At 63.4% G+C, this 57,438-nt stretch carries 53 protein-coding genes and 1 pseudogene (1 of these 54 only partly in view); 17 read left to right on the top strand and 37 right to left on the bottom strand.

Going from position 1 to position 57,438, the window contains the following annotated elements; translation table 11 throughout:
- The coding region (locus AC5IJH_RS03210) for a 3'-5' exonuclease (RefSeq protein WP_491901355.1) at positions 1-1,791 on the top strand (1,791 nt) is incomplete at its 5' end.
- 1 nt (position 1,792) lies between these two features.
- Here AC5IJH_RS03210 and phoU read toward each other — a convergent pair.
- From phoU to AC5IJH_RS03245, 7 genes are all read right to left on the bottom strand, one after another.
- On the bottom strand, positions 1,793-2,455 hold the full coding sequence (phoU, locus tag AC5IJH_RS03215) for a phosphate signaling complex protein PhoU (RefSeq protein WP_491901356.1): 663 nt from the start codon (positions 2,453-2,455) through the stop codon (positions 1,793-1,795).
- The gene (gene pstB / locus AC5IJH_RS03220; RefSeq protein ID WP_491901357.1) at positions 2,455-3,213 is read right to left on the bottom strand and encodes a phosphate ABC transporter ATP-binding protein PstB; all 759 of its coding nucleotides are present in this window, start codon (positions 3,211-3,213) and stop codon (positions 2,455-2,457) included. Before pstB ends, phoU begins: the two co-directional genes overlap by 1 nt.
- Before the next feature lies 1 nt (position 3,214).
- On the bottom strand, positions 3,215-4,105 hold the full coding sequence (gene pstA / locus AC5IJH_RS03225; RefSeq protein ID WP_491901358.1) for a phosphate ABC transporter permease PstA: 891 nt from the start codon (positions 4,103-4,105) through the stop codon (positions 3,215-3,217).
- Positions 4,105-5,130: a phosphate ABC transporter permease subunit PstC gene (gene pstC, locus AC5IJH_RS03230; protein ID WP_491901494.1), complete on the bottom strand. Its 1,026-nt coding sequence runs from the start codon at positions 5,128-5,130 to the stop codon at positions 4,105-4,107. Before pstC ends, pstA begins: the two co-directional genes overlap by 1 nt.
- A 186-nt stretch (positions 5,131-5,316) precedes the next feature.
- Positions 5,317-6,270, bottom strand: a complete 954-nt coding sequence (pstS, locus tag AC5IJH_RS03235) for a phosphate ABC transporter substrate-binding protein PstS (RefSeq protein WP_491901359.1) — start codon at positions 6,268-6,270, stop codon at positions 5,317-5,319.
- Between the two features lie 152 nt (positions 6,271-6,422).
- A complete protein-coding gene (locus AC5IJH_RS03240; protein ID WP_491901360.1) occupies positions 6,423-8,258 on the bottom strand; it encodes a sensor histidine kinase in 1,836 nt (611 codons plus the stop codon).
- A 99-nt stretch (positions 8,259-8,357) separates the two neighbouring features.
- On the bottom strand, positions 8,358-9,056 hold the full coding sequence (locus tag AC5IJH_RS03245; RefSeq protein WP_491901361.1) for a winged helix-turn-helix domain-containing protein: 699 nt from the start codon (positions 9,054-9,056) through the stop codon (positions 8,358-8,360).
- A gap of 220 nt (positions 9,057-9,276) precedes the next feature.
- Between AC5IJH_RS03245 and AC5IJH_RS03250 the strand changes: the two genes are divergently transcribed.
- Positions 9,277-9,651: a response regulator gene (locus AC5IJH_RS03250; RefSeq protein ID WP_491901362.1), complete on the top strand. Its 375-nt coding sequence runs from the start codon at positions 9,277-9,279 to the stop codon at positions 9,649-9,651.
- The gene (locus AC5IJH_RS03255) at positions 9,648-11,516 is read left to right on the top strand and encodes an ATP-binding protein (RefSeq protein WP_491901363.1); all 1,869 of its coding nucleotides are present in this window, start codon (positions 9,648-9,650) and stop codon (positions 11,514-11,516) included. Before AC5IJH_RS03250 ends, AC5IJH_RS03255 begins: the two co-directional genes overlap by 4 nt.
- Here AC5IJH_RS03255 and bshB1 read toward each other — a convergent pair.
- Together bshB1 and AC5IJH_RS03265 are read right to left on the bottom strand one after the other, a co-directional pair.
- Positions 11,488-12,225: a bacillithiol biosynthesis deacetylase BshB1 gene (gene bshB1 / locus AC5IJH_RS03260; protein ID WP_491901364.1), complete on the bottom strand. Its 738-nt coding sequence runs from the start codon at positions 12,223-12,225 to the stop codon at positions 11,488-11,490. The two genes, AC5IJH_RS03255 and bshB1, sit on opposite strands and share 29 nt — an antisense overlap.
- 9 nt (positions 12,226-12,234) lie before the next feature.
- On the bottom strand, positions 12,235-13,698 hold the full coding sequence (locus tag AC5IJH_RS03265) for a hypothetical protein (protein ID WP_491901365.1): 1,464 nt from the start codon (positions 13,696-13,698) through the stop codon (positions 12,235-12,237).
- 101 nt (positions 13,699-13,799) lie between these two features.
- Here AC5IJH_RS03265 and AC5IJH_RS03270 point away from each other — a divergent pair, with 101 nt between their 5' ends.
- Both AC5IJH_RS03270 and xseB read left to right on the top strand, forming a co-directional pair.
- On the top strand, positions 13,800-15,674 hold the full coding sequence (locus AC5IJH_RS03270; protein ID WP_491901366.1) for a bifunctional homocysteine S-methyltransferase/methylenetetrahydrofolate reductase: 1,875 nt from the start codon (positions 13,800-13,802) through the stop codon (positions 15,672-15,674).
- A gap of 27 nt (positions 15,675-15,701) precedes the next feature.
- Positions 15,702-15,929, top strand: a pseudogene (gene xseB / locus AC5IJH_RS03275) (exodeoxyribonuclease VII small subunit); the annotation flags it as partial.
- Positions 15,930-15,948: 19 nt separating this feature from the next.
- Here the strand turns inward: xseB and AC5IJH_RS03280 are convergent.
- Positions 15,949-17,598 carry a hypothetical protein gene (locus AC5IJH_RS03280; RefSeq protein WP_491901367.1) on the bottom strand — a complete coding sequence of 550 codons (1,650 nt, stop codon included), beginning with the start codon at positions 17,596-17,598 and terminating at the stop codon, positions 15,949-15,951.
- A gap of 180 nt (positions 17,599-17,778) precedes the next feature.
- On the opposite strand from AC5IJH_RS03280, the gene AC5IJH_RS03285 reads away from it, so the two are divergent.
- Positions 17,779-19,692: an alpha-L-arabinofuranosidase family protein gene (locus AC5IJH_RS03285; protein WP_491901368.1), complete on the top strand. Its 1,914-nt coding sequence runs from the start codon at positions 17,779-17,781 to the stop codon at positions 19,690-19,692.
- Position 19,693: 1 nt separating this feature from the next.
- On the opposite strand, the gene AC5IJH_RS03290 is transcribed toward AC5IJH_RS03285, so the two are convergent.
- Positions 19,694-21,217 carry an APC family permease gene (locus AC5IJH_RS03290; protein WP_491901369.1) on the bottom strand — a complete coding sequence of 508 codons (1,524 nt, stop codon included), beginning with the start codon at positions 21,215-21,217 and terminating at the stop codon, positions 19,694-19,696.
- 179 nt (positions 21,218-21,396) lie between these two features.
- On the opposite strand from AC5IJH_RS03290, the gene hutU reads away from it, so the two are divergent.
- From hutU to AC5IJH_RS03315, 5 genes are all read left to right on the top strand, one after another.
- Entirely contained in the window at positions 21,397-23,058 is a 1,662-nt protein-coding gene (gene hutU / locus AC5IJH_RS03295) for a urocanate hydratase (RefSeq protein ID WP_491901370.1), read from the top strand.
- Positions 23,055-24,311: an imidazolonepropionase gene (gene hutI, locus AC5IJH_RS03300; protein WP_491901371.1), complete on the top strand. Its 1,257-nt coding sequence runs from the start codon at positions 23,055-23,057 to the stop codon at positions 24,309-24,311. Before hutU ends, hutI begins: the two co-directional genes overlap by 4 nt.
- The gene (locus AC5IJH_RS03305) at positions 24,308-25,684 is read left to right on the top strand and encodes a formimidoylglutamate deiminase (protein ID WP_491901372.1); all 1,377 of its coding nucleotides are present in this window, start codon (positions 24,308-24,310) and stop codon (positions 25,682-25,684) included. Before hutI ends, AC5IJH_RS03305 begins: the two co-directional genes overlap by 4 nt.
- Positions 25,681-26,805 (top strand): acetylornithine deacetylase, encoded by a 1,125-nt coding sequence (argE, locus tag AC5IJH_RS03310; protein ID WP_491901373.1) that lies wholly within the window; start codon positions 25,681-25,683, stop codon positions 26,803-26,805. Before AC5IJH_RS03305 ends, argE begins: the two co-directional genes overlap by 4 nt.
- A 138-nt stretch (positions 26,806-26,943) precedes the next feature.
- Complete coding sequence (locus AC5IJH_RS03315) at positions 26,944-28,482, top strand: MBOAT family O-acyltransferase (RefSeq protein ID WP_491901374.1); 1,539 nt, start codon at positions 26,944-26,946, stop codon at positions 28,480-28,482.
- A gap of 17 nt (positions 28,483-28,499) precedes the next feature.
- Here the strand turns inward: AC5IJH_RS03315 and AC5IJH_RS03320 are convergent, their stop codons facing one another.
- On the bottom strand, positions 28,500-29,498 hold the full coding sequence (locus AC5IJH_RS03320; protein ID WP_491901375.1) for a hypothetical protein: 999 nt from the start codon (positions 29,496-29,498) through the stop codon (positions 28,500-28,502).
- A 323-nt stretch (positions 29,499-29,821) separates the two neighbouring features.
- Between AC5IJH_RS03320 and AC5IJH_RS03325 the strand changes: the two genes are divergently transcribed.
- The 3 genes from AC5IJH_RS03325 (at position 29,822) to AC5IJH_RS03335 (ending at position 35,000) form a co-directional block, all read left to right on the top strand.
- Positions 29,822-31,447, top strand: a complete 1,626-nt coding sequence (locus tag AC5IJH_RS03325; RefSeq protein ID WP_491901376.1) for an ArnT family glycosyltransferase — start codon at positions 29,822-29,824, stop codon at positions 31,445-31,447.
- A complete protein-coding gene (locus AC5IJH_RS03330) occupies positions 31,444-33,015 on the top strand; it encodes a DUF8728 domain-containing protein (RefSeq protein WP_491901377.1) in 1,572 nt (523 codons plus the stop codon). The genes AC5IJH_RS03325 and AC5IJH_RS03330 overlap by 4 nt, the downstream gene beginning before the upstream one ends.
- A gap of 197 nt (positions 33,016-33,212) precedes the next feature.
- Positions 33,213-35,000, top strand: coding sequence for a glycoside hydrolase family 2 protein (locus AC5IJH_RS03335; protein WP_491901495.1), 1,788 nt, complete (start codon positions 33,213-33,215; stop codon positions 34,998-35,000).
- 81 nt (positions 35,001-35,081) lie between these two features.
- Here the strand turns inward: AC5IJH_RS03335 and AC5IJH_RS03340 are convergent, their stop codons facing one another.
- From AC5IJH_RS03340 to AC5IJH_RS03360, 5 genes are all read right to left on the bottom strand, one after another.
- The gene (locus AC5IJH_RS03340; protein WP_491901378.1) at positions 35,082-36,440 is read right to left on the bottom strand and encodes a glycoside hydrolase family 1 protein; all 1,359 of its coding nucleotides are present in this window, start codon (positions 36,438-36,440) and stop codon (positions 35,082-35,084) included.
- 5 nt (positions 36,441-36,445) lie between these two features.
- On the bottom strand, positions 36,446-37,633 hold the full coding sequence (glf, locus tag AC5IJH_RS03345) for a UDP-galactopyranose mutase (RefSeq protein ID WP_491901379.1): 1,188 nt from the start codon (positions 37,631-37,633) through the stop codon (positions 36,446-36,448).
- Positions 37,626-38,792 (bottom strand): glycosyltransferase family 1 protein, encoded by a 1,167-nt coding sequence (locus tag AC5IJH_RS03350; RefSeq protein ID WP_491901380.1) that lies wholly within the window; start codon positions 38,790-38,792, stop codon positions 37,626-37,628. Before AC5IJH_RS03350 ends, glf begins: the two co-directional genes overlap by 8 nt.
- Before the next feature lie 105 nt (positions 38,793-38,897).
- The gene (locus AC5IJH_RS03355; protein WP_491901381.1) at positions 38,898-40,586 is read right to left on the bottom strand and encodes a RecQ family ATP-dependent DNA helicase; all 1,689 of its coding nucleotides are present in this window, start codon (positions 40,584-40,586) and stop codon (positions 38,898-38,900) included.
- Between the two features lie 316 nt (positions 40,587-40,902).
- Positions 40,903-41,355, bottom strand: coding sequence for a hypothetical protein (locus tag AC5IJH_RS03360; protein ID WP_491901382.1), 453 nt, complete (start codon positions 41,353-41,355; stop codon positions 40,903-40,905).
- Positions 41,356-41,558: 203 nt separating this feature from the next.
- Here AC5IJH_RS03360 and AC5IJH_RS03365 point away from each other — a divergent pair, with 203 nt between their 5' ends.
- Positions 41,559-42,797, top strand: a complete 1,239-nt coding sequence (locus AC5IJH_RS03365; RefSeq protein ID WP_491901383.1) for an EamA/RhaT family transporter — start codon at positions 41,559-41,561, stop codon at positions 42,795-42,797.
- Between the two features lie 86 nt (positions 42,798-42,883).
- A complete protein-coding gene (locus AC5IJH_RS03370; protein WP_491901384.1) occupies positions 42,884-42,979 on the top strand; it encodes a translocated intimin receptor Tir in 96 nt (31 codons plus the stop codon).
- A 59-nt stretch (positions 42,980-43,038) separates the two neighbouring features.
- Here AC5IJH_RS03370 and AC5IJH_RS03375 read toward each other — a convergent pair whose 3' ends face one another.
- The gene (locus AC5IJH_RS03375; RefSeq protein ID WP_491901385.1) at positions 43,039-43,314 is read right to left on the bottom strand and encodes a hypothetical protein; all 276 of its coding nucleotides are present in this window, start codon (positions 43,312-43,314) and stop codon (positions 43,039-43,041) included.
- A 267-nt stretch (positions 43,315-43,581) separates the two neighbouring features.
- Between AC5IJH_RS03375 and AC5IJH_RS03380 the strand changes: the two genes are divergently transcribed.
- A complete protein-coding gene (locus AC5IJH_RS03380; RefSeq protein WP_491901386.1) occupies positions 43,582-43,785 on the top strand; it encodes a hypothetical protein in 204 nt (67 codons plus the stop codon).
- A gap of 29 nt (positions 43,786-43,814) precedes the next feature.
- Here the strand turns inward: AC5IJH_RS03380 and AC5IJH_RS03385 are convergent, their stop codons facing one another.
- From AC5IJH_RS03385 to flhA, 19 genes are all read right to left on the bottom strand, one after another.
- A complete protein-coding gene (locus AC5IJH_RS03385; protein WP_491901387.1) occupies positions 43,815-43,958 on the bottom strand; it encodes a DUF3309 family protein in 144 nt (47 codons plus the stop codon).
- Positions 43,959-44,044: 86 nt separating this feature from the next.
- Positions 44,045-44,737, bottom strand: a complete 693-nt coding sequence (locus AC5IJH_RS03390; RefSeq protein ID WP_491901388.1) for an alpha/beta hydrolase — start codon at positions 44,735-44,737, stop codon at positions 44,045-44,047.
- Between the two features lie 12 nt (positions 44,738-44,749).
- Entirely contained in the window at positions 44,750-45,721 is a 972-nt protein-coding gene (locus AC5IJH_RS03395) for a ring-cleaving dioxygenase (RefSeq protein ID WP_491901389.1), read from the bottom strand.
- Positions 45,722-45,798: 77 nt separating this feature from the next.
- Positions 45,799-46,587 carry an SDR family oxidoreductase gene (locus AC5IJH_RS03400; protein WP_491901390.1) on the bottom strand — a complete coding sequence of 263 codons (789 nt, stop codon included), beginning with the start codon at positions 46,585-46,587 and terminating at the stop codon, positions 45,799-45,801.
- 32 nt (positions 46,588-46,619) lie between these two features.
- Positions 46,620-47,003, bottom strand: coding sequence for a cupin domain-containing protein (locus AC5IJH_RS03405; RefSeq protein ID WP_491901391.1), 384 nt, complete (start codon positions 47,001-47,003; stop codon positions 46,620-46,622).
- A gap of 296 nt (positions 47,004-47,299) precedes the next feature.
- Entirely contained in the window at positions 47,300-48,196 is an 897-nt protein-coding gene (locus tag AC5IJH_RS03410) for a flagellin N-terminal helical domain-containing protein (protein WP_491901496.1), read from the bottom strand.
- 140 nt (positions 48,197-48,336) lie between these two features.
- A complete protein-coding gene (gene flgK, locus AC5IJH_RS03415; protein ID WP_491901392.1) occupies positions 48,337-49,749 on the bottom strand; it encodes a flagellar hook-associated protein FlgK in 1,413 nt (470 codons plus the stop codon).
- On the bottom strand, positions 49,737-50,057 hold the full coding sequence (locus tag AC5IJH_RS03420; protein WP_491901393.1) for a hypothetical protein: 321 nt from the start codon (positions 50,055-50,057) through the stop codon (positions 49,737-49,739). The genes flgK and AC5IJH_RS03420 overlap by 13 nt, the downstream gene beginning before the upstream one ends.
- A 35-nt stretch (positions 50,058-50,092) precedes the next feature.
- Complete coding sequence (gene flgM, locus AC5IJH_RS03425; protein ID WP_491901394.1) at positions 50,093-50,377, bottom strand: flagellar biosynthesis anti-sigma factor FlgM; 285 nt, start codon at positions 50,375-50,377, stop codon at positions 50,093-50,095.
- Positions 50,378-50,422: 45 nt separating this feature from the next.
- Positions 50,423-50,740, bottom strand: a complete 318-nt coding sequence (locus tag AC5IJH_RS03430; RefSeq protein WP_491901395.1) for a hypothetical protein — start codon at positions 50,738-50,740, stop codon at positions 50,423-50,425.
- A complete protein-coding gene (locus AC5IJH_RS03435) occupies positions 50,737-51,834 on the bottom strand; it encodes a flagellar basal body P-ring protein FlgI (protein ID WP_491901497.1) in 1,098 nt (365 codons plus the stop codon). Before AC5IJH_RS03435 ends, AC5IJH_RS03430 begins: the two co-directional genes overlap by 4 nt.
- A 43-nt stretch (positions 51,835-51,877) precedes the next feature.
- Positions 51,878-52,624 (bottom strand): flagellar basal body L-ring protein FlgH, encoded by a 747-nt coding sequence (locus AC5IJH_RS03440; protein ID WP_491901396.1) that lies wholly within the window; start codon positions 52,622-52,624, stop codon positions 51,878-51,880.
- On the bottom strand, positions 52,621-53,079 hold the full coding sequence (locus AC5IJH_RS03445) for a hypothetical protein (RefSeq protein ID WP_491901397.1): 459 nt from the start codon (positions 53,077-53,079) through the stop codon (positions 52,621-52,623). The genes AC5IJH_RS03440 and AC5IJH_RS03445 overlap by 4 nt, the downstream gene beginning before the upstream one ends.
- A gap of 34 nt (positions 53,080-53,113) precedes the next feature.
- Entirely contained in the window at positions 53,114-53,902 is a 789-nt protein-coding gene (gene flgG, locus AC5IJH_RS03450; protein ID WP_491901398.1) for a flagellar basal-body rod protein FlgG, read from the bottom strand.
- Between the two features lie 30 nt (positions 53,903-53,932).
- Entirely contained in the window at positions 53,933-54,667 is a 735-nt protein-coding gene (locus AC5IJH_RS03455) for a flagellar hook-basal body protein (RefSeq protein WP_491901399.1), read from the bottom strand.
- A 68-nt stretch (positions 54,668-54,735) separates the two neighbouring features.
- Entirely contained in the window at positions 54,736-55,377 is a 642-nt protein-coding gene (locus AC5IJH_RS03460) for a cyclic di-GMP-binding domain-containing protein, MshE-related (protein WP_491901400.1), read from the bottom strand.
- 239 nt (positions 55,378-55,616) lie between these two features.
- Positions 55,617-55,847: a FliM/FliN family flagellar motor switch protein gene (locus tag AC5IJH_RS03465; protein ID WP_491901401.1), complete on the bottom strand. Its 231-nt coding sequence runs from the start codon at positions 55,845-55,847 to the stop codon at positions 55,617-55,619.
- A 40-nt stretch (positions 55,848-55,887) separates the two neighbouring features.
- Positions 55,888-56,598, bottom strand: a complete 711-nt coding sequence (locus AC5IJH_RS03470; protein ID WP_491901402.1) for a FliA/WhiG family RNA polymerase sigma factor — start codon at positions 56,596-56,598, stop codon at positions 55,888-55,890.
- 278 nt (positions 56,599-56,876) lie between these two features.
- On the bottom strand, positions 56,877-57,438 hold the final stretch of the coding sequence (flhA, locus tag AC5IJH_RS03475; protein WP_491901403.1) for a flagellar biosynthesis protein FlhA. It continues 1,559 nt past the right edge of the window; the window shows 562 of its 2,121 coding nt (coding positions 1,560-2,121); the start codon falls outside the window, past its right edge; it ends in the stop codon at positions 56,877-56,879.

Below are 57,438 nucleotides of genomic sequence, written 5' to 3' on the forward strand. Positions count from 1 at the left end.
AAAAAATACCGCATCGCCGTGCTGGCTCGCTCCCGCCCGCACCTCACGATGATTCTCGACCGTCTGCGGCGCGCAGAGATTCCCTTCCGCGGCGTGAAGCTGGACCTGCTGCGCGATCGGCAGGAAATTCTGGACCTGCTCTCGCTGTTGCGTGCGGTGCTGCATCCTGCGGATGCAGTGGCGTGGCTCGCAGTGCTGCGTGCTCCGTGGTGCGGCCTCACGCTGCCAGCGCTCCACACGATTCATGGCGATCTCGAAGGGGCACAGCGCGAGCAGCCCATGCCCGCACTCCTGCGCGAACGCATCGCGTTGCTCGAGTCGGACGATCAGCAGCGGGCGCTGCATGTGCTCACCACGCTCGAAGCTGCGGCTGCGGCCTACGCATCCGGCGCGCTCGCTGCGTCTCCGGCATCGTTCGCGCTGTGGCTCGAACGCACGTGGCACGCACTCGGCGCGCCGTTCTACATAGACGCGGAGGCGCGTGCCAACACAGAGGCGTTCTTCCGCATGCTGGCGGAGATGCCGCCACACTCCCTCGGCACGCTGGAGGCCTCATTCAACCGCAGGCTGGACACGCTTTACGCGGAGCCGGATCCCAGCGCGAGTGACACCTGCGGCGTGCAGGTGATGACGATCCACAGCGCGAAGGGCCTGGAGTTTGAAGTCGTCCTCGTGCCGGCTTTGCACAAGACCTCGAAGTTCGATGATCCGGCGCTCTTTCAGTGGCTGGTGCGCGAGCAGAACGACAGTCAGGAAGAAGAGCTGCTGCTGGCGCCTATCGGCGCGAAGATCGGCGACAAACCGGCGCTGTACGGCTGGGTAGGCAAGATGGCGGCGCGGCGGCAGCGCGAAGAGGAGAAGCGGCTGCTCTACGTGGCGTGCTCGCGCGCGATTCGCGAGCTGCACCTGTTCGCGGCGCTCGAGCGCAAAGCAAACGGAGAGCTGTGCGGACTACGGCCGGGCACGCTGCTGAAAGCAGGCTGGGGCGGCCTCGAAGAGCGCGTTCTGCGCGCTCTCGACTCAGCAGGCGCGACGAGACCGGCCCGCGTGTTCGTCATGCCTGCCAGCACAAATGGCGCGCCGCGCCAGAACGGCATCGTGTCGAGCATTGCTGCCGCTGCGCCGCGTCAGGTGCTGCACCGGCTGCCGTCCGATGCGATTCCCCATCGTGAGCTGGCGGCCGCGCCATCCGCCCAAGCGCACGCTGCGGCTCCTTACCCGTTTGCGAGCGGCGGCCGGCTTGCGCGCGTGCAGGGCCTGGTCCTGCATGCACTGCTGGAGCGGGCAGCGCAGGGCGGCAGCGGCGCGCGGCCGGACTGGTCGCGCCTCGCGCGCCTGCAACTGCGGCAGCATGGCTTGTCGTCAACCATGCAGGCAGAGGCGCTGCGCTTCGTGCTTGCCGGGATCACGCAAGCGCTGGCGGATGTGCATGGGCGATGGCTGCTCGACACACGTCACAGTGCGTGGAACGAATTTGCGTGGACGTCGTTCGGCGGCGATGCCAACCGGCTACTCCGGCAACGTCCGGATCGCGTCTTCCTGGGCGGATTTGCCCCGGGTGAGGCTGGCGCGGAGTATCTCTGGATCGTCGATTACAAGACAGGGATGCCGGCAGAGGGCGAGGAGCCGGCCGACTACGTCGCAGCAGCGCGCGAGCAGTATCGTGAGCAGCTCGAAAATTACAGCGCACTGTTACAAACTGCGTTGCCTGCGGAGGAAGCCGGACGGCGCGAGCATCGGCTGGCGCTCTACCATCCTCTACTGCCGTGGCTCGACTGGTGGCCCGCCTGAGTTAGAGTGCGCTCTGGTGGTGGCGCACATCCGCGCCGCGAATCCAGAAGATGACGTCCTCGGCGATGTTGGTTGCGTGGTCGGCAACGCGCTCCAGGTTGCGCGCGATGACCAGCGCATTCAGTGCCTGCGGCGTCAACGATGGCTGCTCCTTGATCAGTGTGGACAGCGAGTAGTACGCGCCCTCGTTGATCTTGTCGACCTGGTCATCCATGCGCAGCACTGATTCCGCCATCTCGGCGTCACCTTCGATGAAGGACTGCAGCGCCTTACGCACCATGGAAGACGCAAGCGAAGCCATGTGCGGAATGTCGACGGGCAGTTCGGCGGAGGCGAAGGCCTTGAGGTCGCTCACCCGCTCGGCGATGTTGACCGCCTGGTCGCCGACGCGCTCGAGATCGGCGTTGATCTTGATGACCGCGAGGATAAAGCGCAGGTCGATGGCCATCGGCTGCTCCATCGCGAGCAGATCGAGCGCCATCTGGTCGATCTCACGCTCCAGCCGGTTGATCGCCAGCTCGCCGCGCATGACGAGGTCGCAGATGGAGACGTCGCGCACACGATAGGCTTCGATCGCACGCTGGATGGCCTGTTCGGCCATACCCGCCATGACGAGCAGCTTCTCCTTGAGTGCGTCCAGGCTTTGATGGAAGCGGATACGCATCAGCCGAACCGCCCCGTGATGTAGTCCTCCGTGCGCTTGTCACGGGGGTTGGTGAAGATTTTGTGGGTCGAGTCGAACTCAACCAGCTTGCCGGTCAGGAAGAAGCCGGTGGTTTCGGCGACGCGCGCGGCCTGCTGCATGTTGTGCGTCACGATCACGATCGTGTACTGCGACTTGAGCTCGAAGATGAGGTCTTCAATCTTCGCGGTCGAGACCGGATCGAGCGCCGAGGCGGGCTCGTCCATCAGCAGCACTTCCGGATCGACTGCCAGCGCGCGGGCAATGCAGAGCCGCTGCTGCTGACCACCGGAGAGGCTGGCTCCGGATTTCTTCTTGAGGTCATCCTTGACCTCCTCCCACAGCGCGGACTGGCGCAGTGACCGCTCGACCACTTCATCGAGCACGCGGCGATTGCGGAAGCCATTCAGCTTGAGCCCCGAAGCAACGTTGTCGTAGATCGACATCGTGGGAAACGGATTCGGCCGCTGGAAGACCATGCCGACGCGGCGACGAATCTCGACCGGCGACGCTTCGGCATAGATGTCGACGTCGTTGATCAGAACCTTGCCCGTCGCTCGCGCGGCCGGGATGGTTTCATGCATGCGGTTAAGGCAACGCACAAAGGTCGACTTGCCACAGCCCGAGGGACCGATGAGCGCCGTCGCGTGGTTCGCCGGGATGTTGAGCTGAATGTCGTGAAGGGTGTGGTTCGTTCCGTACCACGCATTCAGATCGCTGACTGCAATGCCAACGCCCAAGCTAGCTAGCTCCCTTCAATGTGCCGCGGCTCACAACATAACGCACCAGTGCGACAGAGACGATAATCAGCGCGATCAGCACCAGGGCGCCTGCCCAGGCCAACCGATGCCACTCGTCGTAGGGGGAGACGGCATAGATAAAGATCTGCAGGGGCAGCGCAGCGATCGGCTCGTTCAGGCTGGTGCTGCGAAAGGCGTTGCCGAATGCGGTGAACAGGAGCGGCGCCGTTTCACCGGCAACGCGGGCGAACGCCAGCATGCAGCCGGTCACAATGCCGGCCGAGGCGGTGCGCAGCGTGATTGTCAGCGTGGAGCGCCATGAGGGCACACCCAGGCCGAGCGCGGCTTCGCGAATGGAATGCGGCACCAGCCGCAGCATCTCTTCGCTGGTGCGGGTCACGGTCGGCACCATCATGATGCCCAGCACAACGCCGCCGGCGAGCGCTGAAAAGTGCTTCTGCGGCAGGACGATCAGGGCGTAGACCGCGATGCCCATGACGATCGAGGGCACGCCGTTCAGCACGTCCGCGGTGAAGCGGACGATGTTCCCCATCCGCGATGTGCCGCCGTACTCTGCGAGATAGATGCCGGCGCCGATCCCGAGTGGGATACCGATGAGGCTCGCGATGCCGAGCACCACGCCCGAGCCGACGATGGCATTCTCCATGCCGCCGCCCTTTTCGCCGACCGGCACAGGAATCTTGGTGAAGAAGTCCCAGTTGAGTGAGCTGACGCCCTGCTTCAGGAGGTAGAACAGGATCGCGATCAGTGGCGTGATGACGACGATCGTCGCGGTAACCGCGAGCACCGCGACGATGCCGCTCGAGATGCGCCGGCGCACAACATTGGTGCGGGAAGCACGAAGCGGAGGACGAATGACGCTGGTAGCCATCAGGCAGCCCTCGCCGGCGCGCCGCGTGTCACGGCCCAGACCAGCAGACGCGCGCACGCGTTCACCACGATGGTGACCAGGAAGAGCGCAAGGCCGATCTCAATCAGCGCGCTCAGGTACATGTCGTCGGTGGCCTCACTGAACTCGTTCGCCAGCACGCTGGCCATGGTGTAACCGGGCGCGAGCAGCGACTTCGCGATCTCTGGCCGGTTGCCGATCACCATCGTGACCGCCATCGTCTCGCCCAGGGCGCGGCCAAGGCCCAGAATCACGGCGCCGACGATGCCGATGCGCGCGTTGCGCAACACGCCGATGCGGATCATCTCCCACCGCGTCGCGCCGAGCGCAAGCACTGCCTCACGCTGCACCATGGGCACAGAGAGCATCACTTCACGCGTGAGCGAGGAAATGATCGGCAGGATCATGATGGCCACGATGACGCCCGCGGAGAGCATGCTGTAGCCGGCATTGGGCGGCGAGAAGAACCCGGTCCAGCCGAGAAGCGCCATCAGCTTCGGATTCACGTCGTCGCGCAGGATCGGAATCAGTACGAAGATGGCCCACAGGCCGTAGACGACGCTTGGGATCGCAGCGAGCAGCTCGGTCAGGAACGAGAGCGGGGCGCGCAGCCAGCGCGGGCACATCTCTGTCAGGAAGATAGCGACGCCGAGCGCGAACGGCACAGAGATCAGCAGCCCGAGAAACGACGAGACCAGGGTGCCGTAGATGAAGGGCCAGGCGCCGAAGTTGCCGTTGACCGGATCCCAGGCCGAGCGGAAGAAGAAGCCGAGTCCGAACTTCGAGAGCGTCAGGTGCGAGCGCGACACCAGCTCGTACGCGATCAGGCCGACGATCGCGAAGATGCTGAGGGCGCAGAGCAGAACGATGGCGTGAAACGCACGATCCCCCGCGCCAGAGCCGCTACGACCGCGCAAGAACTTGCGAACGATCGAGGGTTCGCTCGGCGGGACGGGTGGTGTGTTCGCGACGAGCCCGGGACTCGGAATTCTGGGGGGCTGCGTCAACGCAGGTACCTGTGTTTTTTCGGCCACTCGAAAAGAGGCTACCCGGACTGAATGAACAGAAGATGAAAGGACTTACGGGCACATCGTAACGCAAACGAAGCGGCCGCCGATTTGCACCGGGAAGAAAAGAGAGGCGCCAGGGAGGCGCCTCTTGCGGAAAGATTGCGGTGGATCAGGGGCCCGAAGCTATTTCAGCTGGTTGATGGACGCCTTCACCTTGGTGACCACGCCGGCCGGGAGTGGCGCGTAATTGAGTGATGACGCTTCGCTCTCGTGCTCGAGCATCCAGCTCAGGAAGTCCTTGATGACCTTGCCCTTGGCCGCGTCCGCCGCCGGAGTCGGGACCAGTAGCCAGGTAAAGCTCGAGATCGGGTAGGCGTCCTTGCCCGGGGCATTCGTGATGGAGACGCGGTAGTCTGCCGGCATCTGCTTCACGCTGGCCGCAGCCGCGGTCACGTTGTCGATCGTGGGAGCCGGATAGGCGCCTGCGGAGTTCTTCACCAGGCCGGTCTCGATCTTGTTCTGAAGCGCGTAGATCAGCTCAACGTAGCCGATCGCGCCAGGCGTCTGCCGCACAATGCCGGCCACACCCTCGTTGCCCTTGCCGCCCAGGCCACGGGGCCAGCTCGGCGAGGTGCCCTTGCCGGGACCGTTCTTCCAGCTATCACTGACCTTCGAAAGGTAGTCGGTGAAGATGTAGGTCGTGCCGCTGCCGTCAGAGCGATGCACGACGAAGATCTCGCTGCTCGGCAGCTTGGCGCCGGGGTTTTCCTTCTCGATGCGCGGATCGTTCCAGGTGGTGATCTTGCCGAGGTAGATGTCAGCCAGCACGTCCGGTGGGAACTTCAGTCCACCCGGTACGCCCTGCAGGTTGTAAATCGGCACCACTGCGCCAAGCACTGTCGGGATGTGCTGGATCTTCACCTTGGAGGAGGCGATCTGCTCATCCGTCATCGGGCCGTCAGTGGCGCCGAAGTCGACCGTGCCAGCGGTCACCTGGCGGATGCCCGCGCCGGAACCGATCGGCTGATAGTTGATCTGCACACCGTTATGGCTGGCGCTGTACTCGCTGAACCACTTGGAATAGATCGGATTCGGAAATGTCGCGCCTGCGCCGTTCAGCTTCTGTGCATGCGCCACACCTGCCGACGCACAAATGCACAAAGCCGCCGCTGCAGCTAGAAAAGATTTCACTTAGGTCTGCCCCCTCGGAATAGTTGCCGCCACAATTCTTCCGGGCCCTCGTGAACGTCCGTTTACACAGACGTGAAAAACCCGAGAATGCCGCCGGCTTAGATGGCTGCGCTGTGGGGGGTCTCCACTTGCTGCGTCGTGAGGTAGCGATCCGCAACAGGCAGTGTGAACAGGAAGGTGGCGCCGTGGCCAAGCTCGCTTTCGACACGAATGTCGCCGCCGTGGACGTTGACTATATGTCGCGCAATCGACAGACCCAGCCCGGTGCCGCCCGACTCACGCGAGCGCGCCTTGTCTGCCCGATAGAAGCGTTCGAAAATGCGTCGCTGGTGTTCGAACGGCACCCCGGGCCCGAAGTCCTGGACATAGAACTCGACGCGGTCGTCGCGCCGGTGGGCCCCAAGGCGCAAGCGGCCTCCGCTGCGTCCGTACTTGGTTGCGTTCTCGACCAGGTTGCCGAAGACCTGCTGGAGCGCATCCGGATCGGCCAGGACGCTGTCGTTCACCGTCTCGCCGATCTCCATCTCCATGCCTGCGTCCTGCACGACCGGGGCGAGTGAGTCCGCGGCGTCCCGCACCAGCGCACTGGCCCGGAGTGGCTGCAGGCTGAGTTTGAAGTCCGCCGACTCGACCTGCGCCAAGGTCAGCAGGTCTTCCGTCAGGCGGTTCATGCGTCCGGCGTTCTTGAGGATGATGCCGAGAAACTCGCGCGCGATCGGGTCGAGCTGCTCCAGGTCAAGCAGGGCCTCGACGTAGCCGGAGATCGACGTCAGCGGGGTGCGCAGTTCGTGCGACACGTTGGCGACAAAGTCGCGGCGGGTGGTCTCCGCGCGCTCGATCTCGGTGATGTCCGACAGCACGCAAACCGCGCCACCGCCCGGCATGGGCGCGGCGTGCACTTCAAAGACCCGCCCCGGCGCAACGGCGGCGGCCCGCGCGCGAGCCGCTGTGTGTTCGCGCAATGCGGTTGTGACGCAGACCAGCACATCGGGATCACGCACGGTGTGGACCAGGGCTCGCCCCTCGCGAATGGGCTGCTGGGTGAGCCGCGTGATCGAGGCATTCGACCAGATGACCAGCCCCGTCTCGCTGACGGCGATGACCCCCTCCTGCATGCTGTCGAGCAGCGCTGTCAGGTCGCGGCGGCTGCTCTCGAGCGAGTGAAAGGTGGTCTCCAACCGGCTGGCGGTGGTGTCGAGCGCGCGGGCGACCACGGCGATCTCGTCGCGATCTGCTTCATCGATGCGCGCGGCCAGGTCGCCCGCGGCGATCCTCTCCGCAAAGGCGACGATGCGGCTCATACGGTTGGCCACGCGCTGTGCCATGGCCGCCGCCAGCAGTGTTGCCAGCAGCAGCGACACCAGGGACGCAAGCAGAATGTCCCGGCGCAGAAGGTGCAGCTTGCCCTGGATCTCTGCCAGGGGGTAGCCCATGCGGACAATCACGTCACCCTGCCGAACGCCGAGAAAAAGGGTGGCGAAACGAACGTCGCGCGCGACCCCGTCATGGTTACGCAGTGCGGCGACTCCGGGCACGGCATCCAACGCCTCATGTTCCCCGGAGTCGCCCGAACCAGCGTAGAGCGTTCCGTCGGCCGAGAACACGGCGATACGGGCATGCGACGCGGCGGAGGTGGCCGAGAGCAGCTGGGTCATCGCATCCGATGGCGCTGCTGTGGCGGGAACGCCGCTCGCGGCGCTCTGCCCTGTGTGGATCTGGCCCGAGTGACTGGGCCCCGGGTGACTGGTCACCGGATGAAGCTCTGTCGAGAACTGTGCGGCCAGGAAGCGCGCCTCACCCGTGAGCGCCTGCTCCACCTGCTCGCGCAGTGCATGATCGACGATCCTGCGGATCGAGAAGTCCAGGACCGCGGTGCAGATGGTCAGGACCAGCACGAAGGAGAAGAGCAGTTTCGAAAAGACGCTTCCGGTCATGCCCCGGCTCCCGGGCGGCAGACTGCGCGGCCGTCTTCAGGCGCGCGATGGCAAACGGATCGAACCGAGCCGCAGCAAACGCCCCCGACCTGTGCCGCTCTAGCTGGCTTTGGGCATCTCAAAGCGATACCCCGCACCGCGCACCGTCTTCAGATAGCGCGGGTTCTCCGGATCGCTCTCGATCTTCTCACGGATGCGCCGGACGTAAACATCGACAGAACGCGGCGTGACGAAGCGGGCATCGCCCCACACCGCATCGAGAAGATGGTCGCGGCTGAAGACGCGCCCCGGGTGGCGGGCCAGGTAGTCAAGCAGCCGGAACTCGGTCGCGGTCGTGGTGGTCAGTTCCCCGCGGACTTTGAGCTGCATCGCATTCGCGTCAATGATGACTTCTTCGAAGCTGATGATCGACGGAGTCGACGGGCGCTCGAACCGGCGCAGCACCGCTTTGACCCTGGCGACCAGTTCGCGCATGGCGAATGGCTTGGTGATGTAGTCGTCCGCCCCCAGCTCGAGGCCGAGGACGCGGTCGTTCTCACTGGCGCGCGCGGTAACGAAAATGATGGGCACGGTGCTGAGTCCGGGGTGCGCGCGCAGGCGCCGGCATACGTCGAGACCGTCGCCCCCCGGCACCATGATGTCCAGCAGAAACAGTGCAGGTGCCTGGCGCTCCGCATCGGGCAGCAGGTTGGTGGGCGTGGAGAAGGTGCGGACGCCAAAGCCGGCGGCCTCCAATTGATGCTGCACCAGGCGGGAGATATCCGGATCGTCTTCGAGTACGAAAATGGTCTGGCTCAAGAACTGTCCTTACAGCAAGATACCGGACGCAATCAGCCGTCTGGCGTGCCCCGCCCAGAGTACCCGATCCGCCCCGACACAATGCGAAAGGACGATGAATCGGCGGCCCTGTGTCCGTGCCCGGACTGGTACAGAAGTCGCAGATGAAGAACAAATGGCGAATGCTATACTCCGCAAACTAGATGACGGTTCGCAGCCTGAACCGACGACGAGGTCCCATGTGTCTCGGGTTCCAACGATCCTGTGTATTGATGACGAAGTGCTCGGGCTTGAGATCCGCAAGGTCGTCCTTGAGCGCGAGGGATATGTCGTCTATACCGCCTCGGATGGCCCGACCGGCATAAAGTTGTTCCGGCAGAACACGGTGGACGCGGTCGTGCTCGACTTCGCCATGCCAGGGATGAATGGTGCGGCTGTGGCGCAGGCTTTGCGGGAGATTCGGCCCACGATCCCCATCCTGCTGCTCTCGGCCTACCTGACGTTGCCTGAAGAGGTCCAGCGCATCGTCACCATGGTCGCGAACAAGGGCGACGGCGCCCTGATTTTGCTGCAGAACGTAAGAAAGTTGCTGGAAAGCAGCGGAGAGACCACATGACCGACTCCCCCGTCGGAGTACGCGAGTTCAACCGCATTGTCCGCACCACGCTCTTGGTGCCGGTGACGGTGCTCGCTGTACTCGCCGGGCTGCTGGTGTGGCAGGTGGGGGCGGCTCTTCACCTCCGGCAACAGTCAATCGTGAACTCCCGTACGGTCGATCAGTTGTTGAACATGCAGCAGCACATGATTGACCAGGAGACCGGTCTCCGGGCCTATCAGCTTACCGGTCTGCCTTCGGTCCTTGCACCGTACAACGCCGGGTCGCAGGCGCTCGAGTCGGATATGCAGCATCTGCAGCGCCTTTCCGCAGATGCCGGCGTTCCGCGAGCCCAGACCGCGCGCCTGGAGCAGGACGTCCACGCCTGGCAGAGCTGGGCGGCTACCGTGCTGGCACAACCAGCGCCGGCGCCGGAGGCGGTCGCCGCCGCGCTGACCGAGCAGGGCAAGGCCCTGATGGACACCCTTCGTCAGGATTTTGAAGCAGACATTCAGAACTCAGTCCGGCAGCGCGACGCCAGCGTGACACGACTGGATCAGCGCGTCAGTCGTTTCCTGCCCTTTGTCCTCGGCCTGGCGCTGGCCGGCGGCATCAGTATCGGGATCTTCGCCAGCAGCCGCCTGCAGCGCGTTTCAGATGCCTACGAAATGGCGCTCGGGCAGGTCAAGGAGCGCAATACGGAGCTTGCCGGAAGCAGTCAGTTGCTCTCGACCACACTCGAATCCATTGGCGATGCCGTGATCTCGCTCGACCGGCAGGGAAACATCCGTTTCATGAATAAGGTCGCGCAGAGGTTGTGCGGCTGGACGCTGAGCGAAGCTACCGGCCAGCCACTTGCCACTGTGCTGCACGTGACTCATCCGCAGACGCACCAGCCGCTTGGGGATTTGCTAGAAGACCTGGAGCGCTCAGGCGCCCTGACCCTGACCCAGGAGGGGACCCTGCTCTCGCGCGACCAGACTGAATATGCGGTCGATGCCAAGGCGTCCATCATTACCGACCAGGAGAGCCAGCCCGACGGAGCTGTCGTCGTCTTCCGTGATGTCACGGAGCTGCGCAAGGCCGAGGTCACGCTGATCGCGAACGAGAAGCTCGCGGTGACCGGCCGCCTGGCTGCGAGCATCGCGCACGAGATTCACAATCCGCTCGACTCGGTCGCCAATCTGCACTTCCTGATTGCCCAGGAGAACGATGCGCACCGGCGCAGCGACTACCTGAAGCTGGCGCAGCAGGAGCTGGCGCGCACGCTGCAGATCAGTCGCGCCATGCTGAGCCTCTACCGCGAATCGCCCATCCCGGTGCAGGTCAACCTGGAAGAGCTGATCAACAGCGTGCTGCTGCTGCTCGATCGCAAGCTGCGCGACCAGAACATCCACGTCGAGCAGAGCTACACGCATCCGGTACACGTCCACGGCTACCCGGGGGAGTTGCGGCAGGTGTTCACCAACCTGATTGCCAATGCCGGCGAAGCGGCTGGTCCCAATGGACATGTGCGCATCATCGTCCGCCCGGCGAGCCCGCTCGACGGCCGTGCCGGCACGATCGTCGAAATCGCCGACAGCGGTCGCGGCATCGCGCCGCATGTCGAGAAGAAGCTGTTCCAGCCCTTTATGACGACTAAGGGCGAACGCGGCACCGGACTCGGCCTCTGGGTCAGCCTCGGTATCGTGCAGAAGCATGGCGGCACGGTGCGCATCTCGAACGCCATGGATGGCGACCTACGTGGAGCTGTCGTCCGGGTCTACCTGCCGGAGCGCTCGAGCCAGACCAAACCGGACGAGGATCTCTCCGAGACGCCGCTGATCGCTCCGCCGTTTGAGACCGCCGACTACGCCTTCACAGCGAAGCCACAGGCAATGTCATAAGGTCGTCCACCAGGGCGACTTCCTTCTGCACGAAGGGCTCCGCGTACCGCACCCCAGCCAACTGACCATAGTGCCGCGCCTCGGCAAAAGTGCGCTCCCGAATCTCTTCCTCGGGAACAAACAGGCCGCTTCCCCGCTCCGCGTTCGCGTATTGCGAGCGGTAGGCCATCAGCGCGGCATAGCGCTGCTCGACGTAGGGCGTGATGTCCACGACAAAGCTGGGCCGGACATCGGCATAGAGGCTCGCATACACGACCTTGTAGGGCCGGTGCGGCGGTGCACCCGTATCCACCCGCGCGAGTCCACTGACGAAACAAGCCTCATAACCCAGCGTCGCGCTGGTGTAGTGGTCGGGGTGACGCCCCTGCCAGTATGGCAGGATCACCACGCGCGGCCGCAGTTCGCGCAGCACGCGGACGATCTTGATCCGGTTGTCCCAGGTGTTTTCGACGCGTCCGTCGGGGATGTCGAGGGCGTCACGCCAGCTCACACCCAGGATGCGGCCGGCGGCGGCGGCCTCGGCGGCGCGCTCCGCGGCTGAGCCACGCGTTCCGGCCTCGCCCTGCGTGAGGTCGAGGATACCGGTCTCCAGGCCCAGTGCCCGCATGCGCAGCAGCGTGCCGCCGCAGGTCTGCTCCACGTCGTCACGATGGGCCGCAATGGCCAGGATGTCGATGCGGGAGTGCGACGCTGGCGGCGGCTCTGGCATGGCGCTGCCCTAGTAGGTCGTGTTGTTTGCGTCCGAGGAGCCGTCCATGTAGGCGACATCCGAGACTGTGCCGGTCACGGTGACGTTCGTATTGTCGAGTTCCGTAAAGTCACCGGTGCGGTAGATGTGGACCTGCCCACCCTCGCCGACATAGATCTTGTGCAGGCCCTCGACATTGGCGATGCCCGTCAGGTCACCGATAAAGCGGTCGACCGTGACAGCGCCCCGCCCTTTCGTGGCGAGCGAGGCGAGATCGACCCGCGCCAGGCAGCCGAACTGGACGACGTTTCCGTTCGCATCGGGGATGCCGGCCTGGTTCTGCGCAAAGCGCTCCCCGCTCTGGCAGCGCTGTGAGCCGATCCAGAGCGTGTTGTCGTCGGCGAAGCTCATCTTGTTATGCGCACCGTCGCTGATCGAATACTGGCCCGTGACCTTGAACGCGTTGAGATCGACGACACTGAGTGCGCCGGCGAACAAGCCTGAGCCATTCAGGTCGGTCATGAGGTGCTGGCCTGCGACGTACATGGTCGTACCGCTCTGGATGGCGTTGGTCGCTCCGCCGGGCACAGGAAGCACGGTGCCGGCCTGCAGGTTCAGCCCGGAGGGGCCGCCCACGTTCGTGTTCAGGACGGAATTTGATACCGGAATTGTGACGATCCCGCCATTCGGCTGCGACCCGCCGCATTCCTGTCCGCAGTTCAAGACATAAATGCTCTGGCCATCCGACGAAAAGATGGCCTTGCGAGGCCGATCGAAGGCGCCGTTCGGGTCCTTCACTTGATTCACGCAGTACTTGGGCAGGCTCTGCGGCTCGCAGTCCTGGTAGCCCGCAGCCTGCCAGTCAGCGGGGTTGGCGTACTGGGTGGACTGTGCCTGCGTGAGTTTGAAGAGTGTGTAGACCAGATTGCTGTTCTGCACAAACCCTAGTACGAGCGTCGCATTCGCGTTCATCGAGACGCGATCGACGCTGGCGATGTTCATCAGCAATGGCTGGCCGACCGTGGGGTCGTAGACGAGCATGGCGCGACTGTTCTGCTCCGCGGCGACAAAGTAATCCAGCCGGTGCGAACCGTAGATGCTCGTTGCGATTGAGCTGCCGGAGACGACCGTGCTGCTCACCTTCTCCTGCGAGTAGTCGATCCCCACCAGAGTGCCATCGCCCGAGTTGTAGACCAGACCGACGCGCTCTTCTGGCAAATTCTGGATGCTGACAGGGTTTGATCCGCTGAACCCGCTGATCGAAAACTGTCCGTTGGGATTGTTGAAGGGGTGGCGGATGTCATAGTAGGCATCCATGAACTGCAGCGAGCCGACCGGATTATCGACGGCCACGAGCACACGCTGCGTGAGTCCGCTGGGGGGCAGTGTGCGCCCCGCGAAGTAGAAGTTTTTGCCGCATCCGAGCAGAGTGAACGAAACCAGCACCGCGACAACAGCAGCGGCAGCCAGGGACAGACGACTTCTCTTCTTCAAAATGCTTCGGACCTCAACCTTCAATTCGGCAATTTGTGTGCGGAAATCGCAGTATAGCAAAGGGTTTGGTGTTCCCGTGGCTGCTCGCTTAGCATGAGAGGATGTCACGGCTGACCACCCTCTTCTCCACCCGAACCATCCTGTGTGACGGGGCCATGGGGACATCGCTGTACAGCCGCGGCGTCTTCCTCAACAAGTGCTTCGACGAGTTGAACCTCACGCAGCCTGAACTGGTCCGCTCCGTGCACGAGGAGTACCTGCAGGCCGGTGCGGAGATCGTCGAGACCAACACCTTCGGCGCGAACAGCTTTCGGCTGGAGCGCTTCGGTCTCAAGGATAAGACGCGAGCCATCAACGAAGCGGGAGCACGGCTGGCGCGCGAAGCCGTGGCGCAGCTCGCGGACAAGCAGGCAGGCAGCGGATTCGTCGCCGGCTCGGTCGGTCCGCTCGGCGTTCGCCTGGAGCCGCTGGGAAAGACATCGCTCGACGAGGCACGTGCTGCGTTCGCGGAGCAGATTGCCGGACTGGTGGCTGGCGGTCCCGGGGTCGGCGTCGATGTCCTGGTGATTGAGACGATCTCAGCGATCAACGAAGCGGAGCAGGCGATCCACGCTGCACGCGAGGTCGCCGGCGACATCCCTGTGTTCGCGCTGGTGACCATCGACGAAGACGCGAACTGCCTCGACGGCACACCGGTAGAGATCGCGGCAGCCCGGCTGGCTGCTGCCGGTGCGGATGTGCTGGGGTGCAACTGCTCGACCGGGCCGGCTACGGTGCTGACCGGCATCGAGCGGATGCGCGCTGCTACCGATCTGCCACTGGCCGCGATGCCAAATGCCGGCATGCCGCGCAACGTGGATGGCCGCAACCTGTATCTCTGCTCGCCGGAGTACATGGCCAGCTTCGCGCGGAAATTCGTACGGGCGGGCGTTCAGTTTGTGGGCGGCTGCTGCGGCACCACACCGAACGACATCCGCGCCATGAAGTCCGCGATTCGCGCGATCGACGCACAGCGCACGACGGTGCCGCAGCAGGCGCGCGTGCCGATCGTGACTGAAACGCCACCTGCCCCGCTGGCCGATCGTTCAAACATCGGTGCGCTGGTTGCGGCGGGCGAGTTCATCACGATGGTCGAGATTGTGCCACCGCGCGGCATCGACTGCAGCAAAGAGATCGCGGGCGCGGGACTGCTTGCCGGCACCGGTATCCACGCGATCAACGTGCCGGACTCACCCCGCGCGTCGGCGCGCATGAGTGCGCAGAGCCTCTGCCTGCAGATCCAGCAGCACACCGGGATTGAGACGATCCTTCACTACACGTGCCGCGATCGCAATCTGCTGTCGATTCAGTCCGACCTGCTGGGCGCGTCCTCACTGGGGCTGCGCAATATCCTCTGCCTCACCGGCGATCCGCCGAAGCTCGGCAACTACCCGGACGCGACTGCAGTCTTCGACGTGGACGCGATCGGGCTGGTGAACGTCGTCAACCGGCTCAACCACGGGCTCGACATCGGCAGCAATCCGATCGGCGCTTCGACGGGCTTCACGCTGGGGGTGGCGGCAAACCCAGGTGTGCCGGACATCGAGAATGAGATTCGCCGCTTCGCGTACAAGGTCGAAGCAGGCGCGGAGTATGCGATCACGCAGCCGGTTTTCGATCTGCGCCTGCTCGAGAGCTTTTTGCGCCGTATCGAGAGTTTCCGCATTCCGGTCGTCGCGGGCATCTGGCCGCTCACCAGTCTGCGCAACGCTGAGTTCATGAGGAATGACCTGCGCGTCTCCATGCCTGAAGAGATCATGGCGCGGATGGCCGCGGCTGCAACGCCCGATGAAGCGCGCAGCGAGGGCATCCGGATCGCGCAGGAGATGCTGGCTGCCGCCCGACCGATGGTGCAGGGCGTGCAGGTTAGTGCGCCGTTCGGCCGTTACGCGCTCGCGGTCGAGATCGTGCAGCAGGTGCTGCCGTCCACCGCGTAGCACACGCAATCGAGCACGGGAGTTGATGTCGCCATGGCTACATTCGAAGAGTCGCTGAAACAGCTGGAGAGTATCGTCAAGGACCTGGAGAAGGGCGAGCTTCCACTCGAAGACTCAATCCGCCTGTTCGAGCAGGGCATCCACTTGTCCGCGGTGTGCAAAGAAGAGCTCGACGCCGCCGAGGGCAAGGTGCAGATCCTGCTGCGCCAGCGCGATGGGTCGGTGAAGGCAGAGCCCTTCCCACCGCAGAGCTAATCGTCACGGTCGCAGGCGCTTATTGACCCCGGCAGATGTACAGCCAGTCATCCGCAAAGCAGCGCATCTCCGGCCTCCCATCGGAGTGCAGTTCCCTCTCGACCTGTGCGGCAGACGAGCGATGGAACTCATCCTGAAAGACGACGAGGTCCGCGTGCCGCAGCAGGGTGTGCGCCCAGGCAGGGTCGCGATGCGCTCGCACGACCAGGTCCGGCAGTGCGTTGGTCGCACCGGGCACCACGGTGCCATCCAGCTCCGGCTGGCGCGTGTTGACGGGCATGGTCGCCATATCGAGGAATGGAGCGTCCAGCATCACGTCGCCGGCGCGGCGGATGAGTCGTACCCCGGACCACTCGAGCGGGCGGAAGCGCAATACCGGATCGGCCTGGTAGGGCGTCGCGGGAAGAAGGAGTGCGTTCACGTCTGTAGCCTGCACTGGAATGCGCTCCGCAATGGCTGCCCGGCGCGCGGTGGGAACGACCCGTTGTTGGGCCAGCACCAGCGTAACGACAAGTGCAAGCGCACTGGTGGCCATCACCAGGGAGCGCCAGCGCCGCGACAGAGGCGGCCCGCCAGAGGCTGAGGCCGCAACACCGCACCATGCAAGGATGAGCATGCGGGTGTTGAAGTAGTAGCCGCCATTCATCGTGTCCGGCAACGCCGGCAGCACCAGCAAAAAGAGCAGCGTGGCCATCGCAAGCGCGTCTACAGGGCGCCAGCCCCCGGCGCGGACACGCCAGGAGCGCAGAGTGAGGAAGACGCCGATCGCCATGCACCCGTAGAGCAGACCGGTGTAGACCAGCGTGGGGCCGGAGATGCGAGCGAAAAGCCCCAACCCGTACAAGGTGGCGAACTGCCGGAGGGCCAGCGTGACATGGATGTGATGGAGGAGATTGCTGCGCACCTTGTCACCCTGCGTGAACAGCGCGACATAGCTCATCAGTACGCAGGCTCCGGCCAGCGTCAGCAGGTCCAGCCGCCAGCCACGCCTGCGCTCCGCAGCCGCAGCGTCAGCCGGTCCGAAGCGTCTTCCCGAGAGGTCGATAGCGCACACGGCCAGCAGCGCAACCAGCGGAACAGGGTGCGCCAGCACAACGGCAGCAACCAGCAGCAGAAAGACCGGGCGCCGATACCGGCTGTGCGCAAACCAGACGGCCAGTGCCACCATCGTGATCCCGACCGAGAGCACGTAATTCTGGAAGCCCATGAAGAGTGGCCAGTTCAGGAGCACCGGAAGGATGAGGAACGAGGTGATGGCGCCGTTCTTTCCTGCCGCCGTGCACAACGCGCGAAAACCCGCGGCGAGCGTCACGACGATGATCGCAGCGACTAGCTTCTCCACCAGAACCGCGGGGAAGACCGCGAGCAGCACGATCAGCAGGTAGTAGTAGAGGCTGTAGGGCGGCAGCACATGGCGGATGACGAACGCGGCGGTCAGCGGGCCATGCGCGCCGTGGAGCAGCTTGGCCAGCACGGTCGCGTAGTAGAGATGCACCGGGCCGTCCTCGCTGGGAAACACTGGAAGCAGCAGGATCCAGACACAAGACGCGAGCACTCCAGCCCAGAAGAGCAGGCTGTCGGGGAGCGGATGTGTCGTGGGCTTGGCTGCGGCAGTATTGCTGAGCTGGGAGCCGCCGATTCGGGGATCACTTCGAAGCTGGGAGGACACCCACGCCAGGCGAGCTGTGGAATCTTTGTGCAATCCGTCCTCACTGGCTGGTGGTGGGGTCATCGATCGCCGCCTTCCGGAGGAAGACGGACGGCCCGGTCATCGGGTTACAATCCCGCATCCGGGCAAACGTTCTCTGAGGGCCTGCCCGAGTCCTGAACGGCGAGGTCTCGCAAACCGATGCATCGAGCTGCCCTGTGCGCTTTTCTCTCTATCACTCTGTTTGGATGCGTCGCAGCCAGCGCGCAGAATACGCCGGCGGCCACTCTCACGCTCGACGTAGCGCATGCGCGCGGCCAGGTCAGTCCCATGCTTTATGGGCTGATGACGGAAGAGATTAATCATGCGTTTGACGGCGGACTGTATGCCGAGATGGTGCGCGATCGGGCGATGACCGACCACGCGTTCGGGCCGCATGGCTGGCTGGCTCTTGAGCAGGGCCACGCACGCGCCACTCTGCTCGACGACCAGAAGAGCGGGCCGAGCCAGGTGCTTACAGATAGCCTGCGCGTCACCATTACGGTGGCGGATACAGACAATCTGGCTGGTGTAACGAACACCGGCTTCTGGGGCATGGCGGTGCAGCCGCAGACTGAGTACAAGGGCTCGTTCTATGCGAAGGCAGACCACGCGTGGAGCAGCCCGTTGGCGGCGCGCCTGGTGAGCGACCGTACCGGAGCCGTGCTGGCGAAGGCGACTGTCTCTGGCGTGGGCACCGGTTGGCAGCGTTACACGTTCACGCTGCACACCAGCAATGTACCGGATGTGTCAGTCCAGAACCATCTCGAGCTAGCAGCCAGCGAACCGGGCAGCCTGTGGTTCTCGCTCGTCTCGCTCTTTCCGCCTACCTACAAGTCGCGCCTAAATGGATTCCGTCCTGACCTGATGGAGAAGCTCGACGCGCTGCACCCGGCGTTCCTGCGGCTGCCCGGCGGCAACTACCTTGAGGGCGATCACATCAAGGAGCGCTTCGAGTGGAAGCAGACCATCGGCCCGTGGGTAGACCGGCCCACGCATCGCAGTCCCTGGAACTACCAGTCCTCCGACGGCATGGGCCTGCTCGAAATGCTCGAGTGGTGTGAAGACCTGCACATGGAGCCGGTGCTCGCCGTGTATGCCGGCTACTCGTTGCAGCAGGAGCATGTGGACCCGGGCTCGACGCTCGAGCCGTATGTGAAGGATGCGCTGGAAGAGATCGAATATGTAACCGGCGATGTGCACACCAAATGGGGTGCGGTGCGAGTGCGCGACGGTCATCCCGCGCCCTTTGCCGTACGCTATGTCGAGATCGGCAACGAGGATGAGTTCGACAAGTCGCATAGCTACGACGGTCGCTACGCGCAGTTCTATAAAGCCATCAAGGCCAGCTACCCGCAGCTCCAGCTCATCGCAACGACCGACGTACACAGCGTGAAGCCGGATGTGATCGACGAGCACTTCTACCGCTCGGCCAACGAGTTCTTCGCCGATGCTCACCACTACGACAAGACGGACCGCAACGGACCGAAGATCTTTGTCGGTGAGTGGGCCACGAACGAGGGCTCTCCCACGCCGGACCTGGGCGCCGCACTAGCGGACGCGGCGTGGCTCACCGGTCTCGAGCGGAACAGCGATCTCGTCATCATGGCCTCATACGCGCCACTGTTCGCAAACGTGAATCCAGAGGCCTCGCAGTGGTTCACGAACCTGATCGGCTACGACGCACTGTCGAGCTTCGGCTCGCCGAGCTACTACGCGCAGGTGATGTTCGGTGCACACGTCGGCAAGGAGATCGTGGATGCCAAGATAGACGGCGGCAATCCTCGCTTCTTCAGCTCGGCAACGCGCGATCCGCAGACGGGGCTGCTCTACCTGAAGCTGGTGAATGGCTCGTCGGTGCCGCAGGGAGTCAGCATTCATGTGAACGGGGCGAAGGACATCGCCGCGCAGGCCGACGTCACTACCCTTGCCGGGCACTCACCGCAGGAGACGAATACGGTGGCCGATCCGCGCCGCATTGTGCCCGCGAACTCGACCCGCAGCGGTGTCGGCGCGGCGTTCGATCACACGGTGCCGGCGTACAGTGTGCAGCTCATCCAGCTTCACGCGCGCTGAGTTATGAGCGTTCAGCAAGGGCGGCGCGCCTGCGCAGCAGGAGATAGATGGGCACGCCGCTCGCGATGATCAGCAGACCCGGCCATGTTGTCGTCGTGCGATAGATGAACAGGACAACCAGGATGACGGAAGCGCCGACGATGTAGAGCCCCGGCAGCCATGGGTAGCCCCAGGCGCGGTACGGACGGTTCGCATCCGGACGCGTGCGGCGGAGGCGGAACAGTCCAGCGACGGTGAGGATGTAAAACAGAAGCGCGGCCGAGATCACGTAATCGAGCAGGTTGCTATAAAGATTGCCATACGCGCCGGTGACACGGTCGTGCGTGCGCGGAAGCACCAGAAAGGCCGACCAGAAGCATTGGATCGCGAGCGCCCAGCCTGGCACACGCGCCTTGTTCAGCAGGCCGGCGCGGCGAAAGAATAGTCCATCCTGCGCCATCGCGAAGCACGCACGCGCCCCGGCGAGCGTTAGCGCATTCACCGTGCCGAAGGTGGAAACCATGATCAGCCCGGCCATCAGGGCGGCGCCCAGCCCGGGCAGCGCTGCATTCACAGTGAGGGTGGCAACGCGATCCTGCGGCGCTGTCTGTATGGAGTGCAGCGAGAGCGCCGACAAGTAGCACAGATTGCACAGCAGGTAGAAGACGGTAACGCTGCCCGTGCCAATCGCCAGTGCGAGCGGCAGGTTGCGCTTGGGGTTGTGGACCTCGCCGGCGACAAACGTGATGTCATGCCACGCATCGGCGGAGAAGAGCGAGCCCGTCTGCGAAACGCAGAGCGCGATGAACAGCCCGAAGGCGGTCGTGGCTTCGAGTCCGTGGATCGGCGTGACGTCGACCGGGTGCCACGGATGTGCGAAGTTCGCCAGCAGGATGGCCGGGTGTGTGTACGCGACGACGGCCCCCAGCACCAGCAGTGCAGCCATGCCGCCCAGCTTCGCCACCGTGAAGACGTTCTGGATGAGCTTGCCCCAGCGGACCCCATAGCTATTGAAGAAGGCGATCAGCACAATCACAGCGACGGCCAGCAACTGCGCGGTCGAGAGTGAGAGCGCATACCCAGGCACGATTTCAACCGGCCGCATGAGGTAGCGGTCTTCGCGTATGCCGGGCAGCAGCACACCGCTGAACCGCGCGAACGCAATGCCAACGGCGGCGATGGTGCCTGTCTGGATCACGGTGAGCAGCGTCCAGCCGTAGAGGAAGCCGAGCCACGGCGAGAACGCTTCGCGCAGGTAAACGTACATGCCGCCGGCCTCGGGCATCATCGCCGCAAGTTCGCCGTAAGACAGCGCCCCCGCCACCGTTAGAACGCCGGTGATGACCCACCCGACCAGCAGCCAGCCGGAGCTGCCGAGCAGGCGCGTGATCTCCGCGCTGACGATGAAGATGCCGGAGCCGATCATGACGCCGGCCACGACCATGGTCGAGTCGAACAGCCCGAGCGCGCGATGGAACTCGGTTGGCGGATCGACTTGGGTGTCGCTTTGGGTGTCGCTGACTACTGGCAGGTCAGGCTCAGGCATGCAGTCGGGGGTCCTTCTCGCTCTGGATGGTTGTGAAGCCTTAGCTTACGCGTGCGCCCCGAACCAAGCCCAGTGCTGCGTCCGGCACGACCACCGTGAACACCATCTGATAGAACAGTGCGGATGAGACAGAGCTGCGCACCCGCTTCGCTAATCTGGTTCGCCAGCGAGACCACGCGATGAGCATGTCCGGCTACTCGCCGATCCGCGCACCGCGGGGCAACACGCGCACCGCGCGCGGCTGGATACAGGAAGCGGCAAAGCGCATGCTGATGAACAACCTCGACCCCGAGGTGGCCGAGAAGCCAGAGGAACTGATCGTCTATGGAGGTCGCGGCAAAGCCGCGCGCAACTGGGAGTGCTACCACGCGATCATCGACACGCTCGAACGCCTGGGCAACAACGAGACGCTGCTGGTGCAGTCGGGTAAGCCTGTGGCGGTGCTCGAGACCCAGCCGCTCGCGCCACGCGTGCTGATCGCCAACTCGAACCTGGTGCCGCAGTGGGCCAACTGGCAGGAGTTCGATCGCCTCGATGCGGCGGGCCTGATGATGTACGGCCAGATGACGGCCGGGTCGTGGATCTACATCGGGACGCAGGGCATCCTGCAGGGCACGTACGAGACCTTCGCTGCGGCAGCGAAGCAGCACTTTGGCGGCACGCTCGCAGGCACGATCACGGTGACTGCGGGCCTGGGCGGAATGGGAGGAGCGCAGCCGCTTGCCGTGAAGCTCGCGGGCGGCGTCAGCATCTGCATCGAGGTCGATGCGCAGCGTATCGATCGCCGGCTGCAGACGCGCTACCTCGACCAGTCCACCACCTCGCTGGACGATGCATTGCGCCTTGCTGAACACGCGAAGCGCGAGCGACGCGCGTTATCGATTGGGCTGCGCGGTAATGCAGCCGAGGTGCTGCCAGAGATGGTCAGGCGCGGCTTCACGCCGGACCTGGTGACTGACCAGACCAGCGCGCACGACCCAATGTGGGGCTACCTGCCGCAGGCACGCGAGGACGAGGACCTGAACACGCTGCGCACGCGCGAGCCGGCCGTCTACCTGGAGCGTGCGCGAGCAGCCATGGCGACCCATGTTCAGGCGATCCTCACGATGCAGCAGCGCGGTGCGATTGCATTCGACTACGGGAATAATCTGCGCACGCAGGCCAGGCAGGCCGGCGTGAGTGATGCATTCAACTATCCCGGCTTCGTGCCCGCCTTTATTCGCGATTCTTTCTGCGAAGGACGCGGACCCTTTCGCTGGGTGGCGCTCTCCGGTGATCCGGCTGATATCGCGAAGACCGATCGTGCGCTGCTCGACCTGTTTCCAGACGATGCTCGCCTGCAGCACTGGCTGCGCTTCGCCTCGACGGAGATCGCGTTTCAGGGGCTGCCCGCGCGGATCTGCTGGCTCGGTTACCGTGAGCGCGACCGTGCCGGCTTGCTCTTCAACCAGATGGTGCGTGAGGGGCAGCTTGCGGCTCCCATTGTGATCGGGCGCGACCACCTCGACGCCGGTTCGGTGGCAAGTCCCTATCGCGAGACCGAAGCGATGCTCGACGGATCGGACGCCGTCTCCGACTGGGCGCTGCTCAATTTCGCCGTCGGCATCGCGAGCGGCGCAGCATGGATGAGCTTCCATCATGGGGGTGGCGTCGGCATGGGTTATAGCCAGCACGCGGGTTTGGTCGCAGTTGCCGACGGCAGCGACGAGGCAGAGCAGCGCCTGCGTCTTTGCCTGACGAATGATCCCGCCATGGGTGTCGTCCGGCACGCAGACGCGGGCTATGACAAAGCTCGCGAGGTCGCGCGCACACGCGGGCTCGATCGACCAGAGATCGCATGATCAGCCAATCCTGCGATCGGCTGATCATCGGAATCAGCGAACTGGTGACGCCAACGCATGCCAGCGTGAGCCGTGGTCTGCAGATGCGCGAACTCTTGGTCATTAAGGACGCCGCGCTTGCGATCACTGCGGGACGCGTGACGTGGATCGGACCCGCAGGAGAGTGGCAGGGCTCCACGCAAAACACAGTCGCTATGGGTGGGCGCGCGATGCTGCCGGGACTGGTCGACCCGCATACGCATGCGATCTGGGCGGGCGACCGGCTGCGTGACTTCGAAGCGCGTGCCTCTGGCGTCAGCTATGAGCAGATTCTCGCCGGGGGCGGTGGCATCCGGAGCACCGTGGAGGCTACGCTGGCGGCGAGCGATGACGAGCTTCTCACCGCAGCCAAGCAGCGCGTGCATGCACTGCTGCTCTCCGGTGCGACCGTAATCGAAGTCAAGAGCGGCTATGGCCTCTCCATTGAAGGCGAGCTGCGGCTGCTCGACGTGATCGCGAGACTCAGACAGCAGTCTCCTGCACGCATCATTCCTACGCTGCTGCTGCACGTGCCACCCAGGGATTCAGCAGAGCTCGAGCAATACATGCGCCGCGTCGAGACCGAACTCATCCCCGAGGTTGCGCAACGCGGGCTGGCAACTGCGGTGGACATCTTCGTCGAGCGGGAGGCCTGGTCCGCCACACAGGCCGAGCGCCTGCTCGGCTGCGCGCTCGATCACGGGCTGCGGATCAAGATGCACGCAGAGCAGTTTCAGTCTGTCGGCGGGCTAGAGGTTGCAGTGCGGATGGGCGCGCTGAGCGTCGATCATCTTGAGGCCATGCATGCCGGACAGCTCGCACGATTTACTAACGCAACTACGGTTGCGACACTTCTCCCCGGCGTATCTCTGCACCTGGGACTGCCGCCCGCGCCGGGGCGCAAGCTGATCGATGCCGGCGCCGCAGTCGCCGTCGGCACTGACCTCAATCCCGGCTCGAGCCCGCTTTACTCCTTACCTGCGGCACTCGCCTTGGCCGTGCGACTGAATGGACTCACGCCCGCCGAGGCTCTCGTGGCGGGAACGACCAATGCCGCCTACGCGCTTGGGCTCAGCGATGCCGGCGCGATCGCGGCTGGTGCGGACGCCGACTTCGTCGTGCTTCATTCGCATGACTGGCGCGACCTCGTGTACACGCTCGGCGCATCACCGGTACGCGAGGTGTGGCGCAGTGGAGAGCGTGTCGTCACAACTCTGCAGGAGCAGACACCGTGAAGGCGACGGCGTACGAACCGGAGCTGCTCTATCGCGACGAGAGATTCGTGCGTGGCGGCCGCATGCTGGTCGAACCAGACGGGCGGATCGGGAACGAAGCCGATGCTGAAAAAGTTGTCCGGCTCGTGGGCAAGGTGCTGCTGCCGGGCTTCGTCAACGCGCACTCACATGCGTTCCAGCGGCTGATACGTGGGCGCGCCGAATCGCGTGCTGTCAGCGGGCGCGACTTCTGGTCATGGCGCAACACCATGTACCAGGCCGCGGCAGCGCTCAGCCCGGATGACATGTTCGACGTGACGCGCATGTGCTTTCTCGAGATGGTGAAGGCCGGTATCACCACGGTCGGCGAGTTTCATTACGTGCACAACCGACCCGACGGCACAGCGTACTCCGATGCGAACACGCTTGCGCGGCAAGTCATCCGCGCTGCGCACTCGGTCGGCCTGCGTATCGTGCTGCTCCGCTCTGCCTACCTGCGCGCCGGCTTCGAACTCGCTCCCGATGCCGGACAGCAGCGCTTCTACGAGAGCGCTGATACGTACATCGAGAACACCGCAGCTCTGCTGGACGAGATGGCGGGCGCGTCTAACGTCACAGTCGCTGTTGCACCGCATAGCCTTCGCGCGGTGCCGCTGAGTGATCTGCACAGGATCGCGAGCTGGGCGCGCGAACGCAAGCTGCCAATCCACATGCATGTCGCGGAGCAGACCGGCGAGAACGATGCATGCCTCCGCGAGTACGGCGCGACCCCAGTGCAATTACTGGCGCGTGAGGGCCTGCTCGGCCCCGATTTCGTCGCCGTTCACGCCATTCACCTCGATGACCGCGAACGCGAGCAGTTCGCCGCGTCGGGAGCCATCATCTGCTCCTGTCCGACTACGGAGCGCAACCTGGGCGATGGGATCGTGGCTGCGGATGCGTCGCTAGCGCTCGGTGTGCGTCATGCATTCGGATCGGACAGTCAGGCGCAGATTGCTCCACTCGAGGACGCCCGCGAACTCGACTACCATCTTCGCCTTCAGCAGCAGCAACGCGCCGTGCTCGACCAGCCGAGCGAGGATCGGCCTGCGATTGCACCTCTGCTGCTCCGCTGCGCAACACGCACGGGTGCCGAAGCGCTCGGTACCGCCGCAGGAAACCTTCGCGCAGGCGAGCTGGCAGACATGGTCACGTTCGCGCTCAATGACCTCTCCATCGCCGGGCATCACGAGACGTCACTGCTGCCGGCGCTGGTGTTTGGTGCGGAGCGATCGGCCGTGCGCGATGTGATGGTTGCAGGCCGCTTCATCCTGCGGGATGGTCATCATCCACTCGAAGAAGAGATCGTGCGGCGCTACCGTGAGCTTTCCGATCGCGTCTGGGGGCCGCGTTGAGCCGAGTCACGGAACACCTCTCAAACCTGATCCGCATTCCTTCCGTATCGACCGTGTCGAATCTTCCAGTCATCGAGTACGCTGCGACAGCACTGGCGCACGCTGGCTGTACGATCACAGAGCTTCCCTACCGCGATGGCAACGGCATCGAGAAGATCAACCTGATCGCAACACCTCGCGAGCAACCGTACCAGCAGCGCGAGGTGGAGCTTGCCTTTGTGTGTCACACCGATACGGTGCCGTATCCCGCGGATTGGCAGGATGCGCTCGAACCGAAGCAGGTCGACGGGAATCTGCATGGGTGTGGCGCCTGCGATGTGAAGGCATTCCTCGCCTGCCTGCTTACCGCGGCTGAGCGGCAGCAGACTATCGGTTCCAGCGTCTGCATTGTCCTCACGGCTGATGAGGAGATTGGCTGCTTCGGTTCGAAGCAGTTGCTCCGCGATGGCCGGCTGCTACCCAAGCGAATGGTGATCGGCGAGCCGACTTGCCTGCACCCGGCACGTGCGGGCAAGGGCTACTGCCTGGCGCAGGTGCAGTTCCGCGGGCGCGAGGCCCACAGCGCGCACCCGCAGCAAGGAGCCTCCGCGATCTACGCTGCCGCGCATGCCCTCGCGGCAGTCGAGCAGCTTCAATCGGAGCTGGAGCACCAGCGCCATTCCTTCTTCTCTCCGGCGTTCACGACGCTGAACGTGGGCACCATCGCTGGCGGCACGGCAAAGAACATTGTTCCCGCCTCGGCCGAGTTTCTGCTGGAGTGGCGTCCTGTGCCGGGTCAGGCCGCGCAGCGCGTGCCGGACGCGATGCGGGCAGAGCTTTCCGAGATCGCGGCGAAGTCTCCAGGCGTCCAGACCGAGTTCACGCAATTGCGTGAGCAGCGCGGCTTCGAGACCCCGGCCGATGCACCACTCGTGCGTCGATTGGAGAGGCTGGCGCATCGCCCAGCGACATCAATCGCCTTCGGATCAGAGGCCAGCCTCTGGTCCGAGGTGTGCGACGAAATCGTCGTCTTTGGACCGGGTGACATGCAGACCGCCCATAGCCGGCGCGAATGCGTGCCCATAGCCGAACTCCAAATCGCGGTTGAAGTTGTGCAGTCCATGCTGCAACAGAGCTCGTAGGCACATCCAAATAGCAGGACTCGAATGGGGCTGCCCAGGGCTGCCTGCTTCGGCAAATCGACGCCATACCGCGACCTACCGGTCATCAGGTCGGCGCAGTCCCACTCTGGCTCTTGATTACTACTGGTCTGGTTCCTGATGCTCTTCAACTCGCTTCAGTTTCTGTTTGTGTTTCTTCCGCTGGCCCTTGCCGGATACGTCGTCGCTGGACGGTTCGGCGGCCGCGCGGTGATCGGCTGGCTGGGGTTCATCTCAGTCGTGTTTTATGCAGTGTGGCGGTATGAATTCGTCATCCTGCTGCTCGGGTCCGTGCTGGTTAACTTCGCGTTCTCCCGCTTGATCGACCGGGCACGTGGCCGGGAGCAGTTGCAGCGTCGCTTCCTGCTCGCGGGCATCGCCTGCAATCTGCTGCTGTTGTTTTATTACAAGTACCTCTTCCCTTCACTCTCCGGGCTCGGTCGGCTTGGGATCCTGCATCACCAGTTTGCGGGCACACTGCTGCCGCTCGGCATCAGCTTTTTCACCTTCACGCAGATCGCCTATCTGATCGATCTTCAGCAGGGCTCTGCGGACCCTCAGGGTTTCCCCGAGTATCTGCTGTTCGTCACCTTCTTTCCTCACCTGATTGCCGGACCCATCCTGCACCACGCGGAGATAATGCCGCAATTCCGCCGGAAGCAGTTCCGGCTAAACCTGGAAGACGTCAGCCTGGGCTTCTCGCATTTTGTGATGGGGCTGTTCAAGAAGGTCATCCTGGCGGACAGCATCGCGCGCGTAGCCGACCAGGCATTTGCAGGGCCCTCCTCCCTTACGGTGATCCCCGCGTGGATTGGTGCGCTCACCTACATGTTGCAGCTCTACTTCGATTTCTCCGGCTACTCCGATATGGCAATAGGGCTGGCGCGCATGTTCTCGATTCGCTTCCCGATCAACTTCGATTCACCGTACAAGGCTGCGAGCATCATCGACTTCTGGTCGCGCTGGCACATGACGCTGACGCGCTACATCACGGTCTATCTTTACAATCCGATGTCGCTGCGTGTGAACCGCCGGCGCCTTGCGAAGGGCAGGACGATCTCCCGCCGCGGCGCGAGCACGCCGGAGGGCTTCACCCAGATGATCGCCTTCCCGACATTCATCTCTATGATCCTGGTCGGCGTTTGGCATGGCGCGGGGTTGCAGTTCCTTATCTTCGGACTACTGCATGCCGTGTACATCACCGTGAATCATGGCTGGCGACTGCTGCGCCGCAAGCGGCCCACCGCCGAGCTTCCAGTCTGGCGTCATCGCCTCGGCGTGGCTGCGTCTGTCGGGCTGACTCTCTTCTGTGTGGTGATTGCGCAAGTCTTCTTCCGCGCCGACTCATCCCATGGGGCCTTCGCCATGCTGGCTGGCATGTTCGGTCTGCATGGAACGAAGCTGCCACCGATGGGCACGCTGCTGGCGAGCATCGTGCGCCTGCCGATCCGATTCGCTATCGTGTGGCTGCTGCCGAACACGCAGCAGATTCTCGGCTTGGGGCGGCCAGCCACCGCTCCGGCGGCGCTCGAGCGTTTCTACGAACGCATTCTGCCGTGGAAGCCCAACGTGACCTGGGCTCTGGCTCTCAGCGTAGTTCTGCTGATGTGCCTGAGTTGGATCGAGGACACGACACGCTTCCTCTACTTCCAGTTCTAGAGCAGCTACTTTCGCTTTTATCGCGGCGCGGTCTGCAGCAGTCCCGGATCACGCTGCCGCAGCATTGCGGCGAAGTCAGCGGTGTCGTGAGGAGCAGCCGAGGGCAGCAGGTGATTGCCATCCGCGTACTCCGATGCAGGATAGACCAGCGGCGGCTCCAGTCCCATGCGACGCGCGAGCGCATCGTACGCGGGGATCGCCGGGTCGCAGGAGCGCACCGGGCTGACGTAGAAGATCACGCGCGTGCCCGGCTTCTCATATCGTTTTCGCAGAGATGCGAAGTAGTCCGGATCGAACGGCGGCATCGGCTCGGTCCCGCCTTCGCAGACCTTTTCGATCGGTAGCGGGTCTTTCATTTGGAAGTAGCCGGAGTGCGCACGCAGCATGTCGATGTTGTGCCTGTAGGTGCGCTCTGTCGGATCGAGAACGTTGTAGTTGATTGTGAAGACCTGTTGCCAGACAGTCTCCATGAAGATGACGGTCTTGCGTCCGTGCGCCAGGAAAAAGCGCAGCGCGTCCACCGGACGACGCACCCGGTCCACCATCAACCAGCCATCGACGATGCCGCTGTCCTCATCCAGCTTCGGCGCACGCAGATGACGCGGGTGATAGACGAAGACAATGGCGCGGGGCGCTGGACTTGCCGCCAGGAAATGATCGAGCGTCCAGGTGCCCGTCGTGGACAGGGCGATGTACGGCGTGGACAACATGCACGCGTGGAGGCCTGTCTGCTGCCTGAGAATCAGGGGATCGATGCCGGTCAGCCCGGTCGAATCGCCATAGATGACGACATTGCAGGGCTGCCCCGCCATTTGCACGTGATACTCCATCGCGTGCCAGAAGATGCGCCGTGACATGTGTACGAACAGATTCGTGCGGGCGAGTGGCAGCGCGAGCAGGAAGCCAATGATTGGCAGCAGAATCAGGATGGAGAGATACCGCAGGTAAGCCCGGCGTGGCTCGACGGCGGCAAGCCGATGCTCTTCGCTCATCGGCGCTTGTGCGAATGTGGCCATCGAGGGCGAAACTCTCCTGAAGATGGGGTGGGGCTCAGGAGTGCTTACGCGCAGTACGACCATCGCCCTTGTCACATTCGATGCAATCGTCTGACGGAGTTTCCCTCCGGAGAATCCCTAGCTCCACGTCAATTCAGGGTTGATCGAGGCTGCTGCGTGCAGCCTTCGATCTGTGTCTATGAATCACTCTGTCTATGCTGCGAATTCAGACGCATGCGGGCCCAGAGGCAGTCGAGAGTGCACAGGGATTGTGGAGAAGCCGGGCTGCAGACCTGGCCTGTGCGCTCGCAGGCGTGTTGTTCACCTTCGCAATATCGCTTCGATTGAGCGCAGGCAAGTTGCTCTGGGAAGACGAAGTGCTCGGCTGGACCATGCTGCGCGACCCATCGCTGCGGCACATGTTGCAGAGCTGGCTCCATGGCACCGACGGCGGTGGCGCGCTCTTCTACCTCACCGGACGGTTGTGGTTTCACGTGTTCGGAGCGTCAAACGTCTCATTCCGCTGCTATTCGGCCGCGTTCTTCTCGGTGGCGTTCGTGCTGGTCTGGTTCCTGGTGCGCCGCTACTATGCCCGAACGGCGGCCATCCTCGGGGTGCTGGTGGGCTGGTTCCTCAGTCCCACGCTGGCGCCGCACATGGCCGAAGGGCGCTTCTACGGCCTGTTCGTCGCTTCCGCAGCAGGCGCGGCGTGGTGCGTGCTGTGGCCGGGCAAAGGCAAGCCGGGCTGGAGACGGCTGGCGGTTACGTTTCTGGTGTTCTCTTCGCTCGCCACCAGCCATATCCTGGGCGTCTGCTACAGCTCCTGCATGATTGCAGCATGGATGGTGCTGGACTGGCGAGAGCGACGGCTCCGGCCGGCACTCTACCTTGCCGCTGCCGCGGCCTGGCTGTGGCTGATCCCGAGCCTGCCCGCGGTACGCGCATCCGCCGCTGTGGGCAGGCCGCATTTCTGGACAACGCAACCGACCTTCTCATACTTTCTGCTAGCTTACGGTGGCGGCAGCCTGAGGGCGGCGCTGCTGGCGGGCGCCGCGGTTCTGCTCCTTGGCGTCGCCTGCCTCTCGCCTCAGAGGCGTAGCGCCATGCGTCAGGAGCTGCGGTCACGCATACCCATCCTGATCGTCATGCTCGCGCTTGCGACCATCCCTCTGCTGTTCTACCTGGAGGGGTTCGTCGGCCCCCCACTGTTCATCACGCGGTACCTGCAGCCGGTGGCGCTGGGCACGGTCGTATTCTTCGCGCAGTTGGTGAGCCTGCTTGATGCTGCATGGCTCAGCGATGAGCACACAGGCGACAGCCAAAGCGCCGCAGCAGCACGTCGCGTTCGCGAGACTGCTGTGCGCGCGACGATCTGCGTGGCCATACTGCTGATGGTGCTGCAGTACGATTTGGCCTATATGCGGCACTACACTGACCAGGCGCCCGACTACGCAGCCGCGCTCACTGCCCGTCTGCCGGCCGGCGTTCCCATCGTGTGCGAAGATGCGTTCACGTTTACTGAGCTCATGCGCGACGAATCCGCCGGTCCGGTTCACTATGAATACATGCTCGATTGGCCCAATGCCATCAGCGCGGCGGCCCCGCGACTGGAAGTCACGCAGTACCACCTGATGCAGAACTGGCGCAACGCCGGCTACTACCGGGACCACATCGCGCAGCGCGATGCCTTCCTTGCCGAGACGCCCGCTTTTCTCGTGATGCGCACCTGGGTGGACGGCGAGCCCACACTGCTGCACGGGCCGGGCACCAGTTCACGCGACACCATGATCGGCAACCCGCTGACACGCCGCTTTCGAGAGGATCACGAATACCAGGTGCTGCCCTTCACTACGATCCGGCTTGGGCGGCTCCAGGAGCAGCTCTCGCTCGTCTGCCACCACAATGTTGATTGTGCCGCGCAGCGCGCCCGTATTCTCTCCGCAAGCGAGCCCACGGTCGCCAGACGATGAACGGGGGAAATGCGGCTCCAGTCCTTCCAAACGAGCAGATCGACAATCAACGCTCATCCATCACGGCGCTGCACTGGGTGATCGGCATCGCGCTGCTGCTCCTGCGCGTGCCGTACATCCTGATCCACCACATCCAGGAAGACGCCTTCATCACGTTACGCACGGCGCGCCACCTGGCGGAGAATGGCCAGCTCTCCTACAACCTGGGTCAACATTTCCCGGCGACCACCAGTCTCCTCTACCCGGTCGGACTGGCGGTGCTCGATCGTCTGTTCGGCGAGCACGCATTGCTGTGGGCGCAACTGCTTGGTTCGGCAGCGGTGATCGCCGGCTCGTTCTTTGCCGTCCGCGTGGTCGCGCGGACAGAGGCCGAACGAGTCGCCCTGTGGGTGCTGCTGGCCAGCTGGCCGGTCTCGCTGATCGTCAGCTACACCGGCATGGAGACGCCTTTCCTGCTGCTTGCCATGGGCTTGGCGATCGACGGCATGCAGGCGAGGGCGCCGCGCTGGCAGTTCCCCTCGGCCATCGCGCTCATGCTGCTCATCCGCCCGGATGCCATTGCGTATGCGCTGGTCTTCTGCGCGGCCATGCTGCTGCTTGCGCGTCGGCGTGGCCTGGTCGGATTAGGCGCCATGGCAGCCAGCCTCGCGGTCGTGGCGCTCGGCTACAAGTGGGTCAGCGGCAGTTACTTGCCGACGACGATGCGCGCCAAGCTGCAGGCATACCACCCCAGCCATGCGCCCGGCGCGATGATGGCCCGCGTGTACGAGCTCTTTCTTCACCACTCGTACCTGCTGCCTGTCTCGACCACTTACCTGGACCGGCTGTCACCACTCTTTCTCGCTGCTTTCGTCCTGTGCTTGTTGATCGCCGTACGCCGCGCTGCTTCCGTGCAGGAGCGGGTCATCGTCGGTGCAGTGGCCCTGCTCGCCGTGGCGGTTCCACTGGCTTATGCGTGGGGCGGTGTGCTGTTTGACTGGTATCTCTACCCGGCGAACTGGCTGGCCGTGATAGTGCTGCTTGCGGGCGCCGCCCGCCTGGTTGAATGCATCGGCCGACCACGGACGGTCCTCGCCTTCGCTGCGCTCGCCTGGATCGCCTTTGCCGGGGTGCAGTGGGCGCGCTCGCTGGCCGCCTCGACGCAGGACTATCACTATCGCGGCGATATCGGCCGGTACCTCCATGGTGTCGCGCGCCCAGGCGATACGCTCTTCCTCGAACCTGCGGGCTACATCCCTTACTACTCCGGGCTGGTCACTGCGGACGAAGTCGGGCTGGTGTCGCGCGACGTGTCATCATTCATCGCGCGCCATCCCGGGCACTGGTGGATCGACTACGTGGAGGCTCGCCAGCCGGATTGGATCGTCGAGCGGCAGAGCTTCGCGCACTTCGAAACCTTCGATGGCCAGCAGCTCTCGCCACCCGAACAGCAGTGGTTCACCGAGCACTACAAACTGGTGCGGCGCACGCATTACGAGCCGTCGGTGTACCACGCATCGCCGCTGCTGCGCCCGATCCTGCGCATGGGGCCCATGCCGGATTACCTGATTTACCATCGCCGGCAGTGATCGCCCGGAAGTTGTCCTCGTGCGCGCACTTGCATCCAAAACCGAAGAAATGGCACAACTGGAACGGAGCTTCGCGGCGCCCTTTCAGAGTCCGGCGCGTCCGATGCACCATCTGAACCACTGTTGGAGGAGATTCATTGACCGATCGACACTCGCCTTCCCCCGGGCCCGATGGCAGAGCTCATCCTCGTCCCCTCATGCAGCGCGAGGACTGGACATCCCTGAATGGAGCCTGGGACTTTGCCTTCGACCGCGAGGCGCGGTTGCGTGCCCCCGATGACGTGACCTGGGATCGAACTATCCAGATCCCCTTCAGCCCGGAGACGAAGGCCAGCGGCATCGCCGACACCGGCTTCTACAACGCGGTTTGGTATCGCCGCACTTTTGAGCATCGTCCACTCAAACCGGACGAGCGGCTGCTGCTGCACTTCGAAGCCGTCGACTACAGTGCAATCGTCTGGGTCAACGGCAAGAAGGTCGTCTCTCACCAGGGTGGTTACAGTCCCTTCTTTGCGGACATCACGTCGGTGCTCGAGGGCGACAGACCCCAGGAGATCGTGCTGCGTGCCGAGGACGATCCGGCCGACCTGTCTAAACCGCGGGGCAAGCAGGACTGGAAACTGGAGCCGCACTCCATTTGGTATCCCCGGACCACGGGCATCTGGCAGAGCGTCTGGCTCGAAGTTGTCCCAGAGACGCGGCTGCGCTCGCTGCAGTGGAGTTCCAGCCTCGACCGCTGGGAGATCAGCCTTGAGGCTTACGTGCAGCACGCAGCCTCAGGACCGCTCAAGCTCTGCGTCAAACTGCACGTCGACGATCTGGTCATCGCCAACGACACGTATACGGTGATCGCCGGCGAGGTGCATCGACGGATCGCACTCTCAGACCCCGGCATCGACGATTATCGCAACACCCTGCTCTGGTCTCCGTCGTCGCCAACACTCATCCAGGCCCATGTCGAACTGCGGGACGGAGATGACGCGGTCATCGACACAGTGCACAGCTACACTGCGCTGCGCTCCGTCTCCGCGCAGTCAGATCGTTTTCTGTTGAATGGCCGGCCGCTGAACCTGCGGCTGGTGCTTGACCAGGGCTATTGGCCGGAGAGCGGCATGACCGCACCGTCCGATGAGGCACTGCTCGAGGATGTTCTGCTGGCGAAGAAGATGGGCTTCAATGGAGTCCGCAAACACCAGAAGATCGAGTGCGAGCGCTACTTGTACTGGGCGGACCGCGCCGGTCTGCTGGTGTGGGAGGAAATGCCCAGCGCCTACCGCTACACAACGCAGTCGATCGAGCGGCTGACACGCGAGTGGTTCGAGGTGATCCAGCGCGATCGCAGCCACCCCTGCATCATCGCGTGGGTGCCGTTCAACGAGTCATGGGGCGTGCCGGATCTGCCCGACAGCCCGGCGCAGCGCCATTACGTGCAGGCGCTCTACTACCTGACCAAGTCCCTCGACCCCAGCCGCCCTGTAATTGGCAACGATGGATGGGAGAGCGTCGCCACAGACATCATTGGTATCCATGACTATGACGACCAGCCGGAGCGCATCGGCCGCCGTTATGGACTCGAGAACATCGAAGCCAAGCTGTTCCAGCGCGAACGTCCGGGCGGTCGCATGCTGATGGTGGACCGTCAGAAGCAGTGCGAGCACCCGATCATCCTCACCGAGTTTGGCGGCATCGCCTTCGGCAAAGGGGGCGATGATATCTGGGGCTACTCAAGGAGCATTACTGCGGATCAACTTCTCCAGCAATATCGTGAGCTGCTCAAGACAGTGCGAGGGCTGCCCGCGCTCGCGGGGTTCTGCTACACGCAGTTCGCCGATACGTACCAGGAGGCAAACGGCCTGCTCTACGCCGACCGCACGCCCAAGGTGCCCTTCGAGGAATTGTCCGAGGCTACCACGGGTCTGCTGCCGGATTACGACACACACTCGGAGACGATCTGGCGCGAGAACCTGATGCAGAGCTTGATCTGAACCTGGTGTCCTGACACAAAGGGAGCTGTCCCGCGGGACAGCTCCCTTTTTTGCGCGACGCTCTTTCGTTGAAGATCGATGTCAGGCAGCGCGGCGTTCGTCTTCGACGTACGGATCCGGGACCCACAGTCGTGACGGCTGATGCCACCAGCCCTGCACGTCGAGCGCGGGATGTTCGGGCAACTTTCCTGTGATCAGTTGCTCGGCAAAGTCAGCCAACTCTGTGCGAACTGGGACACCGCCGCGCACATCGAACAAGCCAGCCTCATAGTGCCCATTGTCATGGCGCACGAGCGAGTCCCAGAAGTACGAGCCAAGCAGCGCCCAGAACGTCATCGCTCTGCAGTCCACGCCCGCGTTACGCGCCGCCTGCGCACCCAACCACGCCTCCGCCGCCCAACGAATCTGGTCGGCGACATTGTCTGACCCGAGATGCACCTCCGTGATCGCTACCGGAATGCGGTAGCGCTCCCAAGCCTCGGTCAGCAGCGCCTCGAATCCAGCAATGCCCTCCGGACAGACGCGCACTGCCTCGATGTCGACAATCGGTCCCTCAGCAGAACCTCGATCGCCCGGATAGCGATCGACCCGTTCATCCAGGAAGCGATCGCTCGTCAGGTAGTAGTTGACCCCGATCACGTCCGGCGGGCACGGGTTTTCGGTGAACCACAAGATCTCTCGCTCTGCGATGCCGGCCTGGCGCAGGTACTGAAAGAGCGGATGCGAAGGCCACACACGCCCGCAGAGCAGGTCGAAGCCCAGCCACCGCCGCTCATCGAGCACACGCTGCAATGAGGACAGACGCGACGTGCTGCGGATCACCCCGACATCCTCGGTCTGCACCAGCTTCGCATCCGGCCGGACACGCCGGACCGCTCGCATGCTGAGCACCGTCGCCTTGGTCTCGTTGAGCAGTGCGCGCAGGTAGCTCTCGCGCGAATGATGGTGCGGATACCACACCCCGTACAGTCCGCTGAAGCGTGCTGTGGTGTGGGGCTCGTTCACTGGTGTATAGGCATTGACGTGCGGGTAGCGCGCAGCCACCTGACCGGCGTAGGCGGCTAGCTTCTCCGGGAAGAGCGGGTCCAGCAGACTGGTGTGACGCGGACCGCTGCCATGATGAACGAGGCCCAAAATCGGGTCAATGCCTGCAACAGCGAGATCACGCATGCGTGCATCGGCCCATCGCCAGCTTGGATCGACGTCATGCCGCTCCCAAACCAGCCCATAGCGCAGAGTGCGGATACCGAGCTCCGCAAAGCGATCCAGATCATCCAGCCGCACCTCGTGGCCGGAGAGCGCAATCTGATCAAAATATACGTCACCGACACGGTTATACGTGCACTCCACCCCGCCCCAGATCTCAATCTGGGGGGAGGTGGAAGCATGCTTGTGTTGAACGGGTGCGGGGGAGGGACAAATCGTTGGGATGTGAGACATGTGGATCAGGCGGCCTTGTTGCCGTTCTTTCCAGGCGTGTCGAGCCCGTCAGAGTCGTACATCGTCATGAGTTTGTGGTCCTGAACCTGCGCGCTGGCCGGTTGACTCTCCTTGAGCTTCTCAAAGAGCGTCAAGGACTGCGCGACGACCTGGTCCATGTTGTAGTACTTGTAAGTCCCGAGCCGTCCAGCGAAGTGAACATCCGGCACCATATCGGCCAGGGCCTTATATTGCTGATAGAGCTCTGCATTCTTCGGTTGAGGCACCGGGTAATACGGGTCGCCCTCCGCGCACGGGTACTCGTACACGATGCTCGTCTTCGTATGCTCCTGTCCGGTCAAATACTTGAACTCCGTCACGCGCGTGTAGGGGTGCTCGTTGGGGTAGTTCACCACCGGCGCTGGCTGGAAGGTGGAAGTGTTGTGCGTCTGGTGCTCGAAACGCAGCGAGCGATAGGGCAGCTTGCCGTAGCAGTAGTCGAAGTACTCGTCGATCGGGCCAGTAAAGATCAGCTCCCGGAACGACACTTCTTCCTTGATCTCGCGATAGTCCGTGTTCAGCATGACGTGAATGTTCGGATGATCCAGCATCCGCTCGAACATCCGTGTGTAGCCGTGCAGAGGCATCGCCTGGTACCGATCGGTGAAGTAGCGATCGTCACGCGTGGTGCGCACCGGAACGCGCGCCGCCACAGAGGCGTCTAGTTCCGAAGGGTCGAGGTCCCACTGCTTGCGCGTGTAGTTACGGAAGAACTTCTCGTACAGATCACGGCCCACGCGGCTGAGCACCACATCCTCAGAAGTGACGATCTTCTCCCGCGGCTCAGCGACAGATTTCAGGAAGTCCTCCACCTGCAGGCACGTCAGATTCATACCGTATAGCTTGTTCAGCGTGTCGACGTTGATCGGCATCGGCACGAGCTGACCATCGACGCTGGTCTGCACGCGGTGTTCATAGGGCCGCCATTCCGTAAAACGCGAAAGATAGTCGAAGACTTTCTTCGAATTTGTATGGAAAATGTGCGGACCGTAACGATGAATCAGAACACCGTCGTCATTGTAGTGATCGTAGGCATTGCCCCCGATGTGAGGCCGGCGGTCGACCACCAGAATGGACGCGTCCAGCTGCGACGCGAGCCGCTCTGCAAGCACACTGCCGGAAAAGCCAGCTCCAATGATGAGGTAATCAAACATGCGCCACTTCCCCCCTCTCTGTCGTCTCTGCTGACGAGACTGTCTTCGCCTCGTTCCGGCGGCGTTCGATCAGCCGCCACATCTCCTCAAACGTGCGATCCCAGGACAGGTCTCGCAGGTACTCGTCCACCCGGTGCAGCCAATTTGCCGGACGGTCCTCCATGAGTGCCCGGATGGCGGTACGAAACTCTTCCGCAGTGTCCGCGATCAGCGCCAGCCCCTTGTTGCCATACGGCTCCACCACATCCGGGATCGCGGTCGAAACGACAGGGCGACCCGCAGCCAGATATTCCGGCGTCTTGGTCGGACTGATGAAGCGTGTCGAATCGTTGCGCGCAAATGGCAGCATGGCCACATCCCAGCTCGCCAGGTACCGCGGCAACTCGGCATAGGACTTCTGTCCCAGATAGTGCAGGTTCGGCCCCTGGGGCAGACTCTCCGGGGCAATCTTCACCACCGGCCCGAGGAAGATGAAGTGCCACGACGGTTCAAGCGCTGCGACCTCGCGCACCAGTTCGCGATCGAGACGCTCATCGAGCACACCGAAAAACCCGATGCGCGGGTGTGGAATCGAGCGCTGATCCTCTGGTTCTTCCATCTGCCTGCGGGCAACTGCAAAGTGCGCGCGATCGATGCTGCTTGGGAATAGGTGCGTATCCCGGTGCAGCTTGCGCTTTCTCTCGTACAGGCTGCGCCCGCCGACAAAGACCAGGTCCGCGCGCCCGAACAGCTCGGCTTCGAGAGCGAGCAGTTCGGGCGGCGCACCGGCAAACATCGAGAGTTCGTCCATGCAGTCATAGACCGTTACCTCCGGCTGCAGATGCCGCGAGAATCCGAGCGCCATCGGCGTGTAGTACCAGGCGAGATATTGGTCGATGCTTCGTTCTGCAAGCAGTTCATCAAGCAGCCTGCGCTGCTCTTCGACGGCATTGGCGCTTTTCGGCAGAAGAGGCGTCAACACTTCTATGCCATCCGGCTGCATCTCGCTGTGCAGCTCGGCTGTCGTCCGTTCGTCGTATCTCGGCTCCTCGATGAAAAGCACGGGCGCTACCTTCTGCAATCGCGTCAGCAGATGTTGCGGCCGCTGGTAAACGAAGCCCCACCGCAGATGAGAGAAACACAGAACCGTCAGCGGCTCGTTGCCGGAGGCAGGCGTCATGAAATTGGCAGATGCTGCGCGGTCGTTTGTCACTCTGCAGTTGGATGCATGTAGATGGTGGACTGTCGTATGGGCGCCATCGGTCCTGGCAAGCGCGCGCAATCTCTAGGCGGCTTTTGTCGCAGCTGCAGGCGTTACATACGCAGCCTGAATGCGTCGCGACTTGCCTTTTTCGAAGCGCACCAGCACCGTCTCTCCCACCGCATCCACAACTTCACCCCGGCCGAACTTTTTGTGCTCGACACGGTCACCTATCTGGAAACCTGGTGGTTGGGCGACGGGCAACGTCTCCGGAGCCGTCGTCACGATAGGTCCGATCGCAGTCTGCACCTCGACAGCAAAGGCAGCCGACGGCGGTGAGGCCGGCGCAACCACGAGACGCGTGCAGTTGTCGCACACTCCGCAGGGCTCTCCTTCCGGCTCGCCGAAGTAAGCGCGCACGATCTGTTTGCGGCAGCGACCGGACTCGGCGTAGCGCATCATGTCCTCGATGCGCTGGCGATCCTGGCGACGCCGCGCCTCGTAGACGGCATGCGCGCGTCGCAACTCATCGTCCGACACATGCGCCGCTCCGGCCTGGTAGAGCCCGCCAGCACGCGCGAGCAGCAGGCCGGCGTTGCGCAACAGATCGACGATCACCTGCACTCGCCGTTTTGACAGGCTCGTTCGCTCGGCAAGCGCTGGCCCGGTCTGTGGCTCGACTGCTGCTTCGAGCACCGCACGACACTCTTCCGCTCGGGGATAGCGGCTGATCAGGAAAAAACTTTGAATGCGCCGATCTTCCGAGCGATAAAGCAGCACAGCACGTGCCGGCTCTCCATCGCGTCCGGCACGACCCGCCTCCTGGTAGTAGCTTTCGAGCGAGTCAGGAAATTCGTAATGAAAGACGAAGCGGATATCCGGCTTATCGATGCCGAGGCCGAAGGCCTTTGTCGCGAACAGCACGCGCAGTTCGCCATTCATGAAGCGCTGCTGCATCGACGCCCGCTCGCGTGCCGGCAACTTGGCATGATAGCGGCCCGCTGCGATTCCCTGCGCCACCGCAAGCTCGAAGAGCTCCTCCGCACTGCGCACACTCGCCGTGTAGACGATCCCCGTCCCCGTCTCATCACGCAACGTCGAGAGCAGCCATTCGCGCTTTGCATCAACGTTCACCGCATGCTGCACGGCGAACTGAAGGTTCTCGCGCTCGGTTCCAGTGTTGACGATGACTGGACGTCGCGCACCCAGCACCTTCAAAACGTCTTCGATGACCGGCTGCGTGGCCGTTGCCGTGAACGCTGCAAGCGGAGGATTGCCCAGCTTCTTGCGCACGCGACGAAGATTCAGATAGGCGGGCCGGAAATCGTGCCCCCATTGCGAGATGCAATGCGCCTCGTCGATCGCGAGTAAGCTGACGCCCTGCTCTGCCAGGAGCGTAAGGTGTTCCGCATTTTCGAGCTGCTCCGGCGTTGTATAGACCAGCTGCGGCTCGCCCGCACGGATTGCGTCCAGCGCGTCTGCGCTCTCCCCCGCGTTCAGCGTTGAGTCGACGCGCTCCACCGCAATGCGCGCTTCGTGCGCCTTCTCCTGCTGATCGCGCATCAGTGCGATCAGCGGTGATACGACGACGACGGAGCCCGGCAGGAAGACGGCAGGCAGCTGGTAGCACAACGACTTGCCCGCCCCTGTCGGCATCAGTGCCAGCACATCGCGACCGGCAAAGATTGCCTCGAGTGTCTCCCGCTGTCCCGGGCGAAAATGTTCGATACCGAACCGTCGGCGCGCCTCGGCACGCAGGCGCTGCAGTGACACAGTTGTCCGGGCAGTGCGCTTCTTTTCTCTGTTGCGGGGAGCCATGGGTACTGGTTCAGGTGCAGTGGAAGCGTCTTCCCGTTGCCTTGCGCCCCGCGCTGCCGGATGATGTCGCCAACAATGTAAGAACATGCCGGTTTGACAGGGGCAACTGCTCGATTGCGCACTGTCAACAGGACGCGCTCGTCGAGGCCCACTTTGCGAAATCGGGAGACGGCTTGGCGATAGGCGCCGTACGTCACCACAGCCGTACGTCACCACATTAGATACCAAACGCGACTCCGACAGTTCCGGTGCATGTGCGGCTTGCTCGCTATCACCGCGGAATCTGGATCAGCCACATCACCATCAACGGAACCGAGGGCAAGAGCACCCACTTGGGCACAAGTGGCGCAACCAGCGCGTGCACCCCGAGCACAATCGCAAGCGCGAGACCCACCACCAACCCGTACCGGTGCATGGCAAACGACGATCCTGCAATCCAGATGGCTGCCGGGACGTGTGAGCCCATCCTTAGTGCCCAGACATCGCTCTCGCTCAGACCGTTGATCTCGGCGACGCCGAGAGCCGTGTCGAGCAGGATCCATACATAGCCAGACGCCTTCACCCATTCGCTCGCAGGCAGTGCCGATACAACTGGCAGCAACACCAGGTGGAAGACGATAAGGATGTAATTACCCAGCAAGACTCGGTTGGGCCGCTTGAGCGCGAACATGAGGACCCACGCTGCAGCGCCAACGTAACAGCAAAGTGGAACAGGTAAGGTCATCCAGTCTCCAGGCCCGTTCAGCTTACCGTGGACGCGCAAGTGCGCCTAACCTGCTGCGGGCTGCTGCTTACAGCATCTGAACGATCGCAAACAACAAAGCAGAAGCAGCACGCCAGCGTGCTCTCCACTCGGCTGGTTGACGATGCCTTGTGTGGCCAGTATGGTCGCGTTGTCTGCCAGAACTCACCTCCACCGCGACTGCTGTGCCATCAGCCACGACGCTGCATCGCCTTGGCGTGGTGTGCGGGCTGACCGCGGGGCTGTGGCTTGGGGCGGCCGAGGCGCCGACGAAACTAGTCACGCTCGGTTTGTCGCCGTTTGCCATCTCGTTCTGGATGGTGGCCGGCGTATTCACGGCCCGCTGGACATTTCCGACACTGATCAAGGGCACGGCGTTTGTCGGTCGCGACCTGCGCGCGCGACCGCACCTGCTTGTGTGGGCCCTCCTGGCGGGTGCCCTGTGGGCGATCGCAAACACACTCACGGTATTCGCCATCCGCGACGTTGGGTTGGCAATCGCATTCCCGCTGTGGAACGCGAATTCGCTGTTTGGATTGTTGTGGGGCCGCGTGTTGTTTCGCGAACTCGAAGGCGCAGGCCGCAGCCAGATCGTCCGGATCCTGCTCGGCTCGGTGGCCATCGTCGCCGCAGCCATCGTGCTTGGTTTCAGCACGGTTCACGGCGCGCAGCATGCAGGATCGCACGCAATTCGCGGAGTCGCGGCCGCGCTCGCCGCGAGTGCGATGTGGGGCACGATGTACGTTCCCTACCGCAAGGCGTACCTCAGCGGAATGAACCCGCTCACATTTGTCAGCGCCTTCACGGTCGGCGAGCTGGGCACCATGCTCGCGCTGGTCTGGTGGCTGGATGGCGGCGCGCACTCCTCTGCCTTTCAGTTCGCGCGTTACCACGGCGTGCTGTTCTGGCTCTTCCTCGGAGGATTTGTCTGGGTCATCGGCGATCTCTTCCAGCAGTTCGCCGTGAAATACGTCGGCATCGGACGCGGCATTCCGCTGTCGAACACGAACCAGCTCTGGGGACTGGCATGGGGCGCGCTCGTCTTTGGTGAGCTTGCGAGCAGCAGCGCGACGCAGCGCGCGATGGTGATCGGTGGTTCACTGATCATGATCCTCGGCGCGCTGGCGATCTCGTCCGCGGCCGCGCACCAGCAGGAGCGCTTTGCGTGGAGCCGCGCCGTCGATCGCGAACAGCATCGATATCAGATTGCGACCACTCCGGAAGCACCGATCCACGAAACGAGGCGATGGTGGGATTACGCAATCGTCACCATTGCGGTGGCTATCTTTGCGTGGCTGGCATCGGAGGCACGGCTGCCGGAGATTGCGGTCCGACACGGCTGGGTTGTGACGCTCACGACGCTGCTGCTTGGCAGTCTGCTCGCCGCCGGCGTCCTGCTGTGGCGGCGGACACGGTTCAGCTAAGGCGCGCTAAGGAGAAGAATGGCAGACGAAAGAGCGCTCGCACGATGAGCCCGCAAAGAGCTTCGGAAGAACAGCAGGACGGAGGCATGGCGAGGGCGATTCTGACCGATACGCACTTCTGGGTGCCGTTCCTGGTGCTGCTGCTGGGGCTTCTGGTCCTGGTAATTTGCACTCGCGCCTGAAGACAGGAACGGGAGGAGCCGTCCAGGCCTCCTCCCGCTCGCTAGCCAGAAGACTTGATCTAGTTCATGACCAGCAGCAGCTCGGCCGCATGCCAGGTCAGCAGGGCCGTCGTCACCAGGCCGGCGATCGCCAGCAGCGACGAGGCACGCACCAGGACGCGACGGGTGCGAAGGTCGCTGGCGTCCCAGCTTTGGGAGACAGACTTGCGGAGCCAGCGAACCACGCCTGCGCACTTCTGCCGCGGCATAAGAAGAAAGAGTTTCAGCAGCGCCCCCGGCGCTAACCGCAGGATCAGGAGCCCGGAGACTACAGCGAAAAAGACCAGAAGAATCATGAGTTCTGCCCTCACTGGTCGTGATACTAACGTGGCATGCCGAAGGACACCAGTGGATTATGCCCTTAGTAACCTCATGGACCCGTTACCTTAGCCGAGGGCGGACCAAAATGGCACGATCTGAGAACAGAGCGCTAACCCATTGCAGTAGAACGCGGAAACACGTCGTTGTGGGGAACCCGAGCGCTCAGTCGGCTCTCCCGGTCATGACTTCACACGACCAAGGTGCTATGGAAGATGTTCGGCTGTCAGCCGCACACTCGCGTCATGCAGCCGATTGGAACCCACTCCGCGCCTAAGCCGTCCATGCCCTCCTCGCCATCCGGGGAGGATGCTCCTGCGGCGAGCCGGACTGGGACGACGGATCGAACCGTCGAGCCGCTTGCCCACCCCATTCTGCAGGACGACAACTTTGTGGCGCAGCCGGCGACTTGGGTTCCGCAAACCTTCGCGATCTCGGTCTACGAGTAGCCCCGCCGGCCCGCTGCAGGTATGCGTGCCTAGATCACGTGCAACAGGAACAGCACGAGCACGATCAGCAGAATCAGGCTCAGGCCTCCCCCACCGTAATAGCCCAGTCCAGGGCCCATCCGGTAGCCGCCAAACCCGAACAGCAGAATCAGCACAATCAGCAGAATGATCACGGTCACCTCCAAGTGACTTCCCTAGCTCGGATGCAGGAAGTTGTGATCACGATGAGGTTGCATGGGCGTGGAAACCTGCTTGCGCTCTAGCGCGGCTGGCTCGCGATAGCGGCAAGCAAGCGCTGAGCCGCACGAATCTCTGCTGGTACGACGGTGTGAGGCCTGCCGGGGAAGCGCCGCAGTTCGACCGAAGCGCCCATCCCGGTGAGGATGACGCCGGACTCCTCTACGCGCTGCCAGGGAACGTGCGGATCCGGATCACCCGAACTCATCCACACCGGCGTCTTTGCGAGCGAACCGGGATGGCTCAGATTGGTGCCGGGCTCTCCGATCAGGCCACCCGTAAAGGCAAGCAGCGCGGCATAGCGGCGGGGATAGCTGGCGGCGAACTCGGTCGCCAGACACGCGCCCTGCGAGAAGCCACAAAGCACGATGCGATCCGGCGTGATGCCCGCAGCCAGAGACTCCTGCACAATGCTCTCTATGCGGCGCAGAGCCGAGGTGACCCACGGCTCATTCTGTGCGCGGGGCGCAAGGAACGAATTTGGATACCAGGTCGAACCCGCCGCCTGTGGAGCCAGCAGTGCGATGCCCCGATCCGTCAGCACATCGGCCAGCTCACGTCCGAGGCCGAGAATGTCCGCGGCCGACGCGCCACGACCGTGCAGCATGAGCAACACGAGCGATGCGTCGCTCAGCTGCACTCCTTCGGTCAGTACGGCGGCGCCGCGATGCGGGTCATTCTTCGTGTCCCCGTCCCGGCTGAATCGATCCCACATTTCCATCCCTGCTTACCGGTTGTGATGCAACGTGATTGGGGGCAGGGTACGCTCGATCAGTTCCCGCTTCGGCTCAAGCCACGCAGGCAGCTTCAGTGCTTCGCCCAGCGACTCCGGGAGTTCATCAAGCGCGAATCCCGGCGGATCGGTCGCGATCTCGAACAGCACGCCGCCCGGCTCCCGAAAGTAGATGGAATGGAAGTACGTGCGGTCGAGCACAGGTGTGACGTCCAGACCAGCCTGCTTCAGCACCTCGCGCCACGCACGCTGCTGCTCGTCGTCGGGCGCGCGAAATGCGATGTGGTGCACACTGCCCGCACCCAGTCGTCCATACGTGAGCTGCGGCTGCACCAGGACATCGATGTGACTGCCCGGCGCATCGCCCGCTGCGGAGAAGCGAAAGCGTCCGCCTGTATCGTGCGTTTGTTCGTAACCCATCAGGCGCAGCACGGCTGCTGTTGACTCGAATCCGGCTTCGCACAACGTCACACTATGGAAGCCGCGGATGCTGTGCTCCACGGGCACATCGCTGAAGCGTGCCGGATGCGGAGCGTTGGCATCGCTCGCGACCAACTCAAGCCGCATGCCGTCTGGATCGGCAAAGCTGAGCACTCCGTCGCCGAAGCGTTCGGGCGCCTCCTCAACGAGAACCCCGGCCTGCGTCAACCGGTCCTGCCAGTAACCCAGTGAGGCGCCCGGAACCCGGTAGGCCGTGACAGAGGTTTCGCCGACTCCCGGCGCGCCGCGATGCGCGTGTGGCCAGGGGAAGAAGGTCAGGATGGTGCCCGGCGACCCGGCATCGTCTCCGAAGTAAAAGTGGTAGGTCCCGGGATCATCGAAGTTGATGGTGCGCTTGACGAAGCGCAGTCCCAGCACGCTGCCGTAGAAATCGAGGTTGCGCTGCGGATCGGATGCAATCGCAGTGACGTGATGGAGCCCGGCTATTGGCCGCGGTCCAGCGGCCTGCTCTGGTTCGTCACTCATCGAATCCTCCTCTTGCGGGCAGACATGCGTCGCCGTAAGAGAGATGCGCGAGAAGGCACAAGGTTGCGGAACGGCCTCTAGAGACCCCGGTAAGCTCCGCCATCCACCAGCAGCGTTTGTCCCGTGATGTAGGACGCGCGCTCAGAGGACAGCCAGACGATGGCATCCGCGACCTCGTCCGGTTGCCCCAGACGGGCCAGCGGCACGCTGGCGCTCAACTGATCGGCGTATTGCTGATCTGTTATGCCGGCAGCCTTCGCGCGGCCGGCAATCAGCTCGTTCAGCCGCGCTGTCGTCGTGTAACCGGGCGCCACGTTATTGACAGTGATCCCATCCTTGCCGAACTCGTTTGACAGGCTCTTCACCAACCCGACCACCCCGGCCCGTACGGTATTCGAGTACACCAGGTCGCCCACCGGCTGACGCACCGAGACGGACGTGATCGTCACGATTCGGCCCCAGCGGCGCTTCTGCATGTGTGGCAGCACAGCATGCGCCAGGTAGACCACACTCAGGAGATTCAGCTCGACTGCATGCTGCCACTCCTCGGGCGTTGTCGCCAGAAAGTCGCGCGCCGGCGGCCCGCCTGCATTCGGAACGCAGACGTCCACGCCGCCGTACTCCGACGCAACCCGATCGACAAAGCGGCGAACAGTCGCGCCATCCGTTACATCGCAGGTCTCGGCCAGGACATCACACGCGTACTGCTTTCGAATCGCATCCGCGGTGTGGTTGAGCTTCGTCGCATCGCGTGAGCACAGCGCGAGCCGCGCTCCCTCGCTGGCGAACTTTTCCGCCGCTGCACGAGCGATGCCCTCGCTCGCCGCAGCGACCAGCACACTGCGTCCCTTGATTCCGTAATCCATCACGCCTCCGTCGGTCTGTGATTGGCGCGCGGTTAGGAGCGCGCTGGAACCGCGCTGCGCAGATAGGCGTCGTCGCGCTTGATCCAGTCTTCGCGAGGTGGGTTGAAGACGTCGAGATCCACCGTGTCCTCAAGCGCATGCGCCTCGTGCGGCACATGTGGCGGGATGCAGAGTACCTCTCCTGCCCGGACCACAATCTCCTCACCGCTAATCAGGAAGCGCAGAGCCCCTTCGAGGATGTAGGTGATCTGCTCATTGTGGTGCTGGTGCATGGGGACCACGGCACCCTTCTTAAGCAGCACACGGGCGATCATCATCCCGGTTCCAACAATGAACTGCCGCCCGATGGTTGGGCTCATCTGCTCGATCTGAACCTCGTCCCACCGCGTATAGGTCGCACTTGCCGCGTCTGCCATGCCAGCCTCCTGCGCATCCCTTATAGCAGGCGAGGGGCAAGCGTCGCACGGCCGCGACTTGGTAGGTGTGACGAGTCGTCCATCACAGAAATGCTGTGCGCCCTAACGTTCGCCGACCTTACGCCGTGACTGAATCGACGTGGCGCTGAAGCTGTTCGATGTGGATGATGAGCGCTCGCCTAACCGTCGTTCTCATCCCGGCAACGTGACCGACGCAGGACAATGCGCGCCAAGTATTGGTGCCGCCTTCTGACACGCTGAAGGACGGACGCATGATCGGGCAGCAGGAGCACCCACTACAAGCGATCGAACAGAGATCCCTGCTTATCCAGGCTCACGATGACCGATTCGAGCGCAGACTGCTGCGTCTCGCTGGTTGAGAGCTGGTTTGCCACCGTGGGTAGATCCGCCTCAAGCAGGTTCGTCTGGTTCGCCGTGAGCCGCGTCCGTTCCTCGCTGGCATACGTGGATGCGCTCTGCAGACGGGTAATCGAATTGTCGAGCGAAGCCCGCTGCGAGCTGACCTGAGTGAGGACAACGGATAGCTGCGAAGCCAGCGGCGTCGTCGTTGCCGTATCCCCTGTCGCAAATCCCTGGATGAGCTGATTCAACGTGCCGAAGAGGTCCGCACCAGCAGCCGAGAAGACCTGGGTGCCGGGAAGGTTGACCCCGATCGACTGCCCACCCGGAGTGCTGATGGTGTTCACGCGCGCATCGCCGTTGTAAGTAACCGTGGCGGGCGTGGATGAGGTGTCCAATTGGAAAGGACTGACGCTATTGTTCGAGCCGGAGAAAAGGTACGTGCCTGCGTAGCTCGTATTGGCGAGCCCGAGAATCTCATCGCGCACGCCCGAAAGCTCCTGGGCGATGCTCTGCTGATTGGCCACTGTATTGGTGCCATTATTGCCGCTCGTGGCGAGCGAGATAGCGCGAGTGATCTGATCAACGACTGCGGATAGCGTCGAATCGGTCGCCTGCAGCCGGGATTCCGTCGTGGTCACCGTCTGGGAGAAGCTGCTGTCCGCAACGAGGCGCGCGTTCAACTGAACATTCTGCGCGGCTGCTGCGGGATCGTCTCCGATCCCGGAAAGGCGCAGCCCACTTGATATCTCGCTTGCAATCCGTTGCTGCTGGGCACCGCTCTGGGAGAGCGCCGTTGTCAACTGCTGGACGTAGTTCGGATCCATTCGCATCGCCACTCCGATCCTTCCTGGGACAATCCTGGTATTCCATTCAGCTCTTGACTTGCTGCGCTTCCCTGAGGACGTTCCTTTGCCTCTCAATGAACGATTGAGGCTCTCAGGATGACCACGCAATGTTTCTCATCGTGTGCCTAACCGGAGACCGCCGTTTCCGTCCCGAGGTTCAGCGCACTGGCGATCAAGGTATTCAGGATCGTGAAGACTTTCGCTGACGCCTGGTAAGCCTGCTCATAGCTCTGCAGCAGAGCCGCCTGTTCATTCAGGCTCACAGAGGACAACGCACTCTGGTGGGAGTGGAGTTGCGTCAGCGAAGCACTTTGCGCCGCCTGCGACGTAGTCGATTCGCTTACGCTGCTCCCGACCTGCCCGACGAGCGCGGCATACGCACCAGCCGGTGTCGCTCCGCTCACGATGGTGGCGGACGCCAGGGCGGCCAGCGCTGTTGCATTTGTTCCATCCAGGGCGCCCGACCCGGACGCACCCGCCGCGACATCCTTTGGATCCGTGAGCAGGACGCCGATGTTGGCCGCAGTGCCGGCCGCACTCGCGCCGACGCTGAAGATCGGAGCGCCGGCAGATCCGTTCAGGTCGACACCGAGCGACTGCTGCGCATTCACAGTAGTAGCGACACTGAAGGCGAGTTGGTCCACAGCCGACCCGGCCTTGACCAGATCGCTATCCCGTGCTGTCAGTGCTCCGCCGATCTGCCCGCCCGCACCAGTCAATGCAGCCGTCTGATCGACTCCGCCAATCGACAGGTGGGTGACACCTCCGGATGAGTTGAGGGAGATTGCGCCACTCGTGCTCCCCGCCACCAGCACAGCACCCGAAAGTGTGGTCAGCGTGAGGCTGTTGTTTTCATTCTGGATGGTGTGGATGCCGATCAGCTGCGATAGCTGCTGGATCTCCGATTGCCTCTGGTCTTCAAGCGTGCCCGCATCCGTGCCCGGCGAGTTCGAGCTGATCTTCGCATTCAGGCTGGCGATGTTCGCGGTCAGAGTGTGCACCTGCGTCGCCGCACTGGTGATCGTCTGGTCCACCCCCTGCCGCTGCGCCGTGATGCTGGCTGAGGTCTGGCGGAAGCCGTCGCCCAGGCTGGTCGCCGCGCTCAGCACCGCCGTCCGGAGGGTGGAGTTCGATGGGTCGGAAGCCAGCTGCGAGAAGCTCACAAAGAAGCTGCTCAGCTGCTGGCCGAGATCGCTCGAGCTTGCACTTCCCGTGGTTCCGACCGCGCCCGAAAAGATGGACTGGAGATCATTTAGGGCAGACAGGCGCGCAGCCGTGTCAGCCTGATCCTGCGTCTGCTGATCGATCCGCTGGTTGAGAACGCGGTCGCGCTGCGACGCAGCGCCTTCGAACACGACTCCGGTCGGCTGGGACTGCGAACCCACCGTAAGCGTATCCGCGGTCCCCCAGCGAACCGCCTGCGTCGTGTAACCCGGCGTGTTCGCATTGGCTACGTTCTGCGAGACAACCGAGATGGCCGCCTGATCGGAGGCGAGCGCACCAGTGGCGATGTTCCAAGCCTGATTTAGTGTAGCCACGCGTCTTGCCCCCCGCTCCGGCGATAACCTTCGAGCGGCGAACGCTCCACCGGCTCAAGCCCAAGCACGTTTAGGTTTGTGCGCGTCTGCTTCAGTAGCCGATCAAGCAGCAGCAGCTTCCATGAGAAGCGAGCCAGCGTGCCCTCAGTCGCCGCCAGCCGACGCGTACCGCTCTCCCACTCGCGGCAGAGCACGGAGAGGTGCTCAAGGCTCTCCGTGTTCAACGCGACGAGTCCTTCCACTGCGAGGTCGAGTGTGCGTTCAACCTGGCCGGCTGGTACGTGCTGTGTAGTCTCGCTTTTCCTCATCCTGTTCTCACCCTCGCTTTTAAGTAACTCTCTGCCTACCTGCCGAAGCTGCGCAGCAACGCATCAGCCACGTCCGAAGGTGACACCTGGTACGTGCCCGCGGCGAGCTGCTGCTGCAACGCCGCCACTCTCTCCTGACGCACGTCCGGCTGGTCCGCGGCATGAGCCAGCGACGCAGCCAGCGCGCTCACATCCGCGCGGTCCGGTCGAAGAGACGTCCGACTTGCTGCGGTATCGGTAGACTGCAGACCCCGAGCCGATGAGCTGACTCCCGGGCTTTGTTCCAGCGCGGGAAGGTTTGTGATCTCCCTGATGTTCATGGACAGGTCTCCTCAGGGAACTTATCGGCGGTTCCGCCCCAACCTTTACCCGATCCTGCTTCCCTGCCCGATTGGGGCAGGATTCTGCTTCGCGCCTGGCGCAAGCTGGTGCAGGATCCGATTGGCAATCCCGAATCCACCGCGTTCGGAGATCGCCTTGGCCAGCGACTCGGAGGCGAAGCCCGCCAGAGCGCCCTCGCTGCCATCCTCGTTGTCATTCAGCCCGCTCTGCATGGGCTTCAGCAGCTCGGACATGAGGCTGGCCTCGAACTCGTGCGCAGAGCGTTCGAGTCTTGGCTGCGCTGCCGGCGCGGGGTGGGTCGGCGCCGCACCATGGGTGGGGTGGATCTCGAACGCACTCACAGTACCTCCAACTCGGCCTCGAGGGCGCCGGCTTCCTTCATCGCCTGCAGGATCGAGATCACGTCGCGCGCGCTGGCGCCAATACCCTGCAAATTCTGCACCAGATCATCGACCGTTGCGCCCTGATGGAGCACAATCCGGTTCACAGGCTTGTCCTGCGCCTCAATCGTCGTCTGCGGGACTACCTGGGTCGCGCCCCCACTGAACGGTCCAGGCTGGGAAACGGCCAGCTCGGTCACCACATTCACGGCCAGGCCGCCGTGCAGGATCGATACCGGCTGCAGCCTCACGTCACCACCGATCACCACGGTCCCGGTGCGCTCGTTGACAACGACCTTGGCCCGGGGGAACGTCTCCACCTCCACAGCTTCCACACGCGCCAGCAGCGACGGAAGGTCCTCCCCCGCCTGGGGGTGCAGATCGATCCGACGGCTGTCAGCCGCATGGGCCAGAGGACGTCCCAGCTCGCTGTTGATCGACTCGGCCATGCGCTGCGTGGTGCGGAAATCCGCATCGTTCAGAAGCAGCGAGAGGGTGGGCAGGCGAGCCAGGTCGAGAGGAACCCCCCGTTCGACCATCGCGCCCCCCGGGATACGGCCAGTGGTCGGATGGTTCATCATCTTCGCGTTGCCATTTGCCGAGACCGCATAGCCGCCAAGCACGATGGGGCCTTGTGCCTGGGCGTAGATCCGTCCATCGGGGCCGTAGAGCGGGGTCATCAGCAGGAGTCCGCCATCCAGGCTGCGCGCGTCACCAGCAGACGACGCAGTGACATCGAGCTTGGTGCCCGGCTCCGCGAAGGGCGGCAGAGTGGCTGCGATAAACACAGCGGCCATATTCTGCACCCGTAAAGCGTTGGCGTTCCCTGCTCCGCCGGGCACATTCACGCCCATGCGCTGCAGCGTCGAGACCAACGTCTGCACCGGGAAGACGGTCTGCTGGCTGTCACCCGTTCCGTGCAGGCCCACGATGATGCCGTAGCCGATGAGCTGGTTGTCGCGCACGCCTTCAATGGATGCGACATCCTTGACGCGCACGCGATGGCCCGCGCTTATCCGCGGAGTCTGCCCGGGGATCGCACCGCATACCAGAATTCCTGCGGTGACCAGGGCGAGCACACGAGCCACGCGCAGCGACTTAAAAGATAACCAGGCGTTCCAAGAAGCGGACGAGCGGGTTCTGCCGATAGGTGTAGTCATTGATGATTCCCTTTCCCACAACTTCCAGCTCAAGATCGGTCACCGCCGTCGAGAGCACCTGGTTTGCAGCGTTCACATCGCTTGGCCGCACCAGTCCGCGCAGCCGGATCATCTGCGTCTGCTGGTTGAAGGCGACCTGACGATCGGCTTCGATCACCAGAATCCCGTTCGGCAGCACATCCACCACCTGGCCGCCCACCACCGTGTTCAGACTCGAGTTGGTCACGCTCTGGCCTTGAGCGGTGAGCCCGCTGGCCGAGTTTTGCGATACGAGGTTTTGCAGGCTATTCGCAGCCGATAGCTTGCTGAACAGCGAAGCCACCTGCGAGCTCGCATTCGAGCTGCGGGCATTCTTCACCGAGCCATCGGTCGATGCCGAGAGCGTCTCACCGACCACGATCGAGATCAGGTCGTGCGCATGCATCGCGCGCACGTCGGTCGATAGTCGGGTCAGGGCACCGTTCTCGCTCCAGATTGCGCCCGGCGTGCGCGGCTCAGCGGCACTCTCTGCCTGCACGCGCGCAATGTAAGCAGCCAGGGACTCATCGGTGCGGCTGTGCTGGCTGCCGCTGTCTCTGCTGTTGAGGTATTTTGTCATTGCCGCCGAGGCACGCACGTCGGCCGAGATGAAGAAGAGCAACGATGCGACGGCGAGCGGAAGTGTGACGGAGCGGAGCGTTGTCATCGAGCTCGCTCCCAACGGCTGATCAGGCTAGCGGTTCCAGGCGCGCTGACTGCAACCTCCACCACTGCCCCGGTCAACGCAAGACGTGCACGCAAGTGGCGTCCGCAGGCCGCGCCAGTGAGCGCACGCGCTTCGAGCGTGATCGTGCCGCCAGACGATGTCTCGCTCTGGATCCGCAACCGATCACCAGAACGGACACAATCTGCCGCGGCGCGGTGTGCGGCCGGCACGGCTCGACCGGCGGTGACGGTAAGCGCTTCGGGGGCGAGCGCGAGCCGTGGAGGCGCTGCCGGGTGCACCGAATCCCGCACCTCAACCCAGCGCAGGCCGGAGATCGGATCAACGCGCTCGTGAAGGTCAAAGCCGTTGGGCATCTGCGCGTGGAGGGGAGCCGCACTCCCGCCGGCGACGGCTGCAAGCAGAGACAGGAGGACAGCGGTTCGAAGACACCTCATGGATTCCTTTCTGTAACATTGGCTGCGACGTCAGTTAGCGCGAGAGGCCGTTCACCTGGGAGTACATGTCGTCTGCTGCCTTGATTACCTTTGAGTTGCTCTCGTAGGCACGCTGTGCGAGCACCATCTGGACGAACTCGCTCACCACATCGACATTCGAGCCTTCCAGATACCCTTGCTGCACCTGTCCCAGACCCTCCGTCCCGCCGGGATTGCCGGTAACCGCATCCCCGGAAGAAAGCGTCGCGCGGAAGAGGTTGCCGCCGACCGCTTCAAGTCCGCCCGGATTGGCGAAGGTCGCCAATTGCAACTGTCCCAGTTGCTGAGGGTTTTGCTGTCCTGGCAGGCTTGCATTCACCTGGCCATACTGCGTGATCGTGACCGAAATCGCGTTCGGCGGAATCGTGATGGACGGCTGCAGCAGATCCCCCGCCGCGGTCACGATGCTGCCCTGATTGTTCAGGTGAAAGCTGCCGGAGCGTGTATACGCCGTTGTGCCGTCGGGGCGCTGCACCTGGAAGAAGCCGGAGCCCTCGATCGCGACATCGTAAGGATTGTTCGTCTGGTTCAGGTCGCCCTGCGTCATGATGACCTCAGTTGCAGACGACTTGGTGCCCAATCCGATCTGCAGCCCGGCCGAGACGGTCTGATTGCTCTGCGCCGCCCCCGGGGTCACCATGTTCTGGTAGAGCATGTCCTGAAACTGCAGGCGTGTCTGACGGAAGCCTGCCGTTGAAGAGTTCGCCAGATTGTTGGCGATCGTGTCCAGGTTCAGCTGCTGGGCACTCATGCCACTGGCTGCTGTATAGAGCGCTCGGATCATCGGAATTCTCCTTCTGGTGCGCGGACCGCACTAGACCTTCGGCAGTTCTTCTGCCGCGGCACGATCAAAATCGTTGTGAAAGACGCTAAGCGCCTTCTGCATCATCTCGGCCTGGCGCTGCACGATCAGCAATTGCAGGCTGCCGCCGATCACATCCTGGTTCGAGCCTTCCAGCTCGCCCTGCGCCACGCTGAAGTTCCGGCTCGGCTTCAATTGGGTCGGATCAGTGACACGGTACTGGTTCGATCCCTCGGCAACCAGGCTGGTCGCCGGCGCGCTAAACACGCCGATCTGCGCCACTACACCGCCATCGACGGAGACTGACCCATCCACTCCGATGGCGAGCGTGCCGCTGGGCACCACGATCGTGCGGTGAGCGGTGTCGAGCACTGGATGACTCGCATGGTCGACCAGCAATCCGGTGGCGGTACGCTCGAATGAGCCATCGCGGGTGTAGCGCTCTCCCTGGCCGGTCTGGATGGCGAAGAAACCGTCACCCTGAATCGCTGCATCCGTTGCGCTGCCGGTTCGCGTCAGCGCACCCTGGCCGAGATCCAGTTGGCTCCCGCCCAGCACGCCATAGCGATTGACTGTGCCGTTGAGCTGCGAGTCGCCCGCACCTTCCCCGGCAAGCGCATCGCGGAAGAACTCGCGTTGCGCACGAAACCCGGCCGTGTTCGCATTGGCCAGATTGCTTGACGCACTGTCGAGTGCCTGGGTGCGCGCCAGCAGTGCGGAATAGGCTGCGTAGTAGCCGCTGTCCATCTGTGCTCTCCTGCCCGATGCTGATGCAATCCGGCGGCCACACTGGGCGGGCGCAACCACGCGCCATCTTAGGAAAGGCTAAGGACTGAAGACGGCTCAGGCGTTGGGCGCAGGGGCAGCACCACGTCCTCAACATCCGTGTTTGGAGATTTCTGCCACATTCGTAACCACAAATGATCGTGCATGCGAACCAGCCGTGCTCCTGCTGGACGCGCGCGCTCGAGCTGAGCCTGGATGGCCGCCGCGGCGCCGTCCCGTCGAGGACTGCCCCCGGTTGCTGGCTCGATCTCCGGCTCGACTACCGCCGCTTCCCACTGCCGCCACAGCTCGTCGGTAACAAAGATCGGAGTGACGGGGCTGCCGACAATGTGCTCCAAAGCCCGCGCCGCGGCATGGTCAGCGCGGCAGCGGCCCGATAAAAACAGCGCTCCATCCGAATGCCGCGACAACACCAGCAGATCGTAGCGACGCTGCAGCAGGGCCGGCATGGCTCGCGGCGCAAGCTCAATACCGGCATTCGCTTCGGCAAGTACTGCGCAGTTCCACTGCACGGCCAATGCCTTCGCAATCGTCTCTCCAGAGATGCCGTGCAACTCACGCAGCCAGTCTCCGATGCGCCCGCGTCCCGCCTGGCGCTGTGCTGCCAGGGCCTCCTGCAGCTCGCGCTGACGGATCCAGCCACGACTGAGCAGAATCAGCCCAAGGGGCATTCGTAGGGACCGCTCCGGCGGTGCGAAGTCCCAATTTTCAATCTCCGTACGCAGTGCGCGGGCGATGATCTGCTCTATGCAGACTGTACTGCACGCCCAGTTGCCCTCAAATCGGGGCGCACCTCGCCGGCGCAGCGTCTGCAACCACCCGGTCTGACAGTCCGGGTTGCCGCACGCATCGGACCAGCTTGGTCCGGACCTTGGCCGTGGCTGGGCAGAGACGTCGCTGCGCCCGGCGCTCATGCCGACAGCACCTCGGTAACGCGCAACCCGAATTTGCCCTGCACCAGAACCACCTCTCCCCGGGCGACCACGCGATCGCCAATCATCAGATCCACCGGATCGGTCACCTGGCGGTCCAAAGGAATGACCGCGCCCGGCCCCACTTCGAGCAGCTCGGCCAGCGACATCTCCCGCGCGCCGAAGCAGATGGTCGCTTCCAGTTCGATATCAAGCAGTTTGTCCAGCATGGTTCCTTCTTTTCCGGTTCTGTTCAGAGATCAGTGACGTTTATGCGCGCGCCGCGTGGCTGCGGGGCGCGTGCAGCGCGACACGCAGGCGCGCCATGGCTGAAGAATGCAACTGCGAGACTCGCGATTCGACCACTCCCAGGGTGGCGCCGACCTCGCGCATGGTCAGCTCTTCGTAATAGTAGAGACTTAGCACCAGGCGCTCGCGCTCCGGCAGCTCCGCGATCGCACCGGCCAGCAGGGCTCGCATCTCGCCGCTCTGGCACTGCAGGAATGGATCGTCCTCCGGACCGGCCGGCAACAGCGAGAGCGTCTCCATTTCGCTCTCCTCACCGGGAGCGGCGTTCAGGCTGGCGATCTCAAGGCCCGACAGGTCACCCAGAAGCTCCTGGTATGCATCGAGCGACAGCCCCATCTCAAGCGCGATCTCCGTCTCGCTCGGCGCGCGGCCCATGCGAGTGGTCAGGCTGCGGATCGCCTCCTCGACGGCCCTTCCCTTCCGACGCAGTTCACGCGGGCCCCAGTCGAGCGCGCGCAGGCTGTCCAGGATCGCGCCGCGTACACGAAACTGGGCGTAGGTGCGGAACTGCACCTTCTTCGCTGGATCGAACTTCTGGAACGCATCGAGCAGCCCGACAATACCGGCGCTCATCAGGTCTTCCATCTCTACCTGCTGGGGCAGGCGCTCGCGGATGCGCAGCGCAAGGAAACGCACCATCGGCAGGTGCTCGCGCAGGCTCTCCTCGGACATGGGCACTCCGCTTTCGCGCGGCTTCGATGCCACGTCGTGCGAAGCTCCATCGCCAGGCAAGCTGACGTGTTCCGTGCCCTTTTCCTCTACCCGCGATGCCGTGCGGCCCGCACTCAGCAGGCTGACCGGAAGAGTCGTCCCACTTTGGCAAGCACCGGTCTTCTGTTGCGTTTTCGTGTCTGCTGCGCCGAGCCGCGCTGATCGTGCCATTGCCGCCACTGAAGCCTCCGTCGTCACCATGAACTCGTATCTGTCGAAATACTTCCTCTGCCGCCTGCCTACCGCACCGTGCCCAGCGATCGGATCCGCACCTCGGCTGGCACCTCGGCCGGAGCCAGCACTGTCAGCCGCGGCACCGATGGTTCCAGCCAGCGACGGATGTGATATCGCGCCGGACTCTGACACAGAAGCACGGGCCATGCCGTCGTACCCCCGGTCCCGCTTAGCCGCTTCAAAGAATCGGTCAGCCGGCGCACCACCGGGACGCTCAACGCGCTGCGGTCGCTGACCACCCGTCCGCCGTCGCCGAAGCAGGCCTGCAGTTCTTCGTCGATCGCCGGGTCGAGCAGCAGCACCGGCAGCGCTCCCTCTGCGTCCAGGTGCGGCTGGACCAACCGTCGGCCCATCGCCTGGCGGCACTGCTCGACCAGGAAGGGCAACGCCTTGTTGCTCGGCGCGGCTTCGACCAGCACCTCGAGGATGGTGCCCAGGTCGCGGATGGAAACCTGCTCGCGCAACAGCTGCTGGAGCACGCGCTGCACCTCTCCAAGCGTCATCACCTTCGGGACCAGCTCTTCCATGAGCTTGGGGTGCGACTCCTGCAGCGTGTCCATCAGGCGC

Source organism: Candidatus Dedyshia acidiphila, assembly GCF_051025295.1.
GTDB lineage: Bacteria > Acidobacteriota > Terriglobia > Terriglobales > Acidobacteriaceae > KBS-83.

What these genes read in the sequence shown, in the direction of transcription:
- AC5IJH_RS03290 (WP_491901369.1), bottom strand. Translation starts at nt 21,217, where the DNA reads ATGCCTGAGCCTGACCTGCCAGTAGTCAGCGACACCCAAAGCGACACC.
- AC5IJH_RS03440 (WP_491901396.1), bottom strand. Translation starts at nt 52,624, where the DNA reads ATGACAACGCTCCGCTCCGTCACACTTCCGCTCGCCGTCGCATCGTTG.
- AC5IJH_RS03470 (WP_491901402.1), bottom strand. Translation starts at nt 56,598, where the DNA reads ATGTCCGAGGAGAGCCTGCGCGAGCACCTGCCGATGGTGCGTTTCCTT.
- AC5IJH_RS03380 (WP_491901386.1), top strand. Translation starts at nt 43,582, where the DNA reads ATGCAGCCGATTGGAACCCACTCCGCGCCTAAGCCGTCCATGCCCTCC.
- bshB1 (WP_491901364.1), bottom strand. Translation starts at nt 12,225, where the DNA reads ATGCCAGAGCCGCCGCCAGCGTCGCACTCCCGCATCGACATCCTGGCC.
- AC5IJH_RS03370 (WP_491901384.1), top strand. Translation starts at nt 42,884, where the DNA reads ATGGCGAGGGCGATTCTGACCGATACGCACTTCTGGGTGCCGTTCCTG.
- AC5IJH_RS03420 (WP_491901393.1), bottom strand. Translation starts at nt 50,057, where the DNA reads ATGAGGAAAAGCGAGACTACACAGCACGTACCAGCCGGCCAGGTTGAA.
- AC5IJH_RS03400 (WP_491901390.1), bottom strand. Translation starts at nt 46,587, where the DNA reads ATGGATTACGGAATCAAGGGACGCAGTGTGCTGGTCGCTGCGGCGAGC.
- hutI (WP_491901371.1), top strand. Translation starts at nt 23,055, where the DNA reads ATGATCAGCCAATCCTGCGATCGGCTGATCATCGGAATCAGCGAACTG.
- AC5IJH_RS03375 (WP_491901385.1), bottom strand. Translation starts at nt 43,314, where the DNA reads ATGATTCTTCTGGTCTTTTTCGCTGTAGTCTCCGGGCTCCTGATCCTG.
- AC5IJH_RS03455 (WP_491901399.1), bottom strand. Translation starts at nt 54,667, where the DNA reads ATGGACAGCGGCTACTACGCAGCCTATTCCGCACTGCTGGCGCGCACC.
- pstA (WP_491901358.1), bottom strand. Translation starts at nt 4,105, where the DNA reads ATGGCTACCAGCGTCATTCGTCCTCCGCTTCGTGCTTCCCGCACCAAT.
- AC5IJH_RS03340 (WP_491901378.1), bottom strand. Translation starts at nt 36,440, where the DNA reads ATGTCTCACATCCCAACGATTTGTCCCTCCCCCGCACCCGTTCAACAC.
- AC5IJH_RS03465 (WP_491901401.1), bottom strand. Translation starts at nt 55,847, where the DNA reads ATGCTGGACAAACTGCTTGATATCGAACTGGAAGCGACCATCTGCTTC.
- AC5IJH_RS03240 (WP_491901360.1), bottom strand. Translation starts at nt 8,258, where the DNA reads ATGACCGGAAGCGTCTTTTCGAAACTGCTCTTCTCCTTCGTGCTGGTC.
- phoU (WP_491901356.1), bottom strand. Translation starts at nt 2,455, where the DNA reads ATGCGTATCCGCTTCCATCAAAGCCTGGACGCACTCAAGGAGAAGCTG.
- AC5IJH_RS03390 (WP_491901388.1), bottom strand. Translation starts at nt 44,737, where the DNA reads ATGTGGGATCGATTCAGCCGGGACGGGGACACGAAGAATGACCCGCAT.
- flgM (WP_491901394.1), bottom strand. Translation starts at nt 50,377, where the DNA reads ATGAACATCAGGGAGATCACAAACCTTCCCGCGCTGGAACAAAGCCCG.
- AC5IJH_RS03445 (WP_491901397.1), bottom strand. Translation starts at nt 53,079, where the DNA reads ATGAGGTGTCTTCGAACCGCTGTCCTCCTGTCTCTGCTTGCAGCCGTC.
- AC5IJH_RS03330 (WP_491901377.1), top strand. Translation starts at nt 31,444, where the DNA reads ATGAACGGGGGAAATGCGGCTCCAGTCCTTCCAAACGAGCAGATCGAC.
- flgG (WP_491901398.1), bottom strand. Translation starts at nt 53,902, where the DNA reads ATGATCCGAGCGCTCTATACAGCAGCCAGTGGCATGAGTGCCCAGCAG.
- AC5IJH_RS03405 (WP_491901391.1), bottom strand. Translation starts at nt 47,003, where the DNA reads ATGGCAGACGCGGCAAGTGCGACCTATACGCGGTGGGACGAGGTTCAG.
- AC5IJH_RS03335 (WP_491901495.1), top strand. Translation starts at nt 33,213, where the DNA reads ATGCAGCGCGAGGACTGGACATCCCTGAATGGAGCCTGGGACTTTGCC.
- AC5IJH_RS03285 (WP_491901368.1), top strand. Translation starts at nt 17,779, where the DNA reads ATGCATCGAGCTGCCCTGTGCGCTTTTCTCTCTATCACTCTGTTTGGA.
- hutU (WP_491901370.1), top strand. Translation starts at nt 21,397, where the DNA reads ATGAGCATGTCCGGCTACTCGCCGATCCGCGCACCGCGGGGCAACACG.
- AC5IJH_RS03460 (WP_491901400.1), bottom strand. Translation starts at nt 55,377, where the DNA reads ATGCCCCTTGGGCTGATTCTGCTCAGTCGTGGCTGGATCCGTCAGCGC.
- AC5IJH_RS03410 (WP_491901496.1), bottom strand. Translation starts at nt 48,196, where the DNA reads ATGCGAATGGATCCGAACTACGTCCAGCAGTTGACAACGGCGCTCTCC.
- AC5IJH_RS03270 (WP_491901366.1), top strand. Translation starts at nt 13,800, where the DNA reads ATGTCACGGCTGACCACCCTCTTCTCCACCCGAACCATCCTGTGTGAC.
- AC5IJH_RS03255 (WP_491901363.1), top strand. Translation starts at nt 9,648, where the DNA reads ATGACCGACTCCCCCGTCGGAGTACGCGAGTTCAACCGCATTGTCCGC.
- AC5IJH_RS03315 (WP_491901374.1), top strand. Translation starts at nt 26,944, where the DNA reads ATGCTCTTCAACTCGCTTCAGTTTCTGTTTGTGTTTCTTCCGCTGGCC.
- AC5IJH_RS03320 (WP_491901375.1), bottom strand. Translation starts at nt 29,498, where the DNA reads ATGGCCACATTCGCACAAGCGCCGATGAGCGAAGAGCATCGGCTTGCC.
- glf (WP_491901379.1), bottom strand. Translation starts at nt 37,633, where the DNA reads ATGTTTGATTACCTCATCATTGGAGCTGGCTTTTCCGGCAGTGTGCTT.
- AC5IJH_RS03350 (WP_491901380.1), bottom strand. Translation starts at nt 38,792, where the DNA reads ATGACGCCTGCCTCCGGCAACGAGCCGCTGACGGTTCTGTGTTTCTCT.
- AC5IJH_RS03360 (WP_491901382.1), bottom strand. Translation starts at nt 41,355, where the DNA reads ATGACCTTACCTGTTCCACTTTGCTGTTACGTTGGCGCTGCAGCGTGG.
- AC5IJH_RS03395 (WP_491901389.1), bottom strand. Translation starts at nt 45,721, where the DNA reads ATGAGTGACGAACCAGAGCAGGCCGCTGGACCGCGGCCAATAGCCGGG.